The sequence below is a fragment of the Aeromonas tecta genome (assembly GCF_000820185.1).
GTDB classification, from domain to species: domain Bacteria; phylum Pseudomonadota; class Gammaproteobacteria; order Enterobacterales; family Aeromonadaceae; genus Aeromonas; species Aeromonas tecta.
Window position 1 is genome coordinate 593 of record NZ_CDCA01000008.1, and the last position, 57671, is coordinate 58263.

Genomic DNA, 57671 nt, shown 5'->3' on the forward strand with positions numbered 1-57671 from the left:
CGATCCAGCGCCTGGTTGGCGTTGTTGGCATGCAGGGTGGAGATGGCCAGGTGGCCGGTCTCCGAGAAGGCCAGGGCATGCTCCATGGTCTCGCGGTCGCGAATTTCACCGATGAGGATCACATCCGGCGCCTGGCGCAGGGTATTTTTCAGCGCCGCGTGGAAGCTGCGGGTGTCCACCCCCACCTCCCGCTGGTTGATGATGCTCTTGCGGTGGCGATGAACGAACTCCACCGGATCCTCGATGGTGATGATGTGGCCGCTGTGGTTGCGGTTGCGATGGTCGATGAGGGCCGCCAGCGAGGTGGATTTGCCCGAGCCCGTGCCGCCGACGAACAGCACCAGGCCGCGTTTCTCCATGATGGTGTCGAGCAGCACGGGGGGCAGTTTGAGATCCTCGAAGCGGGGGATCTCGGTCTTGATGTTGCGCGCCACCAGGGAAACATCGTTGCGCTGCTTGAAGATGTTGACCCGAAAGCGACCCACCTGCGGCAGGGAGATGGCAAGGTTCATCTCCAGCTCCTTCTCGAACTGCTGCTTCTGTTCAAGATCCATGATGCTGTCGGCGATCCTGGCCACCTCGCCCGGCTCGAGGGGGGTCTCGGTCAGGGCGCGCAGGGCGCCGTTGAACTTGGCGCAGGGCGGCGCACCGGTAGAGAGATAGAGATCGGAGCCATCCTGCTTGGCCAGGACCTGTAGCATGTCGCGCAATTCCATGTTTTGCCTCGTCGCTCAAAGGGATGCGATGGTTGTCAATGTGCTTGAGTGTACCCTGTCAGGCGCCGGTGAGTTTCTCGCGAAACACAAAAAACACCGCCCCCATGATGCACAGGCCGGCCCAGAGGTAATCCCACTTCAGATCTTCTTTCAGATAGAAGACGGAGAAGGGCACGAACACCGTCAGGGTGATCACCTCCTGCAGGATCTTGAGCTGGCCGACCGACAGCACGGTGTGGCCGATGCGGTTGGCAGGCACCTGCAACAGGTACTCAAACAGTGCGATGCCCCAGCTCACCAGGGCGGCGATGATCCAGGGTTTGTGATTCATGCTCTTGAGATGGGCATACCAGGCGAAGGTCATGAAGACGTTGCTACAGATCAGCAAACCTATGCTGGTGACGATTGGGTTCATTAGGTTCTCCTTTGAAATCATTCGCATTTTATCTCGACTGCATGGGTTTCCATAAGTGGGGCTTAAGGGTATTTTTACCTGACAAGGATGAAGTAACCAAGGTTGGACACGGATGGGCAAGGCAAGCTGGGGTGTGCTTGGTCTGCTGTTTAGCTGCCTGGCGCATGGCGCGCCGACGCTGACGGTGGTGACCGATGTGTGGCCACCGTTTCGCATGCTGGCGCAGGATAATCAGTTTTACGGTCTGGATATCGACATCTTGCGCAGGCTGCAGGCCCGCAGCGGCATTCAGCTGGTGCTCAAACAGGTGCCATGGGGGCGGGCGCTCAAGCAGATGCAGACCGGCCAGGCCGACTTGATGATAGGGCTGGCCCGAACCCCGGAGCGGGCCCTGTTCGTCGATTACCTGCAACCGGCCTACTACCAGTGCCAGCCTGCCTTCTATGGCAAGCCGGCGGCGGTGGCCGCCCTGCACCGTTATGAGGATCTCAAGGGCAAGGAGGTGGGCTTTGTGCTCAACTCGGCCTATTTCGCCCCCTTCGATGACGACAGCGAGATCGACAAGCACGGTGTGCCCACCGAAGATCAGCTGCAACGCATGGTGGAGCGTGGCCATCTGCCGCTGATGATAGGCACCGACTGCCAGGTGGATTATGCCCTGAGCCAGCGCAACGAGGCGGGTCTGGTCAAGGCGGATTACCGTCCGCCCTACCCGGTGATGCTCTATCTGGGGCTGAGCAAGCACTCACCCCATCAGGCGCTCAGGCAGCCATTGGCGCAGGCCTTGCAGGAGATGATGGCCAGCGGCGAGATAGCGGCGCTGGCGCAGACCTACCATCCTTGACCTTGGGTGGCAACTCGCTGTTATCATGCACCTTTCACACCTGCTTCCGGTTCGGACAGGTCGCGTCTCATTTCGGGGATCCTGCTTGTATCTCGCTCTCGTCCAACGCCAGCAGCGCTGGCAGCGCTATTGGCTGCTCGGCCTGTCGTTGCTGGCCCTCTCCCTGTTTGTGCTCTCCCTCGTCTGGGGCGAATTCCTGCTGCTGCCCTGGCAGCCCCTGAGTGACATGGAGCAGCGCATCTTGCTGGAGCTGCGGTTGCCGCGCGCCTTGCTGGCTTTGCTGGCGGGAGCGGCGCTCGCCTGTGGCGGCGCCGTGCTGCAGGTGATGCTGCACAATCCGGTGGCCGAGCCCGGCCTGCTCGGCGTCTCGAGTGGTGCCGGCCTCGCCGCCATGGTGGCGATGGCGGTGGCGAAATCCCTCGGGGTCTACCTGCCGGGCTGGGGCCTCTCATTGGCGGCCTTCGGCGGCGCCCTGCTGGTGACCATGCTGCTGATCCGGCTCGCGCGCCGGGCCCGGCTTGGCCATACCCGGCTGCTGCTGTTCGGGGTCGCCATCGGCATCCTCACCAACGCCGCCATGACCTGGCTGATGTACTTCGCCGACGACGCCTCCTTGCGCGAATTCATGTTCTGGATGATGGGCAGCCTCTCCTATGGCAGCCAGCAACTGAACTGGTGGTGGCTGGTGCTGCCGCTGACTCTGGGCTGGCTTGGTTTGCAGGGCAGGGCCTTGCAACAGCTGTTGCTGGGGGAGACCCAGGCCCGGCTGATGGGGCTGGATGTGGACAAGGTGCGGGTGCAACTGGTGCTGGCGGTCTGCCTGCTCACCGGCCTCGCGGTCTCTCTGTGCGGTGTCATCGGTTTCGTCGGCCTGGTGGTGCCCCACCTGCTGCGCCTCTGTGGTGGCAGCGATCAACGCTTCCTACTGCCCGCCTCGGCGCTCGGCGGCGGCGCCCTGCTGCTTGGCGCCGATCTGGTCGCCCGCTCGGCCCTGAGTGCCGGTGAGCTGCCCATCGGCGTCATCACCGCCTCGGTCGGGGCGCCGCTCTTTATCTATCTGCTGTTGAGGCAAGATGCCGATGCTTGAGACAAACCGGCTTTGCGTGCCCGAACGTCTGGCACCGCTCACCCTGAATTGGCAGGGCGGTCAGCTGGTGGCGCTGCTCGGTCCCAACGGCAGTGGCAAGTCGACCCTGCTCGGTGCCCTGGCTGGCACTGTTTCTGCAGAGGGGGATGTGCTGCTTGATGGGCAATCCATCTCGCTGATGAGCTGGCCAGAGCTTGCCAGGCAGCGTGCCATGCTGCCCCAGCGCCAGCCTCAGCTGTTTCATATTCCGGTGTTTCAGGTGCTGAGCTTAGGGTTGGATGAGTCGGCCGAGCCCGCCCTGCGCAATCAGGCGGTGGCGGATCTGTGCGCCGCGCTGGAGCTCGATGCCTTGCTGGCGCGGGATTTTAGCCGCCTCTCCGGCGGCGAGCAGCAGCGGGTGCTGATCGCCCGCACCCTGTTGCAGCTGTGGCCCAGTCTCAATCCGGCGGGACGGGTGCTGCTGCTAGACGAGCCGCTGGCCGGGTTGGACTTGCATCATCAGCTCGCCCTGCTGCGACTGCTGAAAACCCTGACCCGGCAGGGGCTGCTGGTAGTTGTCTCCATCCACGACATCAATCTGGCCATCGACTGGGGGGATCGCATCCTCTGTCTGCAACAGGGTCAGCTGGTGGGCGAGGGGGGGGTCGACATCATCGATCAGGCGCTGCTGGAGAGGGTGTTTCAGATCAAGACGGATCGCATTGAGGCGGCCGGCCGGGTCTGGTTTATGCCGAGCCTGTAATGGACAAAGGCCCTGGCGTCAGCCGAGGGCCTTTTTGAAGAAGACGACCCGCTCCGTTTCGCAGAAACCGAGCCGCTCATGCATTCGCTGTGAGGGGAGGTTGTCGATGGCGGCATCGGAGGCGAGCTCGCGGCAACCCTGTTCACGGCCCCACTGCGCCACCTGGGCTATCAAGGCACGGGCCAGCCCGTGCTGGCGCTGCGCCGGTTGCACATACACTCCTTCCAGATAGACCACAGGGCTGCTCTCGCAGCCATTCACGTAATCCTGGCGCAGGGCTGCATCGGCAAAAGCCACCGCCTGATCCTGCTCGTCCAGCGCCAGAAAGGCGTTGAGACGGGCATTGGCCAGCATCTCGCGCCCCTCCTGCTGATGGGCGCCGAGCCCATGGTGTGGCCAGAGTTGCTGGCGCAGGGTTGCCCACTGCGCCAGCCGTGCCTCATCGAGAGGCACTATCCGCCAGGCGGTCTCTGTCATGCCGGGCTCAGCCCTGCTGCTTGGCAAGGCGCACCTGGGCGGCTTCTGCCAGCATGGCCAGCAGAGTCTCGGTGTCGCTCCACGACAGGCAGGCATCGGTGATGCTCTGGCCGAAGGTGGCGGCGCAGCCGTTCTCCACGTCCTGACGGCCTTCCACCAGGAAGCTCTCGGCCATGATGCCGGCGATGCCGGTGCGGCCGCGGCGCAGCTGATCGCAAATATCCTGCGCCACCAGCAACTGGCGGCGGTGATCCTTCATGCTGTTGCCGTGGCTGAAATCCACCACCAACCGCTCGGGTAGACCCACGTCGGCCAGGGCTTCGCAGGCCTCGTCGACACTGGCGGTGTCGTAGTTGGGCCTGTGGCCGCCACGCAGGATCACGTGACCATAAGGGTTGCCGGCGGTGCGGTAGATGGTCATCTTGCCGTCCTTGTCCGGGGAATAGAAGATGTGGCTGTGGCGGGCTGCGCGCACCGCATCGATGGCGATGCGGGTGTTGCCGTCGGTGCCGTTCTTGAAGCCGACCGGGCAGGAGAGGGCGGAAGCCATCTCGCGGTGCACCTGGGATTCGGTGGTGCGCGCGCCGATGGCGCCCCAGGTGATGAGATCGCTGATGTACTGGCCGGTCACCATGTCGAGGAACTCGGTGGCGGTGGGCATGCCCATCTCGTTGATGTCGACCAAGAGGTTACGGGCCAGTTTCAACCCCTCGTTGACATCGAAGCTGCCATCCAGGCGCGGATCGTTGATCAGCCCCTTCCAGCCGACGATGGTGCGCGGCTTCTCGAAATAGGTGCGCATGACGACGCACAGGCTGCCCTTGTACTGCTCGCGCAGGACGTTGAGGCGCTGGGCGTATTCGCGGGCGGCGGCGGGATCATGGATGGAGCAGGGGCCGACGATGACCAGCAGGCGCTGATCTTCACCGGCCAGAATGGCTTCTACATCGCGGCGGGCATCCAGCAAATTCTGGGCAACGGTGTCGTTTAACGGGAAGGCGTGCGCGAGTTCGCTCGGAGTGATCAGGGACTCCAGACGGCGGGTGCGCAATTCATCTGTGTGAATGGACATACGACTCAATTCTCGGGTGGTGGCGTGGACTGTCGTTTGACGGGCAATGACGAATACAGTGCCAAAAAATGCAAGGAGATAAAATAAAGCAAAACACGTCCGATGGAAACCTTGGCGGGCTCTGCTAGGATGTGAGCCCAAAAGCCATTTCAAATGAGGTAGTTATTGTGGCAAAGCCAGGCGCGACCGGGGTCACCCGCATCATCAACGCAACCGGTTACAGCATGAAAGGACTCAAGTCAGCCTGGATCAACGAGGCCGCCTTCCGCCAAGAACTGGTGCTTGTGCTGCTGCTGATGCCACTGGCCTTCTGGATCGGGGACTCCCTCAACCAGGTCCTGCTGCTTATCGTCATCAGCTGGCTGGTGGTGATCGTCGAGGTGCTCAACTCCGCCATTGAGGCGGTGGTGGACAGGGTCGGCTCCGAACATCATGAACTGTCGGGTCGGGCCAAGGATCTCGGCTCCGCCGCCGTCTTTATCGCTCTGGCGCTCAATGCCCTGGTGTGGGGCGCCCTTATCGGCCGCAACCTGCTGGGCTGGTGGTAGAGCACATAATCTGCGCGGGTGAGTTTGTTCCCTCTCCTTTGGGAGAGGGCAGGGTGAGGGAAGACTCTTCTCGCCCCTCATCCCCGACCCTTCTCCCGCGAGGGGAGAAGGGAGCAGAAGAGGCCGACAACATCCAGGCTCCGCATCATAAAAAAGCCCGTCATGACGACGGGCTTTTTGTTGGCTGAGCGCTGGGCTCAGTACATCAATGCAGGATCCGCGCGCGGATGGTGCCATTGATCTCCTTGAGCTTGGCGAGCGCCTTCTCGCTGTGCTCTGTCTCCACGTCGATCACCACGTAACCGATGTGGCTGCTGGTCTGCAGGTATTGACCGGCGATGTTGATGCCCTCGTCGGCGAAGATCTGGTTGATCTGGTTCATGACGCCCGGCTGGTTGCGGTGAATGTGCAGCAGACGGCTGGAGCCCTTGTGACCGGGCAGTGAGACTTCCGGGAAGTTGACGGCAGAGAGGGTGGAGCCGTTGTCGGAGTATTTGACCAGCTTGTTGGCTACCTCCAGCCCGATGTTCTCCTGCGCTTCCTGGGTGGAGCCGCCGATGTGCGGGGTCAGGATCACGTTGTCCAGACCACGCAGCGGGGTCAGGAACTCCTCGTCGTTGGAGGTGGGCTCGACGGGGAAGACGTCGATGGCGGCGCCGGAGAGGTGACCGCTTTTGATGACGTCGGCCAGGGCCTCAATGTCCACCACTGTGCCGCGGGAGGCGTTGATGAAGATGGCGCCCGGTTTCATCATGCGCAGTTGCTCGGCACCGATCAAATCCTTGGTGGAGGCGGTTTCCGGCACGTGCAGGCTGATGACATCAGACATGTTGAGCAGTTCCACCAGGTTCGGCACCTGAATGGCGTTGCCGAGCGACAGCTTGTTCTCGATGTCGTAGTAGTAGACCTTCATGCCGATCATCTCGGCGATGATGCCAAGCTGGGTACCGATGTGGCCATAGCCGATGATGCCGAGCTTCTTGCCGCGAGCCTCTACCGAGCGGTTGGCGAGCTTCTCCCACACACCGCGATGGCACTTGGCGTTCTTCTCCGGGATGCCGCGCAGCAGCAGCAGGATCTCCCCCAGCACCAGCTCGGCCACGGAACGGGTGTTGGAGAAGGGGGCGTTGAAGACCGGGATGCCGCGCACATGGGCGGCGTCGAGGGCGACCTGGTTGGTACCGATGCAGAAGCAGCCGATGGCGACCAGCTTGCCGGCGGCGTCCAGTACCTTCTCGGTCAGCTGGGTGCGCGAGCGCAGGCCGACGAAGTGCACGTCGCGAATGCGTTCGATCAGATCCGCCTCCGACAGCGAGGTCTTGAGGTACTCCACGTTGGTGTAACCGGCAGCCCTAAACGTCTCTACCGTGTTGAGGTGAACCCCCTCCAGCAGCAGCACCTTGATTTTATCCTTGTCCAGCGAAAACTTGGCTGTCATGACGATCCCTCTGTTTTATAGATATGTGCGAAAAACGGTGCAGGTATGCGATGTGAAGAAAACCGTAAAGTAGCAAAAACGTGCGGGAGAGGGAATATTTGTGACGAAAGTCAAATTCTTTGAAGTTTTCAACGATAGTTGTAGACGATACTTTGCAACTCGTTGAGGCATAAACAGAAACGGCGCCATCAGGCGCCGTTTCTTATGCTCGCTGTGATAATGGGTCACTCACCGCTTAGGCGGGCTGAGCACATCACCACAAAACATGCTTACTCGTTGGTGATCACGCCTTCCGGGGTACCGATCAGCACCACGTCTGCACCACGGTGGGCGAACAACCCGTTGGTGACCACGCCGACGATGGCGTTGAGCTGCACTTCCAGCGCTTTGGCGTCGTGAATGGCCATGCCCTTGACGTCGAGGATGATGTTGCCGTTATCGGTGATCACCCCTTCACGCCACACCGGGTTGCCGCCGAGCTTCTTGATCTCGCGGGCCACGTATTCGCGGGCCATGGGGATCACTTCCACCGGCAGCGGGAAGGTGCCGAGCACCGGCACCGTCTTGGTGTTGTCGATGATGCAGATGAACTTGTCGGCCACGGCGGCGACAATCTTCTCGCGGGTCAGGGCCGCGCCACCGCCCTTGATCATGTCACGGCTGGCGTTGATCTCGTCGGCGCCATCCACGTAAACGGAGAGGGCATCAATGTCGTTGAGATCGAACACGGGGATGCCAAAGCCTTTAAGACGCTCGGTGGAGGCGACGGAGCTCGATACCGCACCCTTGATCTCGTCCTTCATGGTCGCCAGCGCGTCGATGAAGTGATTGACGGTAGAGCCGGTGCCGACCCCGACGATGGTGCCGGGGATCACGTACTTGAGCGCAGCCCAACCGGCCGCCTTCTTCATTTCATCTTGAGTCATGATGGATCCTTATGGAAAAAAGCGGGCGCATTATATCCAAGCATCCTCGTGAGAGCGACCGCCTCGCTCACGTTCCGGGCCAAAAAGTCACAAGATGTAAATCGTTTGCCTGTTTATTGGGCATGGGATTATGCGGCAGTCGAAAATATCGCCAGGAAGGGGGGCAGGCAGTGACCTTGACCACCACAGACCCGCCTGTCAGGCAAAGTCCCAGCAGCGAGTGGGGGTGATAATTTGCGGCAGTGGCACGTCCCACTGCTCCTTTGGCACCGCATCCACCTGCTGGCAGTCGTGGGCGATGCCCAGCGGCCTTGGGCCTAGCCTGTGCTCGTGCCAGTCGGCCAAGGTGCGATCGTAATAGCCACCGCCCATGCCGAGCCGGTTGCCTGCCGCATCGAAGGCCACCAGCGGGGTGCAGATGATGTCTAGCGCGCCGTGGGGGATGACCTGCTGCATGTCGAGTTCGGGCTCGGGGATGCCGAAGCGGTTGCGGGTCATGGGGCTGGTGGCGGTGTAGCGCTGAAACAGCAGCTGTCCTGGGGCGCCTGGGTGCAACACCGGCAGGTAGACCTCCTGTTGCCGGGCCCAGAGCCAGTGGATCGCGGGCAGGGGGTCGAGTTCGCCGTCATTGGTCAGATAGAGGGCGATGCGGCGGGCCGCCAGGATCCCGGCATGCTCTTTGAAACGTGCTACTAGCTGCTGGGCGGCTGCCTGCTGCTGGGCCTGACTCAGGTGCTTTCTGCGCAGGCGAATGAGCTGGCGCAGGGCTTGGCGTGGGTCGGGTTGCGCTGCGGTATCCGGCATGGGGGCTCCTGATAGGGGTAAAGACTGGGGTTACCTTAACAAGGGCATGGTGGGATGGAAAGCGGGGGGAGGGTCAGCGATGCTGGCCGAGTCACAGGGACCCGGCCAATGACGGGCGCTGCCTGGCGGCAGCGCCCGTTATCGATGCGTGGATACTCAGGCGGCTTGGCGCTGCTCAGTGGTGCTTTGGGTCTGATGCTTGATAAAGACGGCGATCAGGGCGGCCAGGGCCAGTGCTCATCAGCGATAGAAGCTGATGCTCAGGCTGCTTGGCGCTGCTCGGTGGCGCCCCGGGTCTGATGCTTGATAAAGACGGCGACCAGGGCGGCCAGGGCCAGTGCCATGGGGTAGAAGCTCATGCTCACCACCGCCAGCGGCGACAGTGCAAAGATGGAGCCGAGCAGCAGCGCCTGGGCGCCCCAGGGGATGAGCCCCTGCACCACGCAGGAGAAGATATCCAGCATGGAGGCGGCGCGGCGCGGGGTGACCCCGTGTTGCTCCGCCAGGTCTCGCGCCACCTTGCTCGCCACTATGATGGCGACGGTGTTGTTGGCGGTGCAGAGGTTGGTGAGGCTCACCACCCCGGCGATGCCGAGTTCGGCTGCCTTCTCGTTTTGCTCACCCTGGTGGGCACGGGTGAAACGAGCGATCAGGGCCGCGATGCGGGCGCTGATCCAGGCAAGCCCCCCCTGGCGCTCCATCAGGGCGCCGAGCCCGCCGATCAGCATGGAGAGCAAGAAGATCTCCTGCATGCTGGTGAAGCCCTGATAGATATCCTTGCTGAACTGGCCGAGGGGATAACCCCCGACAAGCCCCACGGCGCCGGCGGCCAGGATGCCGATTCCCAGCACCACGAACACGTTCATGCCCGCCAGTGCCAGCACCAGGATCAGCACATAAGGCATCACCTTGAGCAGGTCCGCACTGGCGGTGGAGGCGGGGGCGTCGCCGGTGGAGCCCAGCAGCAGATAGAGCAGGATCACCAGCACGGCGGCAGGGGCGGCAATCTTGACGTTCTCGCGAAACTTGTCCTTCATCTCGCAGCCCTGGCTGCGGGTCGCGGCGATGGTGGTGTCGGAGATGATGGAGAGGTTGTCACCAAACATGGCGCCGGAGAGGATGGTGCCCGCCATCAGCACAGGGTTGATGCCGGTCACCTGGGCCACCCCGAGCGCCACCGGCGCGATGGCGCCTATGGTGCCCATGGAGGTACCCATGGCGGTAGCGATAAAGGCAGAGATGAGGAACAGACCCGGCAGCAGGAACCAGCCAGGGATGAGCGAGAGCCCCAATGCCACAGTGGCATCCACCCCGCCGGTGGCCTTGGCCACGGTGGCGAAGGCGCCCGCCAGCAGATAGATGAGGCACATGGCCATGATGTTGCTGTCACCGACCCCCTTGAAGAAGGTCTCAAGATTCTGGTTGAAGCCTTCTTTGCCGAGCATCAGCGCCAGCATGACGGCGGGCAGAGCGGCGACGGGCGCGGGCAGCTGGTAGAAGGCGAATTCGACCCCCTGCAGGGTCAGCCAGGTGCCGGTACCGATGAAGAGAGCAAGAAAGACCAGCAGGGGCAGCAGGGCCTTGGCACTGGGTTGGGTCTGGATCATGTGTTCCTCTGTGGTTGAACATGACCTCCCTGTCGCAGCCAGCCCGAATAAATCAAGGAATGAGCGTGGCGGGCTTCCTGCCGCTGTGGGGCGACCACAGTAGTGAGTCGGGGTCAGTCGGTCAAGATAGACGTCCAGATGGATAGTTTTATTTACCTCATGATTTTGTATTTCTAATTAAATCCGTTTGATATTCGGAATTAATGAAGGTGTTCTGTCTATTTGACGGCGCCGAAACGGCGGTGACGGCAGGCTTTTCAAAGCGGGCGCAGGCTGGTAAAACGGTCATCTTTCCATAAAAACAGATGAGAGGGTGGAGATGGACAATCCGATCCGTGTGGCCGTGATGGGCTGTAATGGTCGTATGGGCAAGGTGTTGCTGGAAGCCATCACCAACGCCGAGGGCGTGGTGGTCGGGGCGGCGCTGGAGCGACCGGGCTCGCCACTGATCGGTCTGGATGCCGGTGAGCTTAACGGCCTTGGCAAGCTGGGCGTTGCTATTAGCGACAGCCTGGACAAGGTACGTGAGGATTTTGATCTCATCATCGATTTCACTCGCCCCGAGGTGACCCTGGCGAACCTGGCGTTCGCCCTGGCGCACGACAAGCAGATGGTGATCGGCACCACCGGCTTTGATGACGCGGGCAAGGCGGCCCTGGCGGCGGCGGGTGAGAAGATTGGCATCGTCTTCGCGTCCAACTACTCGGTGGGGGTCAACCTGGTGTTCAAGCTGCTGGAGCAGGCCGCCAAGGTGATGGGGGATTACACCGACATCGAGATCATCGAGGGGCACCACAGACACAAGGTGGACGCACCGTCCGGCACCGCGCTTTCCATGGGGGAAGTGGTGGCCAAGACGCTCGGACGTGACTTGAAAGAGTGCGCCGTGTACGGCCGCGAGGGGATCACCGGCGAACGGGATCGCAACACCATCGGCTTTGCCACCATTCGCGCCGGCGATCTGGTGGGGGAGCACACCGTGATGTTCGCCGACATCGGCGAGCGAGTGGAGATAAGCCACAAGGCCTCCAGCCGTCTCACCTTCGCCAATGGCGCCGTGCGGGCAGGCAAGTGGCTGCGCCACCAGTCTGCCGGGCTCTACGACATGCAGGATGTGCTCAACTTGAAGTAAGCCAGGTTCGGCGGCACTGTTGCATGACGCCACCTGCGTTGCCAGACCCCGGTTCGCCGGGGTTTTTTGTATAAATGGCCATTTGGTTATTTTTTTTATACGAACAAGGCTAAATTCCATCTTTATCCAACCATCCCCAGCCCCGCATTGCGAAAATGTCATCAAAGGGTAACGAGACAAGGCTCTGATCCTGCTTGTCGTGCTATTTTTTTACATTTCACAAAAAGACTAAAAATTCAAAACAAGAAAAACGTTTTCCACCCTTTGCGATTATTGAAACGGCATTGAATTGGCGTTTTTATGATGATTTAAATGTATTATTTGTTTTTTAACTTGCTGTTTTTAATCTATTTTATCTCGATTGTTGTCACTTGAGTGGGAAGTTATGGCAATCTTGCCTCCAGTTTTTTGTTTTCTTTTTCATCGAGGGGTTGCAAAGCAAGTTAGTGCATAGATAATGGGTAATGTTGCCTTTTTATTGAATTTAGATGCATTTAAAACGAGAAAAGACGTTGAAAAGCGATCATTTTTAAGTAGAATGCGCCCAATTTGCCAGAAATCTGCCGGGTTTTAGCCCTGTTTCAAACAGCGCAAGGCCCGCAACACCCAGGTAAATTGCTGAATTTAAAGCTAAATAACTGGAGGTTGTCTTGAATCACACTGCATTGCTAGTGCTGGAAGATGGAACTGTGTTTAAAGGCGTGTCGATAGGCGCCGAGGGATGTTCCGTTGGTGAAGTGGTTTTCAATACGTCGATGACGGGTTATCAGGAAATCCTTACCGATCCCTCTTACTCCCGTCAGATAGTCACCCTCACTTACCCCCATATAGGCAACACCGGCACCAACAGCGAAGATGAAGAGTCCAGTCAAATCCACGCTCAGGGATTGATCATCCGGGACCTTCCGATACTTGCCTCCAATTTCCGCAATCAGCAATCCCTCTCCGATTACCTCAAGTCTCACAACATCGTTGGCATCGCCGACATCGACACCCGCAAACTGACCCGCATCCTGCGCGAAAAAGGCGCCCTGGCTGGCTGCATCCTGGCCGGCAAGCAGATCGATGAAGCGCACGCTCTTGAACAGGCGCGCGCCTTCCCCGGTCTCAAGGGGATGGATCTCGCCAAGGAAGTGACCGTCAACGAAGCCTACAGCTGGACCGAAGGCAGCTGGCAGCTGGGCGAGGGGCACATCACCCCGCCGGCCGATGCGCTCAAATATCACGTGGTGGCCTACGACTTTGGCGTCAAGCGCAACATCTTGCGCATGCTGGTGGACCGTGGCTGCCGCCTGACCGTGGTGCCGGCCAAGACCCCGGCCGCCGAGGTGCTGGCGATGAATCCCGATGGCATCTTCCTCTCCAACGGCCCGGGGGATCCCGCGCCCTGCGACTACGCCATCGAAGCCATCAAGGCCTTCCTTAATACCAATACCCCGGTGTTCGGTATCTGCCTCGGTCACCAATTGCTGGGTCTGGCCTCCGGCGCCGAGACGGTGAAAATGAAATTCGGTCACCACGGCGCCAACCACCCGGTGAAGAGCCTCGACGACAACACCGTGATGATCACCGCCCAGAACCACGGTTTCGCGGTCGATGAGCACAATCTGCCGGATTGCCTGCGTGCCACCCACGTCTCCCTGTTCGACGGCTCCTTGCAAGGTATTCACCGCACCGATCGGCCGGCCTTCAGCTTCCAGGGTCACCCGGAAGCGAGCCCAGGCCCGCACGACTGTGCCGGTTTGTTCGACCACTTTATTGAATTGATCAAGCAGTATCGCGCTTAAGAGGAAAAGAGAAGCCATGCCAAAACGTAACGACCTACAGAGCATCCTGATCCTCGGCGCCGGCCCCATCGTCATCGGTCAGGCCTGCGAATTTGACTACTCCGGCGCCCAGGCCTGCAAAGCCCTGCGCGAGGAGGGCTACCGCGTCATCCTGGTGAACTCCAACCCGGCCACCATCATGACCGACCCCGAGATGGCCGATGCGACCTACATCGAACCCATCACCTGGGAAGTGGTACGCGAGATCATCAAGAAAGAGCGCCCGGATGCCGTGCTGCCCACCATGGGTGGCCAGACTGCGCTGAACTGCGCACTGGATCTGGAAAAGCACGGCGTGCTGGCGGAATTCGGGGTCGAGATGATCGGCGCCACCGCCGATGCCATCGACAAGGCAGAAGATCGCCGCCGCTTCGATATCGCCATGAAGAGCATTGGTCTGGCGTGCCCGCGCGCCGGCATCGCCCACAACATGGAAGAGGCCTGGGGCGTGCAGCAGATGGTCGGCTTCCCCTGCATCATCCGTCCCTCCTTTACCATGGGTGGCTCCGGTGGCGGCATCGCCTACAACACCGAGGAGTTCGTCGAGATCTGCGAGCGCGGTCTGGATCTCTCCCCCACCAAAGAGCTGCTCATCGATGAGTCGCTGATCGGCTGGAAAGAGTACGAGATGGAAGTGGTGCGGGATCGCAACGACAACTGCATCATCGTCTGCACCATCGAAAACTTCGACCCCATGGGTATCCACACCGGTGACTCCATCACGGTCGCGCCAGCCCAGACGCTGACCGACAAGGAGTTCCAGATCATGCGCAACGCCTCCATGGCGATACTGCGCGAGATCGGGGTCGAGACCGGTGGCTCCAACGTCCAGTTCGGCATCAACCCGAAAGATGGCCGCATGGTCATCATCGAGATGAACCCGCGGGTGTCTCGCTCCTCCGCGCTGGCCTCCAAGGCGACCGGTTTCCCCATCGCCAAGATCGCCGCCAAGCTCGCCATCGGTTACACCCTGGACGAGCTGATGAACGACATCACCGGTGGTCGTACCCCGGCCTCCTTCGAGCCGGCCATCGACTACGTGGTCACCAAGGTGCCGCGTTTCAACTTTGAGAAATTTGCTGGCGCCAACGACCGTCTCACCACCCAGATGAAGTCGGTCGGTGAAGTGATGGCCATTGGCCGCAACTTCCAGGAGTCCCTGCACAAGGCCCTGCGCAGCCTCGAAACTGGCAAGACCGGCTTCGATCCCATGGTGGACCTCAATGCCCCGGACTCCCTGACCCGCATCCGCCACGAGCTGCAAGACGCTGGCTGCGACCGGATCTGGTACATCGCCGATGCGTTCCGCGCCGGTCTCTCCATGGACGGCATCTTCAAGCTGACCAAGATTGACCCCTGGTTCCTTGTGCAGATAGAAGATCTGGTGAAACTCGAAGAGCAGGTGAAAGAGCGTGGCATGGCCGGACTCGATAGCGATTTCCTGCGCGCCTTGAAGCGCAAGGGCTTCGCAGACGCGCGACTGGCCAAGATCCTCGGCGTGGCCGAGGGTGAGCTGCGCAAATTGCGCGCCCGCCACAACATCTTCCCGATCTACAAGCGGGTCGATACCTGTGCGGCCGAATTCGCCACCAACACCGCCTACATGTACTCCAGCTATGACGAGGAGTGCGAAGCGGCGCCGAGCAACCGTGACAAGATCATGATCATCGGCGGCGGCCCGAACCGTATCGGTCAGGGCATCGAGTTCGACTACTGCTGTGTGCACGCGGCGCTGGCCCTGCGCGAAGACGGCTACGAGACCATCATGGTCAACTGCAACCCGGAGACCGTCTCCACCGATTATGACACCTCGGACCGCCTCTACTTCGAGCCGGTGACCCTGGAAGACGTGCTGGAAATCGTGCGCATCGAAAAGCCCAAGGGCGTGATTGTGCAGTACGGTGGCCAGACCCCGCTGAAGCTGGCCCGCGCCCTGGAGGCGAACGGTGTGCCGGTGATTGGCACCAGCCCGGATGCCATCGACCGCGCCGAAGACCGCGAGCGCTTCCAGTCTGCGGTTGAGCGCCTCGGCCTCAAGCAGCCGGAAAACGGCACCGTCACTACCCTGGAGCAGGCCGTACTGACCGCCGAGCGCATCACTTACCCGCTGGTGGTGCGTCCTTCCTACGTGCTGGGCGGCCGCGCCATGGAAATCGTCTATGACGAGACCGACCTGCGCCGCTACTTCACCGAAGCCGTGAGTGTCTCCAACGAATCGCCCGTGCTGCTGGACCGTTTCCTCGACGACGCCACCGAGGTGGATGTCGACGCCATCTGTGACGGCGTTGATGTGGTCATCGGCGGCATCATGGAGCATATCGAGCAGGCCGGTATCCACTCCGGTGACTCCGGTTGTTCCCTGCCGCCCTACACCTTGTCCAAGAAGATTCAGGACGAGATGCGCGAGCAGGTACGGAAATTGGCGCTAGAGCTCGGCGTGGTCGGCCTGATGAACGTGCAGTTCGCGGTCAAGGAAGAGGACATCTATCTCATCGAGGTGAACCCGCGCGCCGCCCGTACCGTGCCCTTCGTCTCCAAGGCGACCGGTGCGCCGCTGGCCAAGATTGCCGCCCGGGTGATGGCGGGTCAGTCTCTGCGCGCTCAGGGCTTTACCCAGGAGATCATCCCGCCTTACTACTCGGTGAAAGAGGTAGTATTGCCCTTCGCCAAGTTCCCGGGGGTGGATCCGTTGCTGGGGCCAGAGATGCGCTCCACCGGTGAAGTGATGGGGGTCGGCAGCAGCTTCGCCGAGGCCTATGCCAAGGCTCAGTTGGGTGCCAGCAATGCCGTGCCCAAAGAGGGCCGCGCCCTCCTGTCCGTGCGTCACAGCGACAAGGCGCAGGTGGTTGATTTGGCCGCCAAGTTGCTGGAGCTGGGCTATGAGCTCGACGCCACCCACGGCACCGCGGTGGCGCTGGGCGAGGCGAGCATCAACCCGCGCCTGGTCAACAAGGTACATGAGGGTCGTCCGCACATTCTGGATCGCATCAAGAACGGCGAGTACACCTACATCGTCAACACCGCCGAAGGGCGGGTAGCGATTCAGGACTCCAAGCAGCTGCGCCGCGCCGCCTTGCAGCACAAGGTGGCTTATACCACCACCCTGAATGAGGCGTTCGCCACCTGCATGGCCATCAGCGTCGATGCCACCGCCAACGTGAACTCGGTGCAAGAGCTGCATCAGAAAGTGAAGAACCGCTAAGCGTACGCAAAAAGGAGCGGGAAACCATCCCGTCATCCTTGATGTGCACCCTAAAACCCCGCCAGCGATGGCGGGGTTTTTGTTTTTAGGGGGCCGCGAGAATATCGTGAAATCGAAGGAGAGATGAAGACGGTATGTCGCCACTTATGGGTGAAACAAACCCTTTATGTAATAAAAAATGAATAATTATTGTTTTGCTTAAGTGTTGGATAGCAATCTTCGCAATCACTCACCCCGGCCGCCTCGCTATACTGGTTTCTCATCGCATAAGGTCGTCTGCACCAGCAACCGCGGGGTGCGAGAGGATCAGGGCCAGCTGCTTATCCGGCAGCGCAGGCCGGTCCCTCGGATCAAGAGGGACCACAGGAAACCGGTTGTGGGGTTACCGCCCACGCAACCGTCAGGGCCAGCGTTACCGCGCCAACCCGCTCCCCCTCCTTGCCCCGTCTGTTTGCCTGCCAGTCGCCTCGCTGTCGCCATCCCATGGTTATGACCATGGCGGGGAGAGCCTCTAGGACATCTGCCAAGGGAATCTGAATATGAGCTTCGATCATCGCAAATACCGCCCCGCTCCCGTGATCAACCTGGCGGACAGGCAATGGCCCAACCGGGTCATGACGCAGGCCCCGCTCTGGTGCGCCGTGGACCTGCGCGACGGCAATCAGGCGCTGGTCGAGCCCATGACGGTGGCCCAGAAGCTGCAGATGTGGGCACTGATGCTCCATGTCGGCTTCAAGCATATCGAGGTGGGGTTCCCGGCCGCCTCCCAGCCCGATTTTGACTTCGTGCGGGAGCTTATCGAGCGCCATCTCATTCCCGATGATGTCACCATCCAGGTGCTGGTGCAGGCGCGCGAAGATCTGATTATCCGCACCTTCGAATCCCTCAAGGGGGCCAGGCGCGCCATCGTTCACGTCTACAACTCGGTCAACCCGACCCAGCGCAACTATGTGTTCAACTCAGGCCGCGAGGGGGTCAAGGCCATCGCCGTGCAGGGGGCGCGCTGGGTGCGGGAATATGCGGCAAAGAATCCTGGCACCGAGTGGAGTTTTCAATATTCCCCCGAGAGTTTCAGCAGCACCGAGGTGGAGTTCGCGGTGGAGGTGTGCGACGCCGTGATTGACGAGTGGCGCATCGCTGCTCGCCCGATGATCCTGAATCTCCCGGCCACGGTCGAGGTGAGCACCCCCAATGTGTTCGCGGATCAGGTGGAGTGGTTCTGCCGCCACTTGAAGGCGCGCCCCGAGGTGAGCATCTCCATCCATACCCACAACGATCGGGGCTGCGGTGTGGCCGCCGCCGAGCTGGCGGTACTGGCGGGGGCGGATCGTATCGAGGGGACCTTGCTCGGCAACGGCGAGCGCACCGGTAACATGGACATCGTCACCATGGCCATGAACCTCTACAGCCAGGGCATAGACCCCGAGCTGGACTTGTCTGACATGGATGCCATCGTCGCCACCGTGGGCGCCTGCACCCAGATTGCGCTGCACCCGCGCCACCCCTACGCCGGTGAGCTGGTCTACACCGCCTTCTCCGGCAGCCATCAAGATGCCATTCGCAAATCTCTGGCGGCGCCCAAGCCCGATGCCTATTGGGACGTGGCTTACTTGCCCATCGATCCCGCCGATCTCGGTCGCAGTTACGAGGCGGTGATCCGCATCAACAGCCAGTCCGGCAAGGGGGGCGTTACCTATCTGCTGGAGCGCGATCTTGGCCTGCAACTGCCGCGCTGGCTGCAAATTGACTTCAGCCGCCGGGTGCAGGCCCAGGCCCAGGCCGAGGCGAGCAGCAGCGAGATCAATCCGGCGCAGATCCGCGCCCTGTTCGAGCGTCACTACCTCGAACCCGAGCACGGTTATCGCGTGGGTCGCTTCCAGCTCGGTCATGACAGTCAGGAGAGCCTGCAGCTCGAATTACAGACCCCGAACGGTGCACTGCAACTGCGAGGCGAGGGGGAGGGGGCCATCACGGCGCTGGTCAATGGCTGGGAGCGCCAGACCGGGATGCACATTGATGTGCTCGACTACTCCGAGCATGCCCTGAGCGCGGGCACTGAATCGCGCGCCGCCGCTTATGTGCTGCTGAGCGTCGATGGCCAGCGCATGTGTGGGGTCGCCATCGGTCGCGATGTGGTCAACGCCTCCTTGCAGGCGGTGATCAATGGCGCCGCTCAGTTCAACCTTGACACCCAGTCTCGGCGCCAGCGCGCCTGAATGATGCCTGGCGGCGATGATGCCCCAAGCCTGAGTCATCATTTGGCGTGAGTCCTTTTCTCGCCTCCTTCACACTTCCCCTCGCCACTATGGTGAGGGGATTGTTTTTTATGGAAAAATGGGTTCACAATGCGCAGGGCCCGCGACCTGGAATGGTGCAATGGCACGCCGGGGCGTTCGGCTGGCCAGGCGGCCGACCGCAGTCGTATCGGAATAGTTTCAGGAGCCAGCAAGATGATAAAGACTCCCCTCAGATTATCCATACACCCAGCCCGATTCCCTTCACTCTCCCGTTGTCGTCGCATCGCCCTGGTAAGCCTCCCTTGCCTGTTGCTGCTGACGACCGGGCTGGATGTGTTCTCCTTCGAGCGACTGGCTCAGCATAACCTCTGCACTATCGGCGCCCTGGCAGAGGCCATCAATGTACTGACCCTGATGTTCATGTTCTGGGTCGTGCAGTGCGCCCAGATCTCGCGCAAGTCCTATCTGTGCCTCTCCGTAGGCCTTTACGTGTGGCTCATCTCTGGCGGCATAGACGTGATCGACGAGGCCTACTTCCAACCCTGGTGGCTCTCCACGGTGGAAGACAGCCTGCGCTCCCTTGGCATGCTGGCCACGGCCTGGGGGGTCTTGTTGATGGTGCAACAGATGTACGACACCCAGGCCCGACTGGCGTCTCTGGCCATGTCGGATGAGCTGACCGGTCTCTCCAATCGGCGCTGGTTTCGCTCCGTGCTGGAGTCCCATGGTGGGGAAGGTACGCCGCTGCTGCTGCTGGATCTCGATTACTTCAAGCAGATCAACGATCGCTATGGTCACGGCATAGGTGACAACGTGTTGCGGGAGTTCAGCGAGCTGCTGTGTCAGCACTGCCCGCCGGACGGGGTGGTGGCGCGGCTCGGTGGAGAGGAGTTTGCCATCTGGCTGCCCGGCATGGGGCATGAGGCAGCCAAGGCGTTGGCGGAGCAGATAAGGCTCACCACGGAGCGGCTTGTTTCGGCGGATGGGGTACGCTTTACCGTCAGTATCGCGGTCGGCATCTGCCAAGCCGGGGAGGGTATCGATGCCCTGATCAAGCGCATCGATCTCGCCCTCTATCAGGCCAAGCACGGGGGACGAAATCGAGTGGAACTGGCGTGACGGATGAGCCGCCAGGGTCTGTCGTCATGCCCTGGCCCTTGCGAATGGCGCCTTCAGATCTGCAGTCCAATTGACTACAATGGCACCCAGTTTGCGTTCGGGGCTTGCCAATCGGGATGAGTGGCGCCCAGCGCCTTATCTCTCTACCGGAAGCCTTCATGACCTCTTCTGCCCGACACTCCTTTTTCCTGTGGCGCCTGCTTAGCTTGCCGCTGCTGGCAAGCCTGCTGCTGGCCGGTTGCGCCAGCGAACCCACAGCCCCGGCCGAGGATGCGGCCACCATTGCCAAGCAGCCCAAGGCCATGCAGCCGCGCAAACCTGCCGACATGAAGAGTCGCATTGTGCGCTTCCTGCCCCGTCAGGTGCCCGATAAACAGGGCTGGGCCAACGACGTGGTGACCGCGCTCACGACGCAGGGCATCGCGGTGAGCGATCACAACGTCTGCAGCGTGCTGGCGGTGGCGGAGCAGGAGGCGACCTACCAGGCCGATCCTGTGGTGCCGGGGCTTGGCAAGATTGCCTGGAAGGAGATCAACCGACGGGCCGGCAAGCTGCTGATCCCCGAATTCGTGGTGCGCTCGGCGCTCAGCATCAAATCCCCCACCGGCAAGTCTTATGCCGATCGCATCGACAAGTTGCGCACCGAGCGGGAGATGAGCGAGATCTTCGAGGACATGATAAGCACAGTGCCCATGGGCAAGACCTTGTTTGGCAACCTCAACCCGGTCCACACCGGCGGCCCCATGCAGGTCAGCATCGCCTTCGCCGAGGCCAACGCCCGCGGCTATCCCTATTCGGTCAAGGAGTCCATCCGCCACGAGGTGTTCAGTCGCCGTGGTGGCATCTGGTTTGGCACCAAGCACATCTTCGGCTATCCCGCCGACTACCCGGATACCCTCTATCGCTTCGCCGACTTCAACGCCGGCTGGTATGCGAGCCGCAATGCCGCCTTCCAGGCCGCGGTGAGTCGAGTCAGTGGCAAGACGCTGGCGCTGGACGGGGATCTCATCCGCTACGACTCCGACCAGCCTGGCAATACTGAGCTTGCGGTCTACAGCATCGCCAGCCGTCTCAGCATGAGCAAAAATGCTATTCGCCAGAGTCTGCGACTGGGGGACAGCGAGGAGTTCGCCAAGACGGATCTCTATGGCCGGGTCTTCACCCTGGCGGAGCAGAAAGCGGGCAGCCGTCTGCCTCGTGCCATCCTGCCCGGCATCCAGCTCAAGAGCCCCAAGATCACCCGCAACCTCACCACCGCCTGGTTCGCCAAGCGGGTGGATGACAGGGAGCAAGCCTGCGTGCGCAAGATGGCGACTATTCAATGACCCCATAGGATCAAAACAAAGGCGGCCAATGGCCGCCTTTGTTTTTGATAGTTAATTGTTTAAGGTAATGCTTTGATGGCGACTAAGATTTTGTAATTTTTCTTCCATTCTCCCTCAATGGGTAACTCAGAAAAATCAATCGCTCTGGCATAAAAAAACGACTCATTTTCCAGACACGCGGGCCAAGTTTCAAATATTTCCCGCTTGCCTTTTGTTTCTGTCCAGACATCAGCTAACACCACGGCATAGCGTTGGCGTTTGATTGGCTTCAACAGTCCCAGCTCAATTAATTTTTGGGACTCAGCTGATTGCATACGTTCAAGATCATTTCTGACACTGTGCGTTTTTGATTGCGGGGCGGTAAAACGCTTTGCTTCAATAAAAAACATATCTGTTTCAGTAAAAACTACTGCATCCAGATGTTTATTGTCTGTTGTACAGATTGGGGCTTCAAACCAAGAGAAAATGGAGCCAGGGTAGAGGCTTTCCATCGCAGATACAAAGTTATTGGTGAGGTTTCGTTCTGTGAAACCGGTAGAACCGTGAGCTGGGTAATAGTTGGAGAAAATGTGTGTATATCGTTTATGTATACGGTCCATTAGTTGATCTAGGAATACTTGCATATCACTTCTCCATTGAAGTTTTTGTTATTACTATCAGTGCCTTAAGTGAGCCTGATCATTTTTAATATGTCAATTTTATTGAGATGCCTTATGTAATAAGGCCATAATTTCCCTGCATTTAGGGTATCCACTGCATCCCCAAAACTGATTGCCTCTGTTATCACCACGTTTGGCGGTACGTAATACCATCAGGCTGCCACATTTGGGGCATAGCAGGCTCTGCTGAGTGAGCGATTCGGTGATGTTTGGTGAGACGTTCAAGGCCTGATTGACAACTGGCATAGCTGTTACGGGCAAAGATTGGTGAGGTGTATCACGATGGCGCGCCTTGAGTTGTGCCACGTGTTGCTTGTGGGTCTGCCAGTTGGCGGCCAGCCGCCCTCGCTCGATGGTGTCGACGATGCGACCGACCTCTTCCGAGCTCAATACAGGGATTGTCTTGCGTTTTATATAGGTGATGGGCCCCCGTCTCAGCATATTCTCCGGCATAGGCGTCTTGAAGGAGCAGTCGCCGATAAAATAAACGATGGAATGCAGCTGATGATCCGCCAGCCCCAACAGGGATTTAAGGGTCATCACATGGCCGTAGTTTTGGTGCAGGGGATTCTGGAACTGATGCTTGCGACGATATAGCTGCTGGGTCCAGCGTTTGTGTGAAGGATTGCCAAAGATCCACCCCTTCATGTTCTTGGTCTCGATCACGAAGACCCCGAAGCGGGAGACGATGATGTGATCGATCTGAGTCGTACCACCTTCGCTCGGTAGCGTGACGTTTTTGAGTAGCCGATATTCCCGCTGGTCGAGAAACAGCGCGATTGAGAGATTGAGAAACCACTCTCCCACCATGCCCTTGAACCAGGGTGTTTTGATCAGGGTGGCGATCAGCAGCAGTGGTAACAGATACCAGAGCTGGGATAGCAAAAGAGTAATCACGGGAGTGATGTCCATTTCACCGACCCTCCATGGGATCTTGCTTAAGGGTTAAGCCTCGGCAGGGAGCCGGTTGTGCGTGGGGTATCCGGGGCCTTGGTCGATTGTCGGCTTCTCTCGGTCGGCCATCCACTTGGTCCCTAGACCCGCACGCTGCCGCGAAAGCCCCTGGCGGCATAGTAGGACTGGGCGCCGTTGTGATACAGGAAGACGCTGTCGTAGCGGCAGTCGCAGAACAGGGCTCCGCCGAGGCGCCTTATCTCCGCGGGTGTCTGGATCCAGCTCGAGGTCTTGGTATCGAATTGGCCGAGTCTCTGCAGCGCTCGATATTCGGCCTCGGTCAGCAGAGCTATGCCCAGCTGTGCGGCCATCTCGGTCGCGCAGCCCGCCGGTCGGTTCTCCTTCCTCGATTCCAGCGCCTCCCGGTCATAACAGAGGCTCCTGCGCCCGCTCGGGCTCTCGACACTGCAGTCACAGAAGATGAATTGCCCGCTCTGTTGATCCTGACCGATGACATCGGGCTCACCGCCGGTATTCTCCATCTCATAAAGCGAGTACAACTGCTGCGAACTGGCATCCAGCCTGGCGCGCACCTGGGACCAGGTTATCCCGTCGTGGCGATGGGGGTGTTGTTCAAAGCGGGCCTGCAGAGTGGTGAGCAAAGTATCAAGCTGCGTCTCGGTCAAGCTCGTCATGGGGTCTCCTGTGCCTGCGTCTGCGCCGTTAAAAACTCATTGCCAACCCGATGGAACAACCGCTGGCGCCCTGGTGGGAGAGGTAATCATCGCCTCGCGTTTTTAGAAACTCATTGCCAGCCCGACCGAGTAGCCATTGGTGTTGCTGCTGAACATGTAGCGGGCCACCAGCCGGGTGCGGGTGACGAAGACCTTGTATTTGCTGCTGTCGAGCTCGAGCCCAAGGCCGAGGGAGTTGAGGCTGTTGAAGCCGAGCAGGCCGCGCTGCTCACCGAGATACTCGGTGCGGGCGCCTTCCAGCACATAGCGCAGGGGGCGATCCAGCAGGGTCCAGTCCCACATGGGGGCACGGCGGCGCAGGTAGAGGCCGAGATTCTCCGCCTCGGCCTGGCCGGTGACGCTGGGGCTGGTGCCGGAAAAGCTCTGCAGGTGCTGATAGGAGTAACGCAGCTCCACATCGATATCCTGAGGGACGGAGAACAGCTCGTAGTCCAGCATCAGGGATCCCCCGAGGCCGTAGACGTTGAGCCGACCGCCATCCAGAAAGTCGAGGTTCTTGCCGGTCTTGTGTTGGATGAAGAGGGCGCCGAGGCGCAAGTCGCTCGCCAGGGTACCCAGGGTAAAGTTGCCGATGGGGCGCAGCACCAGGTTGCCGCCCCACTTGTCCTTGTGCAGGCTGAAATCCCAGCCGATGCCACCTGTGGCGGTCAGGCTGTTCCACTTGGTGGGGATGGTACGGGTGTCGGCGCCGTCGGTGAACACGAACTGGGGATCGTAGCGGCTGTACCCCAGAGTGCCTTCCAGATAGATGGGGAAGCCTTCACTCATGGTGGCGCCGCCGCCGAGCTGGGTGATGGTGAGTGCGGACTGCTCGCTGGTGCCGCCGCCGATATTCAGGTTGCTGGCGGTGATGTCGGGCACCACGGTGAAGCTCATCAGGGAGACCACGGCATTGGCCCGGCGCTGAACGAAGGAGTCATCCTCGGCCTGCGCGGACAGACTGATCAGCCACAGGGCGAGCAGCGAGAAGGATCGTGCATGGGAAAGGGGGATCTGCGCCATACCTAGCTCCGTGGGCATCCTCGTCCGATGAGGAGTCCCTACACTGTAACGGTTTTTTGCCTGTCGTGGCAGCCTGACGCAGCGTCAACTGACTATATTTTTCGGCCTGTCTTGCGGCGATGTCTCGTCGCCCTGGGTGAGGGGAGCCGCCTGCCATAGAAGGTGCCCATACCCACATAAATCACAGACATTAATTTCTTGTTCAGTTCTCTGGGTGTATAACGGGCCTCCCGCAGGAGCAATGGGATGAGGCAACAGGGACAAACTGCCGGGTGGGAACCCAAGGTTCTCATGACGGGTTCGCACTATGTTGACGGGAGTCAGACCAGATGCAGGACATGCTGCATGCCATTTGGCATCAAGACTTTGAACAGCTAATACACATGCAGGCCATCGGTCTGCTCGTCACCTGCCTGGTGGTGATCCTCTTTCTGGAATCGAGCTTCGTGTTTCTGCCGCTGCCTGGCGACAGCGTAGTGCTGCTGGCCGGTGGCCTGGTCGGACTGGGAGTCGTCGGTCTGGAAGTGCCACTGCTTTATTTGCCGTTGGCCACCGGGTTGGGGAGTCTGGTTGCGTACCTGCAGGGGCGTGCGCTGCACGGCACCCGCTTCATGCACAAGGTCGAGAAGGTGATCCCCGATGGCAGCCTGCCAAAGGCCACCCGTCTGCTGGGAAAATATGGCTTCTGGGCCATGTTCATCTCCCGTTTCATCCCTTTCGTGCGGGTGTTGACTCCCATGCTGATGGGGGTGGGTCACCTGGACAGGTTCAAACTGGTGATGGCGAGTTTTGCCAGCGCCTTCCTGTGGGCCCTGGTGCTGGGGCTGATAGGCCGCTTCGTCATGCTCTCCCCGCTCTTTTCCCAGTATCACGAGCTGCTGACCAAGTGCCTGCTGATGACCTCCTGCGTGCTGTTTGTGGTCGCGGTGGCCACCATCGTCTTTCGTTTGTGCCGCCGCTCGAGCGATCGGGCCAGCTGATCCTGCCGCCTGCGGGTCGACAGACCCGCTGGCCATTGGCCCACGCAACCCGCGATGTATCCCCTGGCTGAGGAGGCTGCAGGCGGGCAGCAAGGCCGCCGAGGACGGCGCGCCCATCCCCAATCCTGAGTCAATCTCGACCTAATCCGTAACACAATCAAAATACAGGCCATTTGAGGCGGAATTTGCTCCGCCTATCTGTTACACTTCGCGCCCGCCATTTTCCGGCTCACTCTCTGACCCGATGTCAGATTCAGCCGTCCTTGGCCGCAAGCCTCGCCGATGCCGTGCCACACGACGGCTCAAGCCACTTAAGCCAACTACAGCCCAGCTGGAACACAGGAACCCAACATGAGATTTGAATCGTTCGATTTTGCCCCCGAGATTTTGCGCGCTATCTCAGATTGCGGTTATCAAGAGATGACCCCTGTGCAGCGTCAGGCGATCCCGACCATTCGTCGTGGTAGCGACGTGCTGGCCAGCGCCCAGACCGGCACCGGCAAGACCGCGGCCTTCGCGCTGCCGATCCTGCAACGCCTGCTGGACAATCCGGCGCCGCTGCAGCCGTCCAACGCCCGGGTGCTGATCCTGACCCCGACCCGCGAGCTGGCCGCTCAGGTCGCAGGCAACATCAATGACTTCGCCAAGTACCTGGACATCACTGTGCTGACCCTGGTCGGCGGCGGCAAACAGGACGTGCAGGCGCGCAAGCTGAAAGCGGGCGCTCACATCATAGTGGCGACCCCGGGCCGTCTGCTCGAGCACCTGACCGCCTGTAACCTGAGTCTCTCCGGCGTCGAGTGCCTGGTGCTGGACGAAGCGGATCGCATCCTCGACATGGGCTTCAGCGCCGATGTGCAGCAGATCCTGCAAGCGGTCAGCAAGACCCGTCAGAACCTGCTGTTCTCCGCCACCTTCTCCGACGCCGTGAAGAAGCTGGCCAACCTGATGCTGGACCGCCCGCAGATCATCAGCGTCAACAAGCAGAACTCCACCGCCGATACCGTCAGCCACACCGTCTATCCGGTGGAGCAGAAGCGCAAGCGCGAGCTGCTCTCCGAGCTCATCGGCAAGCAGAACTGGCAGCAGGTGCTGGTGTTCGCCAGTACCCGCGAGAGCTGCGACGAGCTGGTGGACGAGCTGAACCTCGATGGCATCAAGTCCGCCGTGGTGCACGGTGAGAAGGCGCAAGGCAGCCGTCGCCGCGCCCTGCGCGAGTTCATGGAAGGCAAGGTGCGGGTGCTGGTCGCCACCGAAGTGGCCGCCCGTGGTCTGGATATCCCTGATCTGGAATACGTGGTGAACTATGATCTCCCGTTCCTGGCGGAAGACTATGTGCACCGCATCGGCCGTACCGGCCGCGCCGGCAAGAGCGGCATGGCCATCTCCTTCGTCAGCCGCGAAGAAGAGCGCACCCTGCTGGAGATCGAGGCGCTGATCGGCCAGAAGATCCGCCGCATCATGGTGCCGGGCTACGAGGTGAGCAGCCGCGACGAGCTGATCAAGCAGCTGCAGGAGCGTCGCCGCTTCGGCAAGCGTCCCCAGCGCGAAGACAATGCCGCCGCCCAGGCTATGGCCGAGTCCAAGCTGCAGGGCCAGCGCCTCAAGCGCCTGGCCGCCGCCAAGAAGCCCCGTCAGCCGAAATAAGCGGCAGCGATGGTACAAGGGAGCCAAGGCTCCCCTACGTCAAGGCGCCGCTGGCGCCTTGACTGTCTGTGACTGGGTCGCTCTTGCGGTCCATATCGTTGAGGAAGTGTGATGACCCCTCCTAGCTACAATCAGGCCCTGCTCGACATGGCCACCCAGAGCCTGGCCGAGCTGGCGCGCACTGCCGAGCAGAAGGCCGGCAAGCGTACCTCCGCCCAAGAGAGCCATTTTCTCTGCACCTGGATGGCCGATTCCCTCAAGGAGAAGCGCTTCTCCCGACTGGTGATGGAAGACTTGAAAGGCTGGATCCAGCAGGGCCGTACCCTGGGCGCCGGCGCCGATCTCAAGGGACTGCTCGAGCGTATCGTCTGCCAGTACGGCCGCGCCATGGCCGAGCCCGAGCAACAGGGGGCCAGGCTCGCCACCCTGGTGGCCGAGCTGGAGGCAGCGGGTTGGTTAGTGTTTACCGACAGCGAACTGAACGCCAAGCTGCGCCTGCTGAGTCAGGGGCAATCCAGCCTGGTCATCTCGGCCAGCGAGTATCAGGGGCACATCGCCGAAGGGGAACTGCTCAAGCCGCTGATCCTCTATGTGCGTGGCGACGAGAAGCAGCTCGCGCAGACGGCCTTTGCGCATGGCCTGCTGCTGAGCCAGGGTGACAAGAAGAGCACCCTGGTCAAGCATCACAAGGCGTATCGTCTGGTCCCCGGCAATGCCCAGCCCGCCTTGGGCCTGCTGGCCGAGACCAACGGCTGACGCCAGTACTGTCTCTGCTCCCATGACCCCGGCCAAGTGCCGGGGTTTTTTATGATTTCAAACCCGGGGCAGGGCGAGCGCCGGGTTGACCCTCCTTATGCATTTCCTTCGGTACGCAATGTTGTCGCAGCGCGGCAGGGGTGGAGCATTGCCCCTCTGATGGGGGGGCTCCCCCATATGGTGAGATGGTGGCGCAAAACATCTGCTCTAGGGTGAGTTGGCCCCAAAGAGGGCCGTATAGAAGCAAATTGTCTAATGACATAACTCAATGCATAAGGAAATCTGATGAAAGCAACGCCCATAGCCCTGCTGCTGGCCGGTGTACTGGCCTCACCGCTCTGCGCCGCCGCCCTCGACGCGCGCCTCTCTCTGGTAGAAGGCAGCACGGACGATGTAAAGGTCAACCTGACTCTGACCAACACCGGCGACCAGCCCATCCGCCTGCTCAAATGGCAACTGCCGGGCCGCGAGGATGCACCGCTGTTCGTGGTGGAGCGCGACGGCCAGCGAGTCGATTACGAGGGAGCCCTGATCAAGCGGGCGGCGCCGACCGACAAGGACTTCCAGCTGCTCAAGGCTGGCCAGAGCCTGACCCTGCAGGCCGAGATCTCTGGCCTCTATGACATGAGCGTCCAGGGTCAATACAGCATCCGCTACCAGTTGCCGACCCTGGAGAAAGCGGCCAGCGCTCCCAAGGCCAAACAGGCCCAGGCGAGCGAGTCCAACGCCGTCAGCCTCTGGCTGGAGGGGCTGAGCGACGAGCGGTTGCAAGCCAGGGCCGCGCCGCTGGCCGAGCCCCAGGCGGTAACTGCCGCGGTGAGCTTCACCGGGCGCTGCACCAACACCCAGAAAACCGACATTCTGACTGCTCTGGATGCGGCAAGCAGTATCACCAATAACTCAAGTAGTTATCTGGCAGTGGATAAACCCACTGGGAAACGCTATCGCAGCTGGTTTGGCGCCTACAGCACGGCCCGTTGGGATCAGGCCGAGACCCAGTTCAGCAAGATCAAGGATGCCATCGACAACAAGCCGCTCACCTTCGACTGCGGTTGCCAGCAGAGCTACTTCGCTTACGTCTATCCGGATCAGCCCTACAAGGTCTATCTGTGCAAGAGCTTCTGGACGGCCCCGGTCAAGGGGACAGATTCCCGTGCCGGTACAATCGTCCACGAGCTGAGCCACTTCAACGTGGTGGCAGGCACCGACGATCTGGGTTACGGTCAGGCCAATGCCCGCAACCTGGCGAGCACGGATCCGCAGAAGGCGCTCAACAACGCCGACAACCACGAATATTTCGCCGAGAACACCCCGAGCGAAAATTGATGGATGATGGGGCCGCGAGGCCCCTTTTTGATGGAGGCACCATGATGACACTCTTGCTGACCACACTCGCCCTCGCGGCCCCCCTGCGGTGCGAGCTGTCGGTCAAGGCCGAAAGTCCGGTGAATGAACCCCTGCCGTTGGTGATGACCTTGACCAATCAGGGGGAGGGACCCCTCGAGGTGCTGAGCTGGTTCACCCCGTTCGAGGGCTGGTTCGCCGATGCCATCGACTTGCGGCTGGGGGATCAGCCGATTGCTTACAAGGGGCCGCTTGCCAAGCGCGGCGCCCCCGCTGCCGACGACTTCTTTATTCTGGGCGCGGGTCAGAAAAGCCGGGCGGATGCCGAGCTGACCCAGGTCTACGACCTGTCTAGCCCAGGCCAATATCACCTGAGCTATCGTCCCCAGTCCCTGACCCTGACTCAAGGGGTGGCCCCCAGCTGCCCTGCCATCAGTTTTACCCGGGTCGCGGCGCCCTAAGCGCTCACCCGTTTGTTCTCGGTTTCCAGCAGTCCCACCGCCCAGGCGGCGACCGCCAGATAGTGGGACGGGTGGGGTGAGCCCGCCTGCTCCCGCCAGCAGCAGTGCACCAGCTTGATCACGTGATCGTCCAGGCTCGCGATCGCCCGTGTTAGCACCCTCTCCCAATTCAGCCCTGTGACGTCTGGCCAGCGCTGGGCTCCCAGCACCGGCGCCCCGACCGTGATATAGGCCGCGGCCACCGCCTGCCACATCAGGGTCTGCCAAGGCCCTCTGAGCTCAGTGGGCAGATGGCGGGCGACGATGGCGGCGGCCCGACTGCCGGTCACCAGGTGCAGCACGGTGAAGTTGCGGGTCTGCCAATAGAGGGGCAGGGCGGCCTCGGCCAGCTGCGCCAGCACGGCGTCCTCCCCATCCAGGCTGCGTGGCAGCGAGTCCGGCCAGCGCGGGTCTGCCGCCACCTGGCGCAGGCGCGCAGTGATCCACTCTCCCGGCCAGCGTGAGCCCTCCCACTGCATCGACAGCCCGGCCAGCAGGCCAGTGACGTCCCGGCAGGGTTCCCCGCTGCCGGCCGGCAAGATCAAGGCCTTGCACTGCCAGGCCGCCAGCGCCGCGGCCTGCTCGCCCAGATGGCCGTTCTCCAACGCGCAGGCGAAGCGAATCAGCGGATGGAAGGCGCCGCCTGCGGGGGAGAGGCGCTGGGACAGCAGGGTCGCGAAGGTCGGCAGCCACCCCTCGTCGGCAAAGCGGATGGCTAGCTGTTGGCGCAGCTGCACGAAGCGGGTTTCCTCCTCCTCACCTTGATTGTTCAACCCGGCCGGAAGGGCATGGGTGTTCTGCCAATGGGTAAAGAAGCGCTGTAACTGAGCCTGTGTCGCCCCCATCTCGTGCAGGGCGTGCAACGCCATGGGGCAGTGGTTGGTGGTGTCACGGCCGTTGAGGGCGAAGGTTTGATTCGCATCGAGCAGGGTGTGGAGATAATCCATAATCGTTTGACTCCTTTTGTTGGGGGAGACAGGATTGTGCAAGTTAAAGTTAACTTGAGATCAAGGACGAAGATGGATCGCAAATGGTTGGCCATCGGCCAGATAGCCAGGCGCTCGGGCGTCAACGCCAGTGCCCTGCGTTTCTACGAGCAGAAAGGATTGATCGGCAGCATCCGCAACGACGGGGGCCAGCGGCTCTATCCGCAGGATGCGCTGCGCCGTATCGCCTTCATTCGGGTGGCGCAGGGCATGGGCTTGAGCCTTGGCGAGATTGCCGAGGCACTGGCCGGATTGCCCGATGGCCGCACGCCGGATCGCCACGACTGGGAGCGGATCGCCGGCCAGTGGCAGGGGCTGCTCGATCGGCGCATCGAGGCCTTGCAGCTGATGAAGCGCAAACTCAACGCCTGCATCGGCTGCGGCTGTCTGTCGCTTGAGCACTGCGCCCTCTACAACCCGGCAGATCAGGCGGCCACGCAGGGTGCTGGGCCACGCTACTTGCTGGGAGACTTGCCGCCAGAGCGCGAGTGTTGAGGGTTATCAGGAAGAGAACAAGAGATCGGCCAGGCCACGGCGCCGAGCCTTTTCACCCAAGGGAGCAGAGATGGAACTGGAACAACTTAAAAGGGAGCTGGAGTGCTTTGGCGAGGAGAACGACAAGGCGCAGCAGGCTCGCGGTCACAAGATGCTCAATATCACCAGAGACACGGGGGAGCTGCTGGCTGTATTGGTACAGACCCGAGGCGCGGCGGCCGTGCTGGAGATAGGCACCTCCAACGGCTATTCCACCCTCTGGCTGGCACAGGCGGCGCAGCGGCTGGGGGGCCGGGTCACCACCATAGAGCGAGACGAAGACAAACTGGCACTGGCTGGGCGCAACTTCCGGCGCGCGGGTCTCGATGTCGTCATCACCCAGCTGGCGGGGGAGGCCGATGTATTGCTGCCCACTCTGCCCGCAGCGGGTTATCAGCTTATCTTCCTGGACTCGGATCGCCAGCAATACCAGGCCTGGTGGCCAGAGATCCGGCGCCTGCTCGCCCCGCGCGGCCTGCTGGTGGTGGATAACGCAATCTCCCATCAGGGCGAGATGCAGGAATGGATGGCGCAGGTGCGCGGTGATCCCGAGTTTGTCACCTCCCTGGTGCCGGTGGGCAAGGGGGAGTGGCTGGTAGCGCGTCTGTGAGCAGTATTTTGTGCTGAGCGGATCCTGCCTCCTACGCCGCCGAGTCTGCGTTTCGGCAGGGGAGGAGTAAATCGCCCAACCCAGCTGACCTGATCCGGTTGATCCGATAAAACGCCCTGCGGCGCATCTCTTGCAGCAGGGCAATCCATGGCCTCTCTTGCCCCTTTCTTTTTTCGTTATCCATTCTTTCGCTAAATATCGCCATATTTCATGGTTTGGCCGGGGAATGTCCCACGTTATGTTTTGTCCATGCCACCACGGCACCCTTTAAATAAACAAAAGTGCGCTTCGAATAATATTAATTAAGCGAAGCGTTCCCGTGGTCAGGCTCCCTATATAGATATCATGGCTCCCGCCTTAATATCGTTGGCAAGCGTTTGGATATTCATAAATATAACGAGGTAGACAATGAAAAAACTGCAATCCCTGTTTGTATTGGCCGCCCTGCCACTGGCACTGATGAGCGCGGTGCAGGCACAGACCCAGTCCAGCCTTGCCGCCATTCAGAGCGCCGGGGTGATCAAGATAGGCACGGAAGGGGCCTATCCTCCCTTCACCTTCCACGACAAGAGCGGCAAGCTGGTGGGCTTTGATGTTGAGATAGGGGAGCTTATCGCTCACTCTCTCGGGGTGAAGCCGGAGTTTGTCGAAGGCAAGTGGGATGGCCTCATCGCTGGGGTGGATGCCAAGCGCTACGATCTGGTGCTCAACCAGGTGTCCATTACCCCTGAGAGGCTGAAAAAGTACGATTTTTCAGACCCCTACATCACCTCCAAGGCGGTGGTGCTGGTACACAGCGACAACGACAGTATCAAGAGCTTCGCCGACCTGAAGGGCAAGACCTCGTCCCAGTCCCTGACCAGCAACTTCGCCCAGCTGGCCAAGACATCGGGCGCCGAGGTAGTGGCGACCGAGGGCTTCAACCAGTCCCTCGAGCTGGTACTGACCGGGCGAGTGGATGCCACCATCAACGACAGCCTCTCCTTCCTGGACTTCAAGAAACACAAACCCGATGCCAAGCTGAAGGTCGCCGCCACCGGTGATAAAGGGGAGCAATCCGGCGCCTTGTTGGCCAAGGGGCAACCCGAGTTGCTGGCCGCCATCAATCAGGCACTACGCGGTGCGAAACAGGATGGTGCCTATCAGAAAGTCTCCCTGAAATATTTCGGCAGCGACGTCTCGCAATAAGTTTGCGGCAATATCATCACGTTCGAGGTAATTAACGTGCCCCCCTGGTTGCAGCTCGTTATCGACTCTTTCTGGCCCCTGCTCAGTGCGGGGCTTATTTTTACCGTGCCGCTGACCCTGATCACCTTCGTGCTGGGCATCTTGCTCGGCTTCCTGGTGGCCCTGGCCCGCTTATATGGGCCAAGGCCGCTGGTCGCGCTGGTGCGTTTCTACGTCTGGCTTATTCGGGGCACACCGCTGCTGGTGCAGCTCTTTCTTATTTTTTACGGGCTGCCGAGCGCCGGTATCGTGCTGGATGCCTTCACCGCCGCCATTATCGGTTTTACCCTCAACATCGGCGCCTACAGCTCGGAGATCATCCGCGCCACCCTGGCCGCCATCCCCAAGGGGCAGTGGGAGGCCGCTCACTCCATCGGCATGAGCTGGCCCCAGGCGATGTGGCGGGTGATCCTGCCCCAGGCGGCGCGCATCGCGGTGCCGCCGCTCTCCAACACCTTCATCTCCCTGGTCAAGGACACCTCCCTGGCGGCGGCGGTGACGGTGCCAGAATTGTTCCAGGCGGCCCAGCGGCTCGCCTCCGTCACCTATGAGCCGCTCATCCTCTACACCGAGACGGCCGTCATCTACCTGATGTTCAGCTCCGTGCTCTCCACCTTGCAGGACAGGCTGGAGCGCAAGTTGACCCACAAAGAGACCCGGGAGGTCGCACCATGATCCAGTTGAGCGGTATCGAGAAACAGTTTGCCGGCCAGCGGGTGCTCAAAGGCGTGGGGCTCGAACTGGAGGCCGGCACAGTCACGGCGCTGATTGGCCCCTCCGGCAGTGGCAAGAGTACCCTGCTGCGCTGCGTCAATCTGCTGGAGCGGCCGGACGCGGGGCAGCTGGTGCTGGGGGAGAGCGAGCTGGACTTCGCCCATTCGATCACCCGCACCCAGGTGCTGGATCTGCGCCAGCAGACCGGCATGGTGTTTCAGAGCTTCCAGCTGTTTCCACACATGACGGTGCTGGAGAACGTGATTGAGGGGCTGGTGACCGTCTTGAAATGGCCAAAGGAGAAAGCGCTGACCCGTGGCCGGGAGCTGCTCGACAAGGTGGGACTGAGCCACAAGGCCGAGGCGGTGCCAGCCACTTTGTCCGGCGGCCAGCAGCAGCGAGTTGCCATCGCCAGAGCCCTGGCGCCTGCCCCTCGGGTGCTGCTCTGTGACGAGCCCACCTCGGCGCTGGATCCCGAGCTCGCGCTGGAAGTGGTCGCCGTGCTGCGCCAGCTGGCCCGGGAGGGCACTACTATGCTGATCGCCACCCACGACTTGCGCCTGGCGGCCCAGATTGCCCAGCAGGTGATCTTCCTGGAAGCGGGCGAGGTGATGGAGGCGGGCAGCGCGCACCAGATGTTCACCGCCCCCAAACGGGAACGTACCCTGGCCTACATCTCCACCCTGACCGAGCGGCTGCCGGAGAGCTGGAGCATCTAGCCGCATCGGTTGCTGGCAAGAGACAGATATAAAAAAACAGCCCCGCAGTACGGGGCTGTTTGCTTGACGAGATCTGCTTCGTGGCAGCTTAAACGGCCAGGTAGTCCATGATCCCTTCGGCAGCCTTGCGGCCCTCATAGATGGCGGTGACCACCAGATCCGAGCCGCGCACCGCGTCGCCACCGGCGAACACCTTGGGGTTGCTGGTCTGGAAGGCATAATCCGCCTTCTCATCGGCCTTGATGCGATCCCGGCTGTCGAGCGCGATGCCAAACTCGCTCATCCAGGGCTGGGGATTGGGTTGGAAGCCAAACGCCATCACCACCGCATCGGCGGCCAGCACCTGCTCGGAGCCTTCGACCACTACCGGATTGCGGCGGCCGTTCGCATCGGGGGCGCTGAGCTCGGTGCTCACCACCTTGATGCCACAGGTGCGGCCATAGGCATCCAGCTCCACGCCGATGGGTTGCAGGTTGAACATGAATTCCACCCCTTCCTCATGGGCGTTCTTCACCTCCCGCTTGGAACCCGGCATGTTCTCGGCATCCCGGCGATAGGCGCAGATGACCTTGTCGGCGCCCTGACGAATGGCGGTGCGCACGCAGTCCATGGCGGTATCGCCGCCGCCGAGCACCACTACCTGCTTGCCGGCGAAGTCGATGTAATCGGCCTGCGCCTTCTCAAAACCCAGCAGCCGGTTGGCGTTGGAGATGAGGTAGGGCAGGGCGTCGTACACGCCCGGCGCCGTCTCGTTCTCGAAGCCGCCCTTCATGTACTTGTAGGTGCCGACCCCGAGGAAGACGGCGTCGAATTCACCCAGGAGATCGGCGAAGGTGACATCCTTGCCCACCTCGGTCTCGAGGCGGAACTCGATGCCCATGCCCTCGAAGATCTCGCGGCGACGCTGCATCACCTCTTTTTCCAGCTTGAAGGAGGGGATGCCGAAGGTGAGCAGGCCACCGATTTCCGGGTACTTGTCGAACACCACGGCGCTGACACCGTTGCGGGCCAGCACGTCGGCGCAGGCGAGCCCGGCCGGGCCGGCGCCGATGACGGCAACGCGCTTGTCGGTCTTCACCACCTTGGAGAGATCCGGGCGCCAGCCCATCTCGAACGCCTTGTCGGTGATGTACTTTTCGATGTTGCCTATGGTCACGGCGCCGAAGCGATCGTTGAGGGTACAGGCACCCTCACACAGGCGGTCTTGCGGGCAGACGCGGCCGCACACCTCCGGCAGGCTGTTGGTCTGATGGGAGAGCTCCACCGCCTCCAGGATGCGTCCCTCGTTGGCCAGTTTCAGCCAGTTGGGGATGTAGTTGTGGACCGGGCACTTCCATTCGCAATAGGGGTTGCCGCAGTCGAGGCAGCGATCCGCCTGCATGCCGACCTGGGCCTGGTTGAAGGACTCGTAGATCTCCACAAACTGGATCTTGCGGATCTTGAGTGGCTTCTTGGGCGGGTCGACCCGCTGGACGTCGATAAACTGGAATACGTTCTGGCTCATAGGGTTCCCTCCTTATTGCGCCTGGATTCTGAGTTCTGCACTAGAGCGGCTGGTGTGACCAAGCAGGGACTTGACGTCGCTGGACTTGGGTTTGATCAGCCTGAACTTGGGCACATAGGAGTCGAAGTGGGCCAGGATCTCCTCGGCGCGCGAACTGCCTGTCTCGTTCAGATGCGCCGTGATGATGCCGCGTAGGTGTTCCTGATGGATGGCGAGATCCGCCACGTCCAGCAGTTCTACCAGCTCCGGGTTGGTGCGCTTGGCAAAGTTGCCACACTCGTCCAGCACGTAGGCAAAACCGCCCGTCATGCCGGCCGCGAAGTTGACCCCTGTGGTGCCAAGGATGGTGACGATGCCGCCTGTCATGTACTCGCAGCCGTTGTCGCCAATGCCCTCGACCACCGCCAGGGCGCCAGAGTTGCGCACCGCGAAGCGCTCGCCAGCGGTACCGGCCGCATAGAGCTTGCCGCCGGTGGCGCCATAGAGGCAGGTGTTGCCGATGATGGCCGCCTCGTGGGATTTGAACGCAACGCCGACGTGGGGTTTGACCACCAGCTTGCCGCCGGTCATGCCCTTGCCCACGTAGTCGTTGGCATCGCCGGTCAGTATCATCTCGAGGCCGCCGGCGTTCCATACACCGAAGCTCTGGCCGGCGGTGCCGTTGAAGTGCACCCGCACCGGATCCGCCGCCATGCCCTGGTTGCCGTGACGCTTGACGATTTCCCCTGACAGACGCGCCCCCACCGAGCGATCGGTGTTGCGGATGTCGTAACGGAACTCGCCGCCGCTCAGGGTCTCGACCGCGCCGAGCAGGTCATCCACCATCTTGAGGTTGAGCGGCCCCTTGTCGAAGGTCGGGTTGTGCTGCTGGCTGAACAGGCTGGAGCCTGCCGGTGCCACCGGGCTCGCCAGGATGCCGGACAAGTCCAGCTTGGCCTGACGGGCGGTGAGGCCGGGCAGGGCTTCGAGCAAATCGGTGCGTCCGATGAGATCGGTGAGCTGGCTGACGCCGAGCTCGGCCATCAGCTCGCGAGTCTCTTCGGCGATGAACTTGAAGTAGTTCATCACCATCTCCGGCAGGCCGGTGAAGTGCTCGCGGCGCAGCTTCTCATCCTGGGTGGCGACGCCGGTGGCGCAGTTGTTCAGGTGGCAGATGCGCAGGTATTTGCAGCCGAGCGCCACCATGGGGCCGGTACCGAAGCCAAAGCTCTCGGCGCCGAGGATGGCCGCCTTGATGATGTCCAGACCGGTCTTGAGACCGCCGTCCACCTGCAGCCGCACCTTGTGGCGCAGGCCGTTGGCGACCAGTGCCTGTTGGGTCTCGGCCAGACCCAGCTCCCAGGGGGAGCCGGCGTATTTGACCGAGCTCAGCGGGCTGGCACCGGTGCCGCCGTCATAACCGGAGACGGTGATGAAGTCCGCATAGGCCTTGGCCACGCCGCAGGCGATGGTGCCGACGCCGGGCTCGGACACCAGCTTGACCGACACCAGGCAATCTGGGTTGATCTGCTTGATGTCGAAGATGAGCTGGGCCAAGTCCTCGATGGAGTAGATGTCGTGGTGGGGCGGCGGCGAGATCAGGGTCACGCCGGGCACGGAATAACGCAGTTTGGCGATCTGTGCCGTCACCTTGTCACCGGGCAGCTGGCCACCTTCGCCGGGCTTGGCGCCTTGGGCGACCTTGATCTGCACCACATCGGCGTTCATCAGGTAGTGGGGGGTGACGCCAAAGCGCCCAGATGCCACCTGCTTGATGCGCGAATTCTTCTCGGTACCGAAGCGCTTGGGATCTTCGCCACCTTCGCCGGAGTTGCTCTTGCCACCCAGGCGGTTCATGGCCACCGCCAGCGCCTCATGCGCCTCAGGCCCCAGCGCGCCGATGGACATGGCGGCGGAGTCAAAACGCGGGAACAGGTTGGCGGCAGGCTCCACCTGCTCCAGGGCGATGGGGGTCGTGCCCTGCTTCAGGGACAAGAGATCCCGCAGAGTCGCCACCGGGCGCTCGTTTACCAGACGTGCGTACGTCTTGTAATCGGCGTAGTCGCCGGAGCGTACCGCCACTTGCAGGGTCTGCACCACGTCCGGGTTGTAGGTGTGGTACTCACCGCCGTGCACGAATTTCAGCAGGCCGCCCTGGGTGAGCGCCTTGCGCGCCAACCAGGCCTGGCGGGACAGATTGAGCTGATCCTGCTGGATGTCGGCAAAATCGGCGCCCTGAATGCGGCTGGAGACACCCTTGAAGCACATCTCGACCACGGAGTTGGACAGCCCCACGGCTTCAAACAGCTGGGAGCAGCGGTAGCTCGCCACCGTGCTGATGCCCATCTTGGACATCACCTTGTAGAGACCCTTGTTGATGCCATTGCGGTAGTTGAGCATGGCCTGGCGCAGGCTCATCTTGAGCACGCCTTCCTCTACTTGCTTGGCGAGGGTCTCGTAGGCGAGATAGGGATAAATGGCGGTAGCGCCAAAGCCCAGCAGCACGGAGAAGTGGTGCGGATCGCGCACACTAGCGGTTTCCACCAAAATATTGGCATCACAGCGCAGATTGTTGTCTACCAGGGTGCGCTGCATCGCGCCCACCGCCATGGCGGCCGGGATCGGCAGGGTGTCGGCACTGACGTCCCGATCCGACAGGATCAGCAACACGGTACCGCCGCGCGCCTTGTCGGCGGCGTCCTTGCACAGCCGCTCCAGCGCCGCTTGCAGCCCCTCTTCGGGCTTGAAGTTGAGGCTCAGCACCGCATGACGGTAGTGTTCCCCTTCCAGTGCCAGCAGCTGGTGGAAGTCGGAGTAGAGCAGGATCGGCGACTGGAACAGCACCCGGTGGGCGTGGCCGAAGGTCTCGTTGAACACGTTCTGCTCGCGGCCGATACAGGTGGCCAGCGACATGACGTGGTTTTCCCGCAGCGGATCGATGGGCGGGTTGGTCACCTGGGCGAACATCTGGCGGAAATAGTCATACAGGGTGCGCTGGCTGGAGGAGAGCACCGCCATCGGGGTGTCATCCCCCATGGAGCCCACCGCCTCCTGGCCGTTCTCGCCGAGCACGCGCACTATCTGATCCAGCTCCTCGTAGGAGTAGCCAAACAGTTTCTGGTAGGTCTTGAGCTGATCGTCCGAGAACTCGCGGGCGCCAGTGCTGGCATCATCCATCTGCTCGAACGGCACCAGCCGTTTGCAATGCTTGTCCATCCACTGCTTGTAGGTGTGACGACTCTTGAGATCGTCATCGATCTCGAAGCTGGTCCAGATCTTGCCGTTGTGGGTATCCACCACGAACAGCTCCCCCGGACCGACCCGGCCCTTCTCCAGCACCTCGTCCGGGGTGTAATCCCAGGTGCCCACTTCGGAGGCCAGGGTGATGAACTTGTCCTTGGTGATGACGTAGCGGGCCGGGCGCAGGCCGTTACGATCCAGCGCGCAGGTGGCGTAGCGGCCGTCGGTCATGACGATGCCGGCCGGGCCATCCCAGGGCTCCATGTGCATGGAGTTGAAGTCATAAAAGGCGCGCAGGTCGTCATCCATGTTCGGGTGCTTTTGCCATGCAGGCGGGATCAGCAGGCGCATGGCGCGGAACAGGTCCATGCCACCGGCGAGGAAGAGATCCAGCATGTTGTCGAGGCTGGAGGAATCGGACCCCGTGGTATTGACGAAGGGGGCGGCCTCTTGCAAATCCGGAATGAGCGGGGTGGCGAACTTGTAGCTGCGCGCCTTAGCCCACTGGCGGTTGCCGGCGATGGTGTTGATCTCGCCGTTGTGGGCGAGATAGCGGAACGGCTGCGCCAACGGCCAGCGCGGGCTGGTGTTGGTGGAGAAACGCTGGTGGAACACGCAGATGGCGGCCTGCATGCGAATGTCGGCGAGATCCAGATAGAAGCGCGGCAAGTCCACCGGCATGCACAGTCCTTTATAGACGGTGACCAGGTTGGAGAGGCTGACTACGTAGAAGTAGTCGTCGCTGATGCGCTTCTCGATGCGGCGGCGCACGATATAGAGGCGGCGCTCGAGATCCTTGTCGACCCAGCCGGGGGGGGCGTTGACAAAGACCTGTTCGATGCTGGGCAAGGAGGCCTTGGCGATGGGACCGAGCACATTGGTATCGATGGGCACCTTGCGCCAACCGACCAGACTCAAGGTCTCTTTTTCCAGCTCCTCGTCGATGATGTCGCGAGTGGCCTGGGCCAAGACAGGATCGGGATTCAAGAACAGCATACCGACCGCATAGTTGCGGCCAAGGTGCCATCCCTTCTCTTCGGCGACAGCGCGATAGAAGCTGTCCGGTTTTTGCAGCAGCAGACCACAACCGTCGCCGGTTTTGCCATCGGCGGAGATACCGCCGCGGTGCTGCATGCGAGCCAAGGCTGACATCGCGAGACGGACAAGCTTGTGGCTGGCTTCCCCTTCCATGTGGGCCAACAGGCCGAAGCCACAGTTATCCCTCTCCAGCTTTGGATCATATAGTGACATTGCATTTCTCCCTTGCTCGGCCTTCCATCACAAACTGCATAAATTGCGATTGGCTCTTGTGGTTCCGTCCGCCTGAGGTGGCGAATCTCCAAACTAATGGGAATTTTGGGCAAGGTCAATTGGACATCCCGACTGTTTGTAATGTCACACAGTCATAACAAAATGTCGGTTTTAGAGTTTTAATGAAGAGTTGCAGTGCTATTGTTCTTTGTTTTTCTTATTTGATGGTTTTGTATGCTGTCAACTTTAGCTTTAGTGGTCGACTGCATCGTGCTGTCGAACTGTAGTAATCTTACCAATCAGCCACGATGAGGCGGGGTGTCGATCACATTTCAAGATCCTGCATCTTGCATTTATCCGCATGCTGGCTAGAGGGTAAATCTCAATGCCTTACAGATAGTTATATAGGAAACCTTGGCCTCTCTTTCATCTTCTATCTAGACAGCATGGTTTCCAAAAGTACCCCAGTTACGTCGTTTGTGGGTATTTATTCGGATTATGATGAATATTTATATGTTTTTTGGCCACAGGCTTCGCTTGATCCAGCTCAGCCTCCCTATGAGGTCAAACTCGTACAATGACGCCCCTTTAGCGGAGGTGTCATGCAGTTACACGAACTCGTCAATACATTCGGCCAGGATCTCAAGCAACGTCACGGTCAGAAGATCCACAAACTCTCCATTCACGGTGCCTTTACCTGCCCGAACCGGGACGGCACCCTGGGTCGCGGTGGCTGCACCTTCTGTAACGTCTCCTCTTTTGCCGACGAGTCGGCCCAGCAACTCTCTGTGGTGCAGCAACTGCTGGCCCGGCGGGACGAAGTCACCCGCGCCAAACGCTATCTCGCCTATTTTCAGGCCTATACCAGTACCTATGCCGAAGTGGAGTATCTGCAGCGCATGTACGAAGAAGCCTTGTCGGTCAGTGACATGGTGGGGCTCTGCGTCGGTACCCGGCCGGATTGTGTGCCGGATGCTGTGCTGGATCTGCTGGCCGGCTATCAGGCTCGCGGCTATGAGGTGTGGCTGGAACTCGGTCTGCAAAGCGCGAGCGACAAGACACTGCAGCGGATCAACCGGGGTCATGGCTACGGCGCCTATGAAGATGCGGTGCGCCGTGCCCACCTGCGGGGGATCAAGGTCTGCGCCCATCTCATTGTTGGCCTGCCGGGGGAAGTGGCGATGGACAGTCTGGAGACCTTGCATCGCATCGTGGACACCGGATTGGAGGGGATTAAATTGCATCCACTGCACGTGGTGGAGGGCAGTACGCTAGGCAAGGCCTGGCAGGCGGGGCGCCTCGAGGTGCCGACGCTGGAAGAATATGTGGCAGCGGCGGTAGCCATGATCCAGCACACCCCCCCCGAGGTGGTCTATCATCGCATCTCGGCCTCGGCGCGTCGTCCAACCTTGTTGGCACCGAGCTGGTGTGAGAATCGCTGGACGGCCATGGCCGCCATTGCCAGTGAACTGGCTCGAACTGGGGCCCAAGGGAGTCTCATTGGTCAACCCTTCTCCCTCGCCGGTTTTAATGAGCTGGCACTTTAATTTCATTAAAAAAACAGGGGGTTATTAGATGAAATTCAGTCTTTGCAGTATAGTTTCATTCAAGTCGCCTTGATATGATGGTCGGCTTGAAAAATACATTGTTATCAATAATCTTGAGTTAATTCCAATCTGGGCAGGATCTCTCGCGTTGAATGTCGCATTCTTGTCGTCATCCAGTGCCGAGCATAGGGTCTCTTCCCGGCTTGATGATGTTTGGGTCTGGTGATGACATAAAAAGGTCATTGCCCTGTGCGCTAATTTGGTTGTCGGCTTGCGGTGATGGCTTGTTACTCTGCTATTTCAATAATTCGCCGTCACGATCAGAATGGTGGTATTTTCCGCGACAACCGTCTTAATCATGTTTTGACAGGATGCTATGCAAGCAGAAACTAGCCGTATTGATGAGCTACTGGAGTGCCTGGTCTTCTTGACCCGTTTCTATGGCGTGCCCAATAGCCAAGATGCTTTGACCACGGGATTGCCATTAGTCTCTGGTCGCCTTAGCACTGCATTGTTCCCTCGCGCCGCCGAGCGCGGCGGCTTATCTGCCCGTGAAGTGATCCAGCCCCTCGAAAATATCTCTTCCCTGTTGCTGCCCTGCGTACTGCAGACCCGCACGGGCGGAGCCTGCATTTTGTTGGAGTGGAATGAGGACAGAACTCAGGCCAAGGTGATCTTCCCCCAGGCCGGTGATGCGGCGCAGTGGGTCAGCACAGCCCAACTGGGCGATGAATATAATGGCCGGCTGTTCTTCGTCAAAAAGCAGTTCAAATTTGATGAACGCTCCCCCAAGGTGCTGGAGACCCGTGATGGTCACTGGTTCTGGAGCACCTTGTTCGAATCCCGGGGGATCTACCGGGATGTGCTGGTAGCCTCCATTCTTATCAATCTGTTTGCGGTGGCCAGCCCCCTGTTCACCATGAACGTGTACGACAAGATAGTGCCGAACCTGGCGTTTGATTCTCTCTGGGTACTGGCCGTCGGCGCCATGGTGGTGTTCACCTTCGATTTCGTGATGCGCCAGTTGCGCAGCTATTTCATCGACATCGCCGGCAAGAAATCCGATGTGCTGCTGTCTGCCAAGATCTTCGCCAAGGTGATGGGGATGAAGATGGAGTCCCGTCCCGCCTCGACGGGGGCCTTCGCCAAGCATCTGCAAGAGTTTGAATCGGTGCGGGAGTTCTTCACCTCCGCCACGGTTTCCACCCTGATCGATCTGCCGTTTGCCATCTTCTTCCTGTTTATCATCTGGCTGTTCGCCGGTGTCATGGTGGTGGTGCCCATCGTCGCCATGCTGATCCTGGTGGCCTACAGCTTCTATATTCAGGAGCCGCTCAAGCAGTCTATCGAGGAGGGCTCCCGTCTCGCCTCCCAGAAGAATGCCAACCTGATCGAGAGTATTTCCGGCCTTGAAACCGTCAAGATCTTCGGTGCCGAGAGCATGTTCCAGCATCGCTGGGAGCAGGCGGTGTCCCACATCTCTACCTGGGGCGTGCAGACCCGCCGCATCACCAACTCCATGTCGTCTCTGGCGAGCTATATCCAGCAGGTGGTGACGGTGGGATTGGTCATCGTCGGGGTCTACCAGATCTCGGAAGGGCTGGTGACCATGGGCGGCATGATCGCGGCCGTCATGCTGTCGAGCCGTGCCATCGCCCCCATGGTGCAGCTCTCAGTGCTCTCCACTCGCTACAACCAGGCCAAATCCGCATTGGATATCCTGGAGAAGATAATGATGACGCCGGGCGAGCAGGAAGAGGGCAAGCAGTACATCCATCATCCCGTCATCCAGGGCCGCATCGAATTCGAGAATGTTTCCTTCAAATACCCTGGGATGGAGAGCAGCACACTGCACAACATTTCTCTGCGCATCGAGCCGGGCGAAAAGGTGGCCATCATTGGCCGGATCGGGGCGGGCAAGACCACCCTGGAGAAGCTGCTGATGGGACTCTACCGACCGACCGATGGCTCGGTACGGCTCGATGGCTTCGAGCTGGATCAACTGCCGCCGAGCGTCATTCGCCGCAATATCGGCTGTGTGCCGCAGGATGTCACCCTGTTCTTTGGCTCGGTGCGAGACAACATCATGCTCGGCAATCCGCTGGTGGACGATAATCGCGTCCTGAGAGCGGCCAAACGCGCCGGCGTGACCAATTTTACCAACCGCGATCCCAACGGGCTGGATCGGCAGATAGGCGAGGGCGGCCGCCAGCTCTCCGGTGGTCAGCGCCAGGCTATTTTGCTGGCCCGCGCCTTGCTCAATGATCCCCCCATCTTGGTGATGGATGAGCCGACCTCCAACATGGACAACCAGTCTGAGATGCATGTGAAGCAGGAGTTGGCACGGCTTGGGCCGGAAACCACCCTGATCCTGATCACGCACAAGACCTCCATGCTGGATGTGGCCTCCCGGGTCATCGTCGTGGAGCAGGGGCAGATAGTGGCCGACGGGCCCAAAGAGGTGGTGTTGCAGCAATTGAAGGAAGGCAAGGTGCGAGTGCAGGAGACGGCCAATGGTTAACAACTGGTTCAAGAAAAAGTCCCCGGACACTGTCCTGCCCTCTTCTGAGCATTTGGAGTATGTGGACGATGGGGCCGCCGCGGTTCTGCTGACGACACCGACCCGCGCCAGAGTGCTGCTGTGGGCCTGTTTCCTGTTTTTCATGAGTGCCATCATCTGGGCTGCCTGGGCGAAGCTTGATGAAGTGACGGTGGGCCAGGGCAAGGTAATCCCGTCTCGTCAACTGCAGGTGATCCAGAACCTGGAGGGGGGCATCGTCAAGGAGATCTTCGTCAAGGAAGGGGACGTCGTCGAAGAGGGGCAGCCCTTGCTGCGCATCGATGATACCCGTTTCAAGTCAGACTTTCGCGAGCGTGAGCAAGAGCTGGTGATCCTCAAGGGGGACATTGCCCGCCTGCGTGCCGAGATCAAGAGTGTGGTGGTCAAAAATGAACCCAATCTCGGCTGGCGCGAACAGGTGGTTATCGAGAAACAACCCATTGTCTTCCCGGATGGGTTCGAGAACGTCTTCGCCGAGTATGTGACTCGTGAAAAGTCGGTGCAGGACGAGCGCCTCAACAATTTAAAGAACCAGCTCTATATTCTCGGCCAGCAGATCGAGCAGAAAGAGCAGGAAACCATCGAACTTAACGCCAAAATCCGGACCGTCAGTCGCAGCGTCGATCTGGCTCGCCAGGAGCTAAACATCAGTCGCCCCCTCGCCAAAGAGGGCATAGTCCCCCAAGTGGAGCTGATCAAGCTGGAGCGGCAGGTCAACGAGATGCAAGGGGAGCTTGAGGCCAATCGCCTGCTCATCCCCAAACTCAATTCCGTGCTGCGTGAGACCATCTCCAAGCGTAACGACATCGCCCTGAAGTTCAGGGCCGATTCCCAGACCGATCTCAATGAGCGGCAAGGCAAGCTGAGTCAACTGTCCGAGGGCCAGATTGGCTTGCGGGACAGGGTCGATCGAACCAGCGTCATCGCGCCCCTCAAGGGCACCATCAAGAAGCTCAAGATCAATACTCTGGGTGGCGTGGTGCAGCCGGGTATGGACCTGATGGAGATAGTGCCGCTGGAAGACACCTTGCTGGTGGAAACCCAAGTGTCACCCAAGGACATCGCCTTCCTACGACCAGGGCTCGAAGCCATGGTCAAAATAACAGCATATGACTTCACCATTTATGGAGGGTTGCATGGCAAGGTTGAACAGATAAGTGCGGACTCTATCCAGGACGAGAAGGGGAATTCCTTCTACCTGGTGCGGGTACGAACCGAGAAGAGTTACTTGGGCGATGAGCTTAACGCACTTCCCATCATCCCCGGTATGTTAGCCAGTGCAGATATCATTACTGGCAAAAAAAGTGTCCTAGACTACTTGCTTAAGCCGATCTTGCGAGCTAAGCAGTCGGCACTGAGAGAACGATAAAGCCAACAATCTAATAACAACATGACTGGAGATAACATGAAGAAGACGATTGTTGCCATGCTGGTCAGTGGCGCAGTGCTGTTCCCTGGCCTTGGCCAGGCCCAAACGCTGGAGCAGTCAGTGGCACAGTCACTGGCTACCCATCCGAAAATCAAAGAAGCTTTTGATCTCTATCAGGCGCGGTTGTATCAGCATGATGGGGCCAAGGGCGGTTACTATCCCACCATCGATCTGCGTGGCGGCGTTGGCTATGAAAATACGGATAGCCCATCGACACGTGCTGCGGGTAACAATTCACAGACAATCGATGACTCCATGACCCGTAAAGAGGCCGGGATCAGCCTGCGCCAGATGTTGTTTGACGGCTTCGATGTCAGCAACAACGTGGCTCGGACCGATGCCGCCGCCAACGCTCAGCGTCTGGCCATGATCTCCGAAGCGGAGAACACTGCGCTGCGTGTGTCAGAGGTGTACCTCAACATGCTGCGTCAGCAGGAGATCCTGGAGCTGTCCAAGCAGAACCTGGAAACCCACGAGCAGATCCGCAGTGACATCCAGAAACGGACCGACTCTGGCCTGGGTTCTACCGCTGACCAGACCCAGATTGATGGCCGTGTTGCGCGTGCCTATTCCAACCAGGCCGCGGCCGAGAACAACTATCGGGATGCCGAGAGTGAGTTCATCCGCGTCGTGAATGAAGTGCCCAAGGATCTGGTGCAGCCGACCCCCAATAGCCAGCTGATCCCCGCCACTCTGGAGGATGCACTGAAGACGGCCACCGAGATACACCCAACCCTTCTCTCCTCCCTGCAGGACATAGAAGAAGCCAAGTACCAGCATGAAGGCTCCAAGTCCGGGTTTTATCCGAACGTGGCCTTCGAGGTGGATCAGAACTGGAACGAGGATATCGACGCGGTGAAAGGCCGTAACGATGATCTGACCGCCATGGTCAGAATGCGTTACAACCTGTTCCGTGGTGGTTCCGATCTGGCTGAAAGCAAGGCCACCTCGGCACTCTATTCCCAGGCGAAGGACATTCACCTGAATGCTTTCCGTCAGGTGGAAGAGGGAACGCGCCTGGCTTGGAACGCCAAAGAGTCGCTGGCCAAGCAGAAAGTCTTCTTGAAAGAGCACGTGGACGCCAGCTATGACACCGTACAGGCGTACAAGAAGCAGTTCGGTCTGGGTCAACGGACCTTGCTGGACGTGCTGAACACGGAGAACGAACTGTTCGAAGCTCGCCGCAGCTACATCACGGCCGAGTATGACTCCCTGCTGGCGGATTACCGTATCCTCAATGCCACAGGTGGTCTGCTCAATGCCATGAACGTACAGCAGCCGGCCGACTGGCAGGCTAATAACAACTGATGGCAATCGCGCTGATGTGATATCAAGGCAAGAAATGACTGCAGCTTGCTGCAGTCATTTCTTGCTGCTTCAGTTTTCAATCGATAACCGTGATGACCTGCCGCAGGGGAATGATGTGACATTGTGGGGAAAGGCAAGCGCGAGTGAGACGCCTTGGCCGGTATGGGGCACACGCCCATCCCTGCGTTGGCTGCGCCACCTGCTGTGGTTGTGTCTCTTTTCACTCCCTCTGTTGCTGTGTGCCAGCCAACCCTTGTCATCTGACGATCTCAAGCTGGTACAAAGGGCGGAGGAAACCTACGGCGCGCGAGCGGGCAAACGGGTCACCAGTTGGCGAACGCTAGCGGTGCAAAATCGGGATGCCGGTCTGACGGATCGACAGAAGCTGGAGAAGGTAAACCAGTTTTTCAACCAGCTGCGTTTCATCGATGACATCAAGTTGTGGCACAAGAAGGATTATTGGGCGACGCCGCTGGAATTTCTGGGGGCCGCCGGCGGTGATTGCGAAGACTTCAGCATTTCCAAGTATTTTACGTTGCTGGAGCTTGGCATCCCGGATGAAAAAATGCGTATGGTATACGTCAAAGCATTGAAGTATAACCAGTTTCATATGGTTGTTGCCTATTATGAGACGCCTGCATCAGTGCCTCTGATCCTGGACAACCTCGTCGGCGCAATTCGCCCGGCCAGTCAACGGGCGGACCTGATGCCAATTTACAGCTTTAACGGTAGTCACTTGTGGTTGATGAAGGCGCGTGGCCAAGGGGAACTGGCCGGACAGTCATCACGCTTGGGATTATGGACTGATTTACGCAATCGCATGACTTCAGGGCGATTGGCTCGGCCTGTGGTGAATTTGGATGATTAACCTATGACGCTCTACAGACAATTATTGGCAACCATGTTGTTACTGTTCGGATTGCTGTTTGCCGCAACCTATTGGGTGCAGTTCAATTCGACCCGTAACTACCTGGCACAGCAGCAGGAAACCACCGTCATCAACACCGCCACCTCATTGGGATTGGCGCTGACGCCTTATCTGGAGAACGGCGACAAGGTGAGCGCCGAATCCGTCATCAAGGCCGTGTTTGACGGTGGCTACTATCAGCTGGTTCGTCTGGACCTTCTGGCCTCCAAGGATGTCATCGAGCTCGAGAACAGTAGCAATATCCAGGGAGTCCCACAGTGGTTCATGGGGCTGGGCCTGTTCCCTGAGGTATCTAATGAATCTATCTTGACCTCGGGCTGGCTGCAGTTGGGCAAACTCAAGGTGGTGGGCCATCCGGGGCAAGCCTACTACGAGCTCTGGAAGGGAATGAGTGAGCTGGCGACCTGGTTTTTGGTCGGCTTTCTGATCACCACTGTCTTGCTGATGCGGGCACTCAACTATCTGCTCAAACCCCTCAAGCTCATCTGCGATCAGGCGGTCGAGATCGAGCTGCACCATTTCGGACATGCGATTCCCGAGCCAAAGAGCCGCGAACTGAAACAGGTGGTACAGGCCATCAACACCCTCTCCAGCAAGCTGGCGCTGCAGTTCAAGGAGCAGGCTGACGAGGCTGAGAATCTACGGGCCAGAGTCTATGTGGATGCGGTGTCCGGACTCGGTAACCGCTCCTATTTCGTCGGCCAGGTCAACGCCTGGATTGCCGAAGCAGGCCAGGGTGGCGTCATGCTGGTGGCCGTCGACATGTTGGACGATCTGTACCGTGAAGAGGGTTTTGCCGCACGGGACAACATGGTCAAGTCCATCGCGCAGGTCCTGAAAGAGCTGCTGAAAGGCTGGGATGGCGCGGCGTTGGCCCGCATCTCTGCTACGGAGTATGCCTTGCTCTGTCCGACCGATGATCTGTCGCAACTCAAGGATCTGGCAGAGCTCATCAATAGCCGCATCGCCGACCTGGTCGTCAACCCCATGGGTGAGGTGGGTGCGCTCTCAGTGATAGGGATCGCCGGTCGGGATGGTAACGATGATCTCTCCGCGTTGCTGACCAAGGCTGACAATGCGCTCGGCAAGGCGCGCAACGAACGGCGCGGTGCCGTCGTCATGGAAGGAGGGGCCGATCAGGGACTGATGGGCCGCCTGGCCTGGCGCGATCTGGTGCAGGACGCTATCGCCCGGAACCTGTGGCGTTTCAAGGCCCAGCCAGCCTGCCGCTTTGATAACGGGGTACGCCTGCATGCCGAGTTGTTTGCTTCCATCTCGCGGGATGGAACCGACTATTTTGCGGGCCAGTTCCTGCCTGCCATCGAGCAGTTCAAGTTGGGGGGCGAGTTCGATCAGGCGGTGCTTGAGGCTTGTGCTCCTCTGCTCAGGCAACAATCCGATCTGGTGTTGGCCGTCAACATCACCGCAGGTTCTCTCTGCTCCGATGAATTCCTGAGCTGGCTGAAAGGGTATCTGGCTCAGCATGCCGAGTTGAAAGAGCGCTTGCTGTTGGAGATCCCCGAGGCGGCCATCATGAAGCACCGGGAACATGTGGCTGCCTTGGTCGCCGTGTTGCAAGAGCATGGTTTCCAGTGGGGAGTCGATCACTACGGCCGCCATTTCCAGTCGCTCGGTTATCTGGAAGAGCTGGCGCCAGCCTATGTCAAGGTGGATCACGGCTATACCAGCCAGGTCATGGAGCCGGGGGCGGATACCTCTTTCCTGGCCGCAGTTTGTCGTGCTGCGCACAACGCGGGTGTGACCACCATCGCCACTCGTGTGGAGGATCAGCAGCAGGTCGAGGTGCTGGCCAAGCTGCACATCGACGGTTATCAAGGCTTCGTCCACCCGGCATTCCCGCTGCCGTGATCGGCGCGTTGTTCATAAAAGGGCCCCTATGTGGGCCCTTTTTTATACCCGTTTAGAATAAGTGTGGATATTTCTTGCTGCAGAGATGGCGCCACACCAAAAACAACATTGTTAATTGCTTGATTTGTTTGTGTAAAAAAACACTGTTCGATTTAATGCATCGGATGGAGCTGAACAGATTCAAAGCTGTACATTTTTGCAACGGAAGCGCGATGAAGTCCCATCTAAGGTGTATGCATCAAATTTTGTCACCCTGGAGCAATGGATATGCGTACCCAAATCATCGACAAAACCGTCGTCGTCTCTTCCGTAGAAGGTAATGTTCAGATCCAGCTTGCCGACGGCAGCAGTCGTCCTCTTCAGCCGGGAGAGATATTGCAGCCAGGGGCCAAACTCAATATTGCCGACGATGCCAAGCTGATGCTGGCGCCCTATGATGACAGCCCGGATGCGTCGCCCGCCACCCCAGCGGCGACCGATGTACCGGCACAGGGACAGCCATCCTCATCGGCCACCAATAAAGAGGTGCCGCCAGAAGTCTCGCCAGAAATAGCGGCCTTGCAAAAATCCATACTGGAAGGGGTCGATCCGACCAAGAAATTTGAAGCCTCGGCTGCCGGTGGTGCTCCCGCTGCGGGTGGTGGTGGCGGTGGGATCGGCGGGGTCGCAGGGGCCAGTGGTAATGGTGGCTTTGTCGTCATCGATCGTATCGGTGATGCAACCATTGCCGCTGCCGGTTTCGATACCGACCACGGCGCCTTGACGGCGCAGAACCTGCTGCAGGAAGACGATCTCTTGCCTGATAATCAGCTTGATGATCAGGATGAAGCCGTCGTCACCCAGGAAAATCAAGCCGTCAGTGGCAACCTGCTACTCAATAGCAATAACCCCGACGGTCCTTTTGATGCCTCAATAGTCTCTTACAGCTGGGGGAATAACATCGGCGTACCGGCCGGGACCGCCGCCAGCCTGGCGGGGGTCGGTGTCTTGATCATCAATGCGGATGGCTCCTATACCTTCACCCCGGCACTCAACTATTCCGGTCCTGTTCCCCCTGCAAATTACATAGTGACAGATGGCGCTGATACCAACCCATCGGTTCTGACCATCACCATTGCTGCGGTGGATGATCCCGTTGTGCTGGGAGGGCTGCAAGTTGAAGGAGGGGAGCTTGTCCTGAATGAAGCTGCATTGGCGGATGGCAGTGCGCCTGATGCGGCGGCTTTGACCAAAGGTGGCACTTTTACCTTCAATGCCGTGGATGGTGTCCAGGTATTGAGCCTGGGTGGCGTGGTGCTCATCAGTAACGGCCAGGTCATCACCAATTTCCCGCAGGTGATCCCCAGTCCTTCAGGCAATCAATTACTGGTTACCGGCATCACTTATAACCCTGTGACCGGCGCCGGGACCGTCAATTACACCTACACCCTGAATGATAACGAAGTTCACACTCAGCCTGCCAATGACACCGCACTGACTGAAAGTTTCAATGTGGTACTGACGGACAGCGATGGCGACAGCACCAGTGCCAGCCTGGATGTGGTGATACTGGACGATGTGCCTAGCGTGCGCGTGATCCCCGGCTCTGGTGAGCTGGGAGTGCTCAGCGTGGATGAGAGCCTGCCGCAACTGGGCGGTGCGGACAATGACGGCATTGCCAGCGTGACCCTGGCGGCCTCAGTGGTACAGTCCCAGTTCAGTCATGCCTTCGGTGCCGATGGGGCGGGCAGCATTGGTTACAGCCTGTCCCTCAATGGCAGCAACGTGGCCAGCGGCCTCTATGCAGTCGATCCATCGGTGGCCAATGGTCAGGGCACCCAGATCCTGCTCAACCAGGTCGGTAATGTCATCACCGGCAGCGCCAACGGGGTGAGCTACTTCACCATCACCATCGACCCCGCAACAGGCGCCGTGACCCTGAACCTGCTGGACAATATCTGGCAAGGCGATACCAGCAGCAATGATGACAGCGTCAGCCTGACGCTGGAGAGCGGTATGTTGACCCTGGTTCAGACAGTGACGGACTCCGATGGCGACAGTGCCAAGGCCAGTATCGATCTGGGTGCCAGTGGCGCATTCCGCTTCGAAGACGATGGTCCAACCTCCGGTCTGGCGCCCGAGTTCCTGCGCCCCGGGTTTGTGACGGTTGATGAAAGTCTGTCTGTGTTGGGAGGAGCAGATAACGATGGTATTGCCAGTGCAGTGCTGAGTGGTGCCGCGGTACAGTCGCAGTTTAGTCATGCCTTCGGCGCCGATGGCGCAGGCAGTATCGGTTACAGTCTGGCCCTTAATGGCGGCAATGTGGCCAGCGGCCTCTATGCAGTCGATCCTTCTGTTGCCAACGGTCAGGGGAGTCAGATCCTGCTGAACCAAGTCGGCAATGTCATCACCGGCAGTGCCAACGGGGTGAGCTACTTTACCCTCACCATCGATCCCGCGACAGGCGCAGTGACCCTGAACCTGTTGGATAATATCTGGCATGGCGATACCAGTAACCATGATGACAGTGTCAGCCTGACGCTGGAGAGCGGAGTGCTGACTCTGGTGCAGACCGTCACCGATGCCGATGGCGACAGTGCCAAGGCCAGTCTGGATCTGGGAGCCAATGGTACCTTCCGTTTCGAAGATGATGGTCCGACAGCGGGTGTGAATGCAGAGGCGCCACGCCTGGGCGAGGTGAAGGTGGATGAAAGCCTGCCCGCGCTGGGTGGTGCGTATAACGACGGTATCGCCAGTGCGACCCTGGCGGCTGCCACGGTGCAAGCCCAGTTCAGCCATGCCTTCGGCGCCGATGGCGCAGGCAGTATTGGTTACAGCCTGGCCCTCAGTGGCGGCAACGTGGTCAGCGGCCTCTATGCAGTCGATCCCTCTGTTGCCAACGGTCAGGGGAGTCAGATCCTGCTGAACCAGGTGGGTAATGTCATCACCGGCAGTGCCAATGGGGTGAGCTACTTCACCCTCACCATCGATCCCGCCAGCGGTGCCGTGACTCTTAAATTGCTGGATAACGTCTGGCACGGCAATACCAGTAACCCGGATGACAGCGTCAGCCTGACGCTGGAGAGCGGCGTGCTGACTCTGGTGCAGACCGTCACCGATGCCGATGGCGACAGTGCCAAGGCCAGTGTCGATCTGGGCACCGGTGGCGTATTCCGCTTCGAGGATGATGGCCCCACCGTCTGCCTAGCGACCGAGGGTCCAAGCCTCGGGGTGGTGAAGGTGGATGAGAGTCTGCCCGCACTGGGTGGTGCGTACAACGACGGTATCGCCAGTGCGACCCTGGCGGCTGCCACGGTGCAAGCCCAGTTCAGCCATGCCTTCGGCGCCGATGGCGCAGGCAGTATCGGTTACAGCTTGGCCCTCAGTGGCGGCAACGTGGCGAGCGGCCTCTATGCAGTCGATCCCTCTGTTACCAACGGTCAGGGCAGTCAGATCCTGCTGAACCAGGTGGGCAATGTCATCACCGGCAGTGCCAATGGGGTGAGCTACTTCACTCTGACCATCGATCCCGCCAGCGGTGCCGTGACCCTGAAATTGCTGGATAACGTCTGGCACGGCAATACCAGCAACCCGGATGACAGCGTCAGCCTGACCTTGAATAGCGGTGTGCTGACTCTGGTGCAGACCGTCACCGATGCCGATGGCGACAGTGCCAAGGCCAGTGTCGATCTGGGGACCGGTGGCGTGTTCCGCTTCGAAGATGATGGCCCAACTGTCTGTCTGGCGGCCGAGGGTCCAAGCCTCGGGGTGGTGAAGGTGGATGAGAGCCTGCCCGCGCTGGGTGGTGCGTATAACGACGGTATCGCCAGTGCGACCTTGGCAGCAGTGACGGTGCAAGCCCAGTTCAGCCATGCCTTCGGCGCCGATGGCGCAGGTAGCATTGGTTACAGCCTGGCCCTCAATGGTGGCAACGTGGCCAGCGGCCTCTATGCGGTCAACCCGTTGGCAGTCAACGGTCAGGGCGCCCAGATCCTGCTCAACCAAGTGGGCAATGTCATCACCGGCAGCGCCAACGGGGTGAGCTACTTCACCCTGACCATCGATCCCGCGACGGGTGCCGTGACTCTGAACCTGCTGGACAATGTCTGGCACGGCAATACCAGCAACCCGGATGACAGCGTCAGCCTGACCTTGAACAGCGGTGTGCTGACTCTGGTACAGACCGTCACCGATGCCGATGGCGACAGTGCCAAGGCCAGTGTCGATCTGGGGACCGGTGGCGTGTTCCGCTTCGAGGATGATGGCCCGACAACAGGTGTGAATGTTCAGGCGCCAACCCTGGGCGCGGTGAAGGTGGATGAGAGCTTGCCCGCACTGGGTGGTGCGTACAACGACGGTATCGCCAGTGCGACCCTGGCGGCCGCCACGGTGCAAGCCCAGTTCAGCCATGCCTTCGGCGCCGATGGCGCCGGCAGTATCGGTTACAGCCTTGCGCTCAATGGCGGCAACGTGGCCAGCGGCCTCTATGCGGTCAACCCACTGGCAGTCAACGGTCAGGGTGCCCAGATCCTGCTGAACCAGGTGGGTAATGTCATCACCGGCAGTGCCAACGGGGTGAGCTATTTCACCCTGACCATCGATCCCGCCACGGGCGCCGTGACTCTGAACCTGCTGGATAACGTCTGGCATGGCAATACCGGTAGCCCAGATGACAGCGTCAGCCTGACCTTGAACAGCGGTGTGCTGACGCTGGTGCAGTCCGTCACCGATGCCGATGGCGACAGCGCCAAGGCCAGTGTCGATCTGGGGACCGGTGGCGTGTTCCGCTTCGAGGATGATGGTCCGGTGCAGTCTGGTAACGGGCAAGGTCCCACTGTGCATGGTGCCGTTCAGGAGGATGCCCTGACCCTGGCCGGTGGCGCGCCCCATGAGGGCAATCATGAAGGGCTTGGGCAGACCACCACGGCCAGTGACACCTCGGGTACCCTGAACACCCTGGTGAACTTTGGGGCTGATGGTCCCGGCGTCTTCAGCCTGTCGAACAATGTCAGTTCGCTGGTTTCACAGGGATTGAGCAGCGGCAGCGTGGCGCTGAGTTACAACGTCGTAGGCAATGTGCTGACCGCCTCTGCTGGCGGGACAGTGATCTTCACTTTGACGGTGGCTGCCGATGGCGATTACTCCTTCACCCTGAAGGGACCGCTGGATCATCCCGTCAAGGAAGGGCTGCCGAATGGTGATAACGAGCTGTTGCCGGTGCCTATCGACTTTTCAGGAGTGCTGGTCGCTACCGATGGTGATGGCGACAAGGTGCCAGGTTTCACGAAAGGTTCATTCGTTATCGATGTGCAGGACGATATCCCTGTGGCGCAAGATGACTATGCCACTGTGCTCTCAGGTCAGTCCCAGAACATCAATATGGTGTTTGTGCTCGATTTCAGCGGCAGTATCGATAACAACGAACTGAACGCCATGCTCGATGCGGTGCGTACCGCAGGGCAGGCACTGTTCAACACCTCTGGTGGTCAGGTCAAGATCCAGATAGTGGCATTCTCTGGTGATTCCATTGCTTATCTGCCAACCGACAACGTCACTGCGTTCACGAATCTGGTGAACTCCCTGAACCCGCAGGAGCCGGGTGGTGTCCGTCCCTTCGACGGTAACACCGACTTTACCGATGCCATTCAGGAAACCATTGCGTCCTATACCCCGGTTTCGGGGTGGAATAATCAGGTGGTCTTCATCAGTGATGGCAACCCCAACGAGCAAACTGGTCCAGGCGGTACCTCGCTCACCAGTGCGGTGGCAACCAGTTGGAATAATTTCGTCGATAACAACGGGATCACTGTCACCACCATCGGGATTGGCAATGGCATCATCGATGCCCGCCTGCAAGATGTGGATGTGGATGCCGGCCCGAACAATACCCCGCTGCGAGTGAACAACTTTGGTGATCTGGTCGATACCCTGCTCAATCAAGTTATTGGCGGTCTGGTACAAGGCAACGTGCTCAATGGCTCCAACAATGTCGTTGGGGGTGGAGATGACGATGCCTATGGTGCCGATGGCCCGGGTTATATCCAGTCCATCAAGATCGGTGCGACGACCTACAGCTGGGATGGTGTGCTCGATGGGGATCAGCAGCTGACATCCGTGACCACTCCCGCGGGTGGCAAGCTGAGCTTCAACTTCTCCACCGGTGCATGGAGTTATCAGGCTCCTGCCAATGTGAATGGCGATCTCACCGAGGACTTCCAATACACCATCATCGACAAGGACGGTGATCCGGCCACGGCGACCCTGCATCTCTATGTCGAAGACGTGGGTGCGGTGGAAGGCTATGTCGATGAGGATGAACTGCCAAGTGGCATCACCGACAACGACAGCGTCACCAGCAGCGTCAGTGGCAGTGTCGCCCCGCTGATCGTCGGGCCGGATAACTCCGCAACCATCAGTCTCAATACCAACACCAGCGGTGTGACCGCGGCCAGCTCCGGCGGCGTCGCGCTGGTCTATACGGTGGTGGGCGATACCCTGACTGCCACGGCCAATGGGGCGACGGTGTTTACGCTCCAGGTCGGTTCAAACGGCAGTTACCAGTTCAACCTGGTGAAATCGCTGGATCATCCGCTGGGTAACGGCGATGACAACGAACTACTGACTTTGGATTTCACCAGCATCCTGAAGGCGACTGGTGGCAGTGGCACCTTGGCGGGCAGCTTCCTTATTCATGTGGAAGATGATGTTCCCAAGGCGGTGAATGAAAACGGCGGCACCGTCACCGAAGACGTGGCGGGCAGTCTGGGTGGCAACGTGCTGAGCAACGATGTGTCCGGCGCCGATACCCCGGCTGCGTTCGTGGGCTGGAGTGCCACCGGGCACAACAACAGCACTTCTGTCACGGCGCTGAGTACCTACGGCAGCTTCGTACAAAATGGCGACGGCAGCTGGACCTACGCGCTGGACAACAGCAAGGCGGCTACCCAGGCGCTGACGGCGGCGTTCAACCAGAGCTACGACGTCTGGTACACCATGAAGGACGCGGACGGTGACGAGAGCATCGCCAAGCTGACCATCACCATCAAGGGGGCGGATGACAGCTCCAGCGTGGTGACGGTGGCGGCGACCGGTCCGGACCACCTGGTGTACGAATCGGGCCTCAACCCGAGCGGCTCCAATGCGGCGGCCACCACCGAGACGGTGGCAGGCAGCTTCACGGTGTCGGCCTCGGACGGCATCTTGAACGTGGTGATAGGGGGGACGACTTATACC

Annotated in this window: 41 protein-coding genes and 1 pseudogene (1 of these 42 cut by a window edge); 27 read left to right on the top strand and 15 right to left on the bottom strand. The window is 60.0% G+C overall.

All coding sequences use genetic code 11. The features are described from left to right. Window positions 1-716 (bottom strand): annotated as a pseudogene (gene tapW, locus BN1137_RS21680) (type IVa pilus ATPase TapW); the annotation flags it as partial. Window positions 717-774: 58 nt separating this feature from the next. Next, on the bottom strand, window positions 775-1131 hold the full coding sequence (locus BN1137_RS00545; RefSeq protein ID WP_050716730.1) for a DMT family protein: 357 nt from the start codon (window positions 1129-1131) through the stop codon (window positions 775-777). A 112-nt stretch (window positions 1132-1243) separates the two neighbouring features. On the opposite strand from BN1137_RS00545, the gene BN1137_RS00550 reads away from it, so the two are divergent. From BN1137_RS00550 to BN1137_RS00560, 3 genes are all read left to right on the top strand, one after another. Further along, on the top strand, window positions 1244-1975 hold the full coding sequence (locus BN1137_RS00550; protein WP_050716731.1) for a substrate-binding periplasmic protein: 732 nt from the start codon (window positions 1244-1246) through the stop codon (window positions 1973-1975). An 85-nt stretch (window positions 1976-2060) separates the two neighbouring features. Further along, entirely contained in the window at window positions 2061-3062 is a 1002-nt protein-coding gene (gene btuC / locus BN1137_RS00555) for a vitamin B12 ABC transporter permease BtuC (protein ID WP_050716732.1), read from the top strand. Next, a complete protein-coding gene (locus tag BN1137_RS00560) occupies window positions 3049-3804 on the top strand; it encodes an ATP-binding cassette domain-containing protein (RefSeq protein WP_408605519.1) in 756 nt (251 codons plus the stop codon). Before btuC ends, BN1137_RS00560 begins: the two co-directional genes overlap by 14 nt. Window positions 3805-3822: 18 nt before the next feature. Here BN1137_RS00560 and aac(6') read toward each other — a convergent pair whose 3' ends face one another. Continuing rightward, on the bottom strand, window positions 3823-4281 hold the full coding sequence (gene aac(6') / locus BN1137_RS00565) for an aminoglycoside 6'-N-acetyltransferase (protein ID WP_050716733.1): 459 nt from the start codon (window positions 4279-4281) through the stop codon (window positions 3823-3825). 7 nt (window positions 4282-4288) lie between these two features. After that, window positions 4289-5353 (bottom strand): 3-deoxy-7-phosphoheptulonate synthase, encoded by a 1065-nt coding sequence (locus BN1137_RS00570; protein WP_050716734.1) that lies wholly within the window; start codon window positions 5351-5353, stop codon window positions 4289-4291. Window positions 5354-5520: 167 nt separating this feature from the next. On the opposite strand from BN1137_RS00570, the gene BN1137_RS00575 reads away from it, so the two are divergent. After that, complete coding sequence (locus tag BN1137_RS00575; protein ID WP_050716735.1) at window positions 5521-5901, top strand: diacylglycerol kinase; 381 nt, start codon at window positions 5521-5523, stop codon at window positions 5899-5901. A gap of 205 nt (window positions 5902-6106) precedes the next feature. On the opposite strand, the gene serA is transcribed toward BN1137_RS00575, so the two are convergent. The 4 genes from serA to BN1137_RS00595 all read right to left on the bottom strand — a co-directional run bounded on the left by serA (window position 6107) and on the right by BN1137_RS00595 (window position 10676). Further along, complete coding sequence (gene serA / locus BN1137_RS00580) at window positions 6107-7339, bottom strand: phosphoglycerate dehydrogenase (RefSeq protein ID WP_050716736.1); 1233 nt, start codon at window positions 7337-7339, stop codon at window positions 6107-6109. A 269-nt stretch (window positions 7340-7608) separates the two neighbouring features. Continuing rightward, window positions 7609-8265 (bottom strand): ribose-5-phosphate isomerase RpiA, encoded by a 657-nt coding sequence (rpiA, locus tag BN1137_RS00585; protein ID WP_050716737.1) that lies wholly within the window; start codon window positions 8263-8265, stop codon window positions 7609-7611. A gap of 198 nt (window positions 8266-8463) precedes the next feature. Beyond that, complete coding sequence (locus BN1137_RS00590) at window positions 8464-9069, bottom strand: 5-formyltetrahydrofolate cyclo-ligase (RefSeq protein ID WP_050716738.1); 606 nt, start codon at window positions 9067-9069, stop codon at window positions 8464-8466. A 260-nt stretch (window positions 9070-9329) separates the two neighbouring features. Next, window positions 9330-10676 (bottom strand): Na+/H+ antiporter NhaC family protein, encoded by a 1347-nt coding sequence (locus BN1137_RS00595; RefSeq protein WP_050716739.1) that lies wholly within the window; start codon window positions 10674-10676, stop codon window positions 9330-9332. A 319-nt stretch (window positions 10677-10995) separates the two neighbouring features. On the opposite strand from BN1137_RS00595, the gene dapB reads away from it, so the two are divergent. The 6 genes from dapB to BN1137_RS00625 all read left to right on the top strand — a co-directional run bounded on the left by dapB (window position 10996) and on the right by BN1137_RS00625 (window position 21517). After that, window positions 10996-11808, top strand: coding sequence for a 4-hydroxy-tetrahydrodipicolinate reductase (dapB, locus tag BN1137_RS00600; protein ID WP_050716740.1), 813 nt, complete (start codon window positions 10996-10998; stop codon window positions 11806-11808). Between the two features lie 650 nt (window positions 11809-12458). Then, window positions 12459-13595 carry a glutamine-hydrolyzing carbamoyl-phosphate synthase small subunit gene (gene carA / locus BN1137_RS00605; RefSeq protein WP_050716741.1) on the top strand — a complete coding sequence of 379 codons (1137 nt, stop codon included), beginning with the start codon at window positions 12459-12461 and terminating at the stop codon, window positions 13593-13595. A gap of 16 nt (window positions 13596-13611) precedes the next feature. Next, a complete protein-coding gene (gene carB / locus BN1137_RS00610) occupies window positions 13612-16836 on the top strand; it encodes a carbamoyl-phosphate synthase large subunit (protein WP_050716742.1) in 3225 nt (1074 codons plus the stop codon). Between the two features lie 539 nt (window positions 16837-17375). Continuing rightward, window positions 17376-19052, top strand: coding sequence for a 2-isopropylmalate synthase (gene leuA, locus BN1137_RS00615; protein ID WP_050716743.1), 1677 nt, complete (start codon window positions 17376-17378; stop codon window positions 19050-19052). A gap of 234 nt (window positions 19053-19286) precedes the next feature. Continuing rightward, a complete protein-coding gene (locus BN1137_RS00620; protein WP_198150566.1) occupies window positions 19287-20192 on the top strand; it encodes a GGDEF domain-containing protein in 906 nt (301 codons plus the stop codon). A 158-nt stretch (window positions 20193-20350) separates the two neighbouring features. Beyond that, window positions 20351-21517 carry a DUF1615 domain-containing protein gene (locus BN1137_RS00625; protein WP_050716745.1) on the top strand — a complete coding sequence of 389 codons (1167 nt, stop codon included), beginning with the start codon at window positions 20351-20353 and terminating at the stop codon, window positions 21515-21517. 59 nt (window positions 21518-21576) lie between these two features. On the opposite strand, the gene BN1137_RS00630 is transcribed toward BN1137_RS00625, so the two are convergent. From BN1137_RS00630 to BN1137_RS00645, 4 genes are all read right to left on the bottom strand, one after another. Further along, window positions 21577-22140, bottom strand: coding sequence for a hypothetical protein (locus BN1137_RS00630; RefSeq protein ID WP_050716746.1), 564 nt, complete (start codon window positions 22138-22140; stop codon window positions 21577-21579). Between the two features lie 75 nt (window positions 22141-22215). Next, a complete protein-coding gene (locus BN1137_RS00635) occupies window positions 22216-23088 on the bottom strand; it encodes a nuclease-related domain-containing protein (RefSeq protein ID WP_050716747.1) in 873 nt (290 codons plus the stop codon). Window positions 23089-23210: 122 nt separating this feature from the next. Continuing rightward, window positions 23211-23765, bottom strand: coding sequence for a DUF4256 domain-containing protein (locus BN1137_RS00640; protein ID WP_050716748.1), 555 nt, complete (start codon window positions 23763-23765; stop codon window positions 23211-23213). A gap of 102 nt (window positions 23766-23867) precedes the next feature. Continuing rightward, entirely contained in the window at window positions 23868-24827 is a 960-nt protein-coding gene (locus BN1137_RS00645) for a hypothetical protein (RefSeq protein ID WP_050716749.1), read from the bottom strand. A 329-nt stretch (window positions 24828-25156) separates the two neighbouring features. On the opposite strand from BN1137_RS00645, the gene BN1137_RS00650 reads away from it, so the two are divergent. The 5 genes from BN1137_RS00650 (at window position 25157) to BN1137_RS00670 (ending at window position 30015) form a co-directional block, all read left to right on the top strand. Then, window positions 25157-25807 carry a DedA family protein gene (locus tag BN1137_RS00650; protein WP_050716750.1) on the top strand — a complete coding sequence of 217 codons (651 nt, stop codon included), beginning with the start codon at window positions 25157-25159 and terminating at the stop codon, window positions 25805-25807. A 351-nt stretch (window positions 25808-26158) separates the two neighbouring features. Continuing rightward, window positions 26159-27454, top strand: coding sequence for a DEAD/DEAH box helicase (locus BN1137_RS00655; RefSeq protein ID WP_050716751.1), 1296 nt, complete (start codon window positions 26159-26161; stop codon window positions 27452-27454). A 111-nt stretch (window positions 27455-27565) separates the two neighbouring features. Beyond that, a complete protein-coding gene (locus BN1137_RS00660) occupies window positions 27566-28210 on the top strand; it encodes a DUF2913 family protein (protein ID WP_050716752.1) in 645 nt (214 codons plus the stop codon). Window positions 28211-28492: 282 nt separating this feature from the next. Continuing rightward, complete coding sequence (locus BN1137_RS00665; protein ID WP_408605520.1) at window positions 28493-29536, top strand: M35 family metalloendopeptidase; 1044 nt, start codon at window positions 28493-28495, stop codon at window positions 29534-29536. Window positions 29537-29577: 41 nt separating this feature from the next. Next, the gene (locus BN1137_RS00670) at window positions 29578-30015 is read left to right on the top strand and encodes a hypothetical protein (protein WP_050716754.1); all 438 of its coding nucleotides are present in this window, start codon (window positions 29578-29580) and stop codon (window positions 30013-30015) included. On the opposite strand, the gene BN1137_RS00675 is transcribed toward BN1137_RS00670, so the two are convergent. Beyond that, a complete protein-coding gene (locus tag BN1137_RS00675) occupies window positions 30012-31001 on the bottom strand; it encodes a questin oxidase family protein (protein ID WP_050716755.1) in 990 nt (329 codons plus the stop codon). The two genes, BN1137_RS00670 and BN1137_RS00675, sit on opposite strands and share 4 nt — an antisense overlap. A gap of 72 nt (window positions 31002-31073) precedes the next feature. On the opposite strand from BN1137_RS00675, the gene soxR reads away from it, so the two are divergent. From soxR to BN1137_RS00700, 5 genes are all read left to right on the top strand, one after another. Further along, a complete protein-coding gene (gene soxR, locus BN1137_RS00680; RefSeq protein WP_050716756.1) occupies window positions 31074-31535 on the top strand; it encodes a redox-sensitive transcriptional activator SoxR in 462 nt (153 codons plus the stop codon). 70 nt (window positions 31536-31605) lie between these two features. Beyond that, window positions 31606-32184 carry an O-methyltransferase gene (locus tag BN1137_RS00685; protein ID WP_050716757.1) on the top strand — a complete coding sequence of 193 codons (579 nt, stop codon included), beginning with the start codon at window positions 31606-31608 and terminating at the stop codon, window positions 32182-32184. Between the two features lie 408 nt (window positions 32185-32592). After that, on the top strand, window positions 32593-33372 hold the full coding sequence (locus tag BN1137_RS00690; protein ID WP_050716758.1) for an amino acid ABC transporter substrate-binding protein: 780 nt from the start codon (window positions 32593-32595) through the stop codon (window positions 33370-33372). Between the two features lie 36 nt (window positions 33373-33408). After that, window positions 33409-34086: an amino acid ABC transporter permease gene (locus BN1137_RS00695; RefSeq protein WP_050716759.1), complete on the top strand. Its 678-nt coding sequence runs from the start codon at window positions 33409-33411 to the stop codon at window positions 34084-34086. Continuing rightward, on the top strand, window positions 34083-34844 hold the full coding sequence (locus tag BN1137_RS00700; RefSeq protein ID WP_050716760.1) for an amino acid ABC transporter ATP-binding protein: 762 nt from the start codon (window positions 34083-34085) through the stop codon (window positions 34842-34844). Before BN1137_RS00695 ends, BN1137_RS00700 begins: the two co-directional genes overlap by 4 nt. Window positions 34845-34932: 88 nt before the next feature. Here the strand turns inward: BN1137_RS00700 and BN1137_RS00705 are convergent, their stop codons facing one another. Both BN1137_RS00705 and gltB read right to left on the bottom strand, forming a co-directional pair. Then, complete coding sequence (locus tag BN1137_RS00705; RefSeq protein WP_050716761.1) at window positions 34933-36348, bottom strand: FAD-dependent oxidoreductase; 1416 nt, start codon at window positions 36346-36348, stop codon at window positions 34933-34935. Window positions 36349-36360: 12 nt separating this feature from the next. Continuing rightward, complete coding sequence (gene gltB, locus BN1137_RS00710) at window positions 36361-40818, bottom strand: glutamate synthase large subunit (protein ID WP_050716762.1); 4458 nt, start codon at window positions 40816-40818, stop codon at window positions 36361-36363. Window positions 40819-41420: 602 nt separating this feature from the next. Here gltB and BN1137_RS00715 point away from each other — a divergent pair. From BN1137_RS00715 to BN1137_RS22185, 7 genes are all read left to right on the top strand, one after another. Further along, entirely contained in the window at window positions 41421-42365 is a 945-nt protein-coding gene (locus BN1137_RS00715; protein WP_050716763.1) for a tRNA modification radical SAM protein MnmL/YtqA, read from the top strand. A gap of 376 nt (window positions 42366-42741) precedes the next feature. After that, entirely contained in the window at window positions 42742-44886 is a 2145-nt protein-coding gene (locus BN1137_RS00720; protein ID WP_050716764.1) for a type I secretion system permease/ATPase, read from the top strand. Continuing rightward, complete coding sequence (locus tag BN1137_RS00725; RefSeq protein ID WP_050716765.1) at window positions 44879-46294, top strand: HlyD family type I secretion periplasmic adaptor subunit; 1416 nt, start codon at window positions 44879-44881, stop codon at window positions 46292-46294. The genes BN1137_RS00720 and BN1137_RS00725 overlap by 8 nt, the downstream gene beginning before the upstream one ends. A gap of 36 nt (window positions 46295-46330) precedes the next feature. After that, a complete protein-coding gene (locus tag BN1137_RS00730; protein ID WP_050716766.1) occupies window positions 46331-47662 on the top strand; it encodes a TolC family outer membrane protein in 1332 nt (443 codons plus the stop codon). Window positions 47663-47843: 181 nt separating this feature from the next. Next, a complete protein-coding gene (locus BN1137_RS00735) occupies window positions 47844-48530 on the top strand; it encodes a transglutaminase-like cysteine peptidase (protein WP_050716808.1) in 687 nt (228 codons plus the stop codon). A gap of 3 nt (window positions 48531-48533) precedes the next feature. After that, a complete protein-coding gene (locus BN1137_RS00740; protein ID WP_050716767.1) occupies window positions 48534-50459 on the top strand; it encodes an EAL domain-containing protein in 1926 nt (641 codons plus the stop codon). Between the two features lie 267 nt (window positions 50460-50726). After that, window positions 50727-57671: the 5' portion of a retention module-containing protein gene (locus tag BN1137_RS22185; RefSeq protein WP_050716768.1), read on the top strand. Its footprint extends 3153 nt past the window's final position; 6945 of the gene's 10098 nt are visible here — the first part of the coding sequence; it begins with the start codon at window positions 50727-50729; its stop codon lies beyond the right edge, outside the window.

Coding starts and splice junctions, on each gene's coding strand:
- BN1137_RS00635 (WP_050716747.1), bottom strand. CDS start 23,088: ATGGACATCACTCCCGTGATTACTCTTTTGCTATCCCAGCTCTGGTAT.
- BN1137_RS00655 (WP_050716751.1), top strand. CDS start 26,159: ATGAGATTTGAATCGTTCGATTTTGCCCCCGAGATTTTGCGCGCTATC.
- BN1137_RS00560 (WP_408605519.1), top strand. CDS start 3,049: ATGCCGATGCTTGAGACAAACCGGCTTTGCGTGCCCGAACGTCTGGCA.
- BN1137_RS00625 (WP_050716745.1), top strand. CDS start 20,351: ATGACCTCTTCTGCCCGACACTCCTTTTTCCTGTGGCGCCTGCTTAGC.
- BN1137_RS00640 (WP_050716748.1), bottom strand. CDS start 23,765: ATGACGAGCTTGACCGAGACGCAGCTTGATACTTTGCTCACCACTCTG.
- carB (WP_050716742.1), top strand. CDS start 13,612: ATGCCAAAACGTAACGACCTACAGAGCATCCTGATCCTCGGCGCCGGC.
- serA (WP_050716736.1), bottom strand. CDS start 7,339: ATGACAGCCAAGTTTTCGCTGGACAAGGATAAAATCAAGGTGCTGCTG.
- BN1137_RS00550 (WP_050716731.1), top strand. CDS start 1,244: ATGGGCAAGGCAAGCTGGGGTGTGCTTGGTCTGCTGTTTAGCTGCCTG.
- BN1137_RS00620 (WP_198150566.1), top strand. CDS start 19,287: ATGATAAAGACTCCCCTCAGATTATCCATACACCCAGCCCGATTCCCT.
- BN1137_RS00720 (WP_050716764.1), top strand. CDS start 42,742: ATGCAAGCAGAAACTAGCCGTATTGATGAGCTACTGGAGTGCCTGGTC.
- BN1137_RS00650 (WP_050716750.1), top strand. CDS start 25,157: ATGCAGGACATGCTGCATGCCATTTGGCATCAAGACTTTGAACAGCTA.
- BN1137_RS00700 (WP_050716760.1), top strand. CDS start 34,083: ATGATCCAGTTGAGCGGTATCGAGAAACAGTTTGCCGGCCAGCGGGTG.
- BN1137_RS00740 (WP_050716767.1), top strand. CDS start 48,534: ATGACGCTCTACAGACAATTATTGGCAACCATGTTGTTACTGTTCGGA.
- BN1137_RS00675 (WP_050716755.1), bottom strand. CDS start 31,001: ATGGATTATCTCCACACCCTGCTCGATGCGAATCAAACCTTCGCCCTC.
- BN1137_RS00590 (WP_050716738.1), bottom strand. CDS start 9,069: ATGCCGGATACCGCAGCGCAACCCGACCCACGCCAAGCCCTGCGCCAG.
- BN1137_RS00645 (WP_050716749.1), bottom strand. CDS start 24,827: ATGGCGCAGATCCCCCTTTCCCATGCACGATCCTTCTCGCTGCTCGCC.
- BN1137_RS00725 (WP_050716765.1), top strand. CDS start 44,879: ATGGTTAACAACTGGTTCAAGAAAAAGTCCCCGGACACTGTCCTGCCC.
- BN1137_RS00690 (WP_050716758.1), top strand. CDS start 32,593: ATGAAAAAACTGCAATCCCTGTTTGTATTGGCCGCCCTGCCACTGGCA.
- BN1137_RS00630 (WP_050716746.1), bottom strand. CDS start 22,140: ATGCAAGTATTCCTAGATCAACTAATGGACCGTATACATAAACGATAT.
- BN1137_RS00685 (WP_050716757.1), top strand. CDS start 31,606: ATGGAACTGGAACAACTTAAAAGGGAGCTGGAGTGCTTTGGCGAGGAG.
- dapB (WP_050716740.1), top strand. CDS start 10,996: ATGGACAATCCGATCCGTGTGGCCGTGATGGGCTGTAATGGTCGTATG.
- leuA (WP_050716743.1), top strand. CDS start 17,376: ATGAGCTTCGATCATCGCAAATACCGCCCCGCTCCCGTGATCAACCTG.
- BN1137_RS00705 (WP_050716761.1), bottom strand. CDS start 36,348: ATGAGCCAGAACGTATTCCAGTTTATCGACGTCCAGCGGGTCGACCCG.
- rpiA (WP_050716737.1), bottom strand. CDS start 8,265: ATGACTCAAGATGAAATGAAGAAGGCGGCCGGTTGGGCTGCGCTCAAG.
- BN1137_RS00660 (WP_050716752.1), top strand. CDS start 27,566: ATGACCCCTCCTAGCTACAATCAGGCCCTGCTCGACATGGCCACCCAG.
- BN1137_RS00730 (WP_050716766.1), top strand. CDS start 46,331: ATGAAGAAGACGATTGTTGCCATGCTGGTCAGTGGCGCAGTGCTGTTC.
- BN1137_RS00670 (WP_050716754.1), top strand. CDS start 29,578: ATGATGACACTCTTGCTGACCACACTCGCCCTCGCGGCCCCCCTGCGG.
- BN1137_RS00570 (WP_050716734.1), bottom strand. CDS start 5,353: ATGTCCATTCACACAGATGAATTGCGCACCCGCCGTCTGGAGTCCCTG.
- soxR (WP_050716756.1), top strand. CDS start 31,074: ATGGATCGCAAATGGTTGGCCATCGGCCAGATAGCCAGGCGCTCGGGC.
- BN1137_RS00595 (WP_050716739.1), bottom strand. CDS start 10,676: ATGATCCAGACCCAACCCAGTGCCAAGGCCCTGCTGCCCCTGCTGGTC.
- gltB (WP_050716762.1), bottom strand. CDS start 40,818: ATGTCACTATATGATCCAAAGCTGGAGAGGGATAACTGTGGCTTCGGC.
- BN1137_RS00715 (WP_050716763.1), top strand. CDS start 41,421: ATGCAGTTACACGAACTCGTCAATACATTCGGCCAGGATCTCAAGCAA.
- BN1137_RS00545 (WP_050716730.1), bottom strand. CDS start 1,131: ATGAACCCAATCGTCACCAGCATAGGTTTGCTGATCTGTAGCAACGTC.